The sequence below is a fragment of the Geomicrobium sp. JCM 19037 genome (assembly GCF_000698105.1).
GTDB lineage: Bacteria > Bacillota > Bacilli > Bacillales > Marinococcaceae > Geomicrobium_A.
In genome coordinates this window covers 1-57,671 of the sequence record NZ_BAWZ01000029.1, presented here as the reverse complement: position 1 = coordinate 57,671, position 57,671 = coordinate 1, and the positions used below count along the sequence as shown (strand labels likewise).

Below are 57,671 nucleotides of genomic sequence, written 5' to 3'. Positions count from 1 at the left end.
AGCATCAGTTACTTCAAATGCTTCAGTTACGTTGTTGTCGTCGCTGTAAACATTTACATTTACATCTCCAGCATCTGGTTCAGTAGCGAGTGAGCTTAGATCAATGCTAAAGTCAACACTATTCTCACCTTCTGCTTGCTCAACAACTGAAACCGGTAATGTAGGAACTTCATAATCTTCGTCACTGTTAATTACAATGATGTCAACGAATCTAGATCCTTCTTCAGCTCTGAGAACTGTTAAGAATTCATCATCATCTAAATCAGCGATATCTCTGAAGTTAGCAGTAGTGATGCTGCTCCCAGTATTATCTAGAACATATCCATTAGATTCAAGTGCGAATAATTGACCATGACCTGTTAGATTAAATGTTCTATTAGAAGTAGTAATGTTATATGGTGAACCACTAGCAACACTAGCACCTTCTAAAGTTTCTACTTCAACTACCTCGTCATCGTCATTTAAGCTTAATGTTGCGAAGTCACCCTGCTCAAGATCTGCGCCTCTTGCGTCGCCTCTTACTTGGTAAGTTACACTTTCATTGTTAACGAATGCACGTACCTGAACAAGTTCACTTTCATCAGAGCTTAACCAAACGCGGTCAATAACTGCATTTACATCAGTGAGATCACTAGATACATCAGTTTCATTGATGTCAATTACAATGTAAGTAGCTACATCTGTGTCTCCATCAAAGTAAATATTTGCCTCTTCTACAATTTCGAAAGAGTCAATATCTCCCCAAGTAGTCGATTCTAGATATTCACCATCATCATGAAGGAATACTGGTGTATCGATTGTTGTACGTAGGCCTTCTACAAAACGGTCCCCTACACGCACACGATCCTCATCATCAATACTCTCAGGTTCTACATAGTTCTCAACATCTTCCAATGTTTGAAGTCCAACAATTTCATCATTAGAGTTATTGAAGAACTCAATGACTGTGTTTTCATCTAAAGCATCAAGTTGAAGTGCTGGTACAAATGTACGTATCGGATCATCTTCACCTTCTACTTCAGTCTCAATGATTGCCTCAATTGTTCCAGTTTGACCACTAGCATTTGGACTTAATCTAAAGCCAACAACATCTTCTTCTCCAACTTCAAACTCATTAACTTGGCTTAATTCATTAACAATTAATTCAACGTTTTCAGTACTTCCTGCAACATCTGCATATGAAAGTTCAAGGATTCCTCGATTACCTTGTGTAAACGCGTTTCCATCAGCAGTCAGAAATGCGCCATTCTCCCCTTGAACAATTACACCAAGATCTCCAATAATGAATGAGATATCCCCAGCACGGTTGAGGTATAGAGATACTGGCTCTCCTTCTTCTGCAAGTTGTTCAATAACTGTAATGGATGTACCTTCTACAGTTTCACCATCTTCGTTAATGTACTTGATGCTGTTATCGCTTGGTAGATCGTACTCTACACCATCAACAACAAAGCTGTCAGAAAACACACGGTCAATGTTTCCAACAACTAGGTCGTTGTAAACTTCACCGTATTCAGCATCTTCATTTATATAAAGAAGGTCACCACGTGATAGGTAGTTAGGTGAAATTGTTTGTCCATCTTCAACCAGCGTATAATCGCTAACATCGACTTCTTCACCAAAACCGTAAACGAAACCATCTTCATAACGCTCTACAAGTAGCTCATCAGTCCAATCATAAGCATCATAGAATGCGACTTCTCCTTGGCTGTTAAGAACAAATTTAGCATAGTCAGCAGTTGGGCCGCCTACAGATGCTAGGGATGTACCAACAACACCGTTGTAACGAAGGTCATATCCGTCAGCAAGGTCATACCACTCGCCATTAAGTTCAATTTCTACTGGTCTGCGGTCCTCGCCAGTTCCTACAAAACGCACATCAGTCACTGCACCGAATAGTACTTCTTCGTCTGCGACAAAGAAATCAACAATGTCGAAGTTGCTGTTGTACGCCACTGTACCGCCTGTACCTAGTACAGCTTCGAAGTCTGTTCCTTCAGGTGCGTTAAGTGTTGTACCATCGTTTGTTGTAATTGTTTCGTTGCTGGCGCTTGAGTCAACCACACGTACATTTTCAAGATAATCAGGACGCTCATACGTGTATGTTGCTGGTGCATATCCAGGAATTGTAAGTTGGAATTCATACTTACGAAGTGGCTCTAGGAAGGCACCACCTTGTTCATCTGATGAAGGCAAGAAAGTAACCTGAGCTGTTCTACTGTCGCTACCAAGTACAATAGATGCAATACCACGACGTTCGCGAGTTACTTCGTCACGCACAATGATATCGCCGACTGACAGTTCTTCAACAGACGCGTTAAAAGATAGTTCTACCGTTTCACCTTGACGATCAAGTGCTTCAATACCTGAAATATTGAATGCTACTTCATAATTCACACCATTAACTGTCCAAGTACCTGCGTGTACATAAGCAATTGGTGTTTGGAATTCAAAGTAAGCTTCTGTTGCGCCTGCTTCAAGATCTTGTGGGTATACTTCGTGAATATTACCGTTAGGATCTGTAACAACGACAGTTGCATCCAAGAGCTCTTCGTCTTGAGCGTCAAGATTTACATAAACACCTTCAGTTGAGATGTTTTCTACAGAAGTTACATCAACCGGAGTTGTTGCTTCTGCGCCACTACCTAGGAATGTAAGAGAAGTACGCTCATCGTTGTAATAAAGGCGGTATTCTTCATCTGCTGTTTGTGAAGAAGTTGTAAGGCTTACGACGTTGTTCTCACCTTCTGGTCCAGCAACAACAGTTGCGTCAAGAACTTCAAGACCAGGGATGTCGAACTGCTCAGCGTCAACGCCTGTTACTTCACTATTAAATGTAACGTGAACGGTTTGGTTGTTTACGGCTTCGATATCTACGAGGCCTGCATCCAATGTGTTGCGTACGTCCATGGCACGGTCAAGGAAGACAGCCATTTGTGTACGGTCAACAGATTCTTTCGGACGGAAGTTCCCGTTGTCGACACGTGTAATGCCGTGGTGGGAAAGGATTTCAATGTTCTCAAGGTGAGCTTCATACGCGTCATCAAGGTCAACAATTCCGTGATCTGCGCCTGGAATTGGATCAAGGTCAAATGCACGAACAAGGATGGAAGCCATTTGCTCACGGGAGATGACTGTACCTGCGTCAAATTGAGTACCACCATGACGACCTACGATAATACCCGCTTCATGCATTGCCGATGCAACATCTGCATATACGTGATCTGCACTTAGGTCTTCGAATGGTGTTGATGTTACTGGTGGAGTATCTAAATCGATTGCATTTGCGATCATACGTGCAGCTTGTCCACGGACAAGACCTTCACTTGGACGGTATGTACCATCAGAATAACCGTTCACAATCCCTCTTTCGTATGCTCTTTGGATTGTTTCATAAGCGTGGTGCGTTGGTGAAACGTCGGAGAAAGCTTGCTCCTGTGCATCTGCCACCTGTTGAGGTGTTGTGACAGCAAATGCTGATGCTGCCATTGCTGCAGTCATCGTACCTGCAATAAACTTTCGGTAAGACTTTGGTTGGTAAGCCATTCTTACTCCTCCTTTTGTATAATGCACAAGTTGTCTCTTTAGAATTATGAAACAACTTTGTACCGCCATTCTTTAACTTCTGAGACATTTCGGACGGGCGACAAATGGTCAAACTACATTATGATCATTAGTAACTCGTTCCTCATCGCCTCCTTGGTAACTTCGTCAATCACCATATTTTCCTAGATTGCAAGACTACCAAGATTCATTATATAGACCTTGAAAACCACCTGTCAATTAAAAACTAGGCGGTTTTTCATAAATCCATGTAATTTATTCCAGTTCATTCTTGCACTAGTATGGATATTTCGACAAGTTGTCACTAATTTTACAATATGAAGACATATATTGCTAGTTTTTTCCGAGAGTATTTTAATTTTCTTATCAAAATTAGGATTTTAGTCCATTTATTATACTTTTTCGATTGTTTTACTTGTCATTATATTTGAGTCTCATGAATCATTTATAGAAATATACATTTCATTTTCCATGCTCGGCTGTTGATTACAAATTAAAAAACGCGAACGATGAGTGATTTCACCGTCCGCATTTCTGTACTGCTCTAAAGCAATTCTTCTTCATCTTCCTCTTCATCATCTTCTTCTTGCTGCTCTTCTTCAATCAACCAACGGACGAACGTTTCTAAATCGCCATCGATTTCATTGATGTATTCGTAACGAAGGCTTTGCTGATCATCAATTTGATGCAAGTCCCCTTGAATGTTGACGAGGAATCGATACCGGGTATCAAATTGATGAAGTTGATACGTCTCTTTATCAATAAAAGCGACCATATCAATCCGCTCAATTTCAATAGAATCTTCTATTGCATCTTCCAAGCCCTCTTCAACTACACCCCACTGTTCCATCTTTTCCATAACGAGAGGAATATGTTGCTCCTGGTCGGTACGAAACGATACTTCATAGTAGTCTTCAATTTCTTTCATAAGCATCGACTGTTCGAATGGCGCATACCGATCCATTTCATCAAGAGGGTTAATCATGTCCACGACCGTACTTTGTACGTCGTCTGCAAATTGCGTCGGTTCACCGTCTTCTTTATAGTACGCTTCGTCACCATCGATCATAAATTCGAATTCCAACGGTTCATTGAAGTCGACAAGATCCATCGTACTGATCATATATAATTCAAACGGCTGCAAACGCGTCGCCCCGCGCGTATTAATGTTCGTCGATTCGCCGCTCACATTCAAATTCTGCCACTGTTTAAAATGAAGGCTTTCCGTAGAATCCTCCATCACTGCTTTTGAACGGTTAAAAATCTCTTCAGGTTGCTCATGTTCCCCACAGCCTGCTGCCACAACGAGCAAAGAAAGGCCGAGCGATAATCCGAGTTTCTTCATACATACTCCTTTGTGTGCCTGTGTTCAATTCTATCTTATTTTAGCCGATGGAGAATTTTTTGTATAGTGTTGTTACAACCATGTTACAAACGAGAATACAAGGCGCTTCTCGGGACTTATACGTGAGGAATGCGGCAAGAATCGACATTTGCACAGAGAAATCTGTCGAACCGTCATCATTCCGAAGCTTAATTTACCTTTATTTTACGATATTGTGACATATAATGTTTCATTCTGTCTTTAACTTGTTACATAACTGTAAACGTCATGGCTATTTTCCTATGATAGACTATGAATTGTTCAACCAACACGACAACTAACAAACACAATTACATACTTACATAGTTTTATTATTCATTACTTAAGTAGCAGGGGTGCTACGGGGGAAGGGGAAAGTAACATTGCGTAAATTCTTAATGGCTGCGGCAAGTGCCGTGCTGGCGTTCTCTGCATTTGCTGCAGACTACACACCAGCGAGCGCATCTTCAGCTGCTAGCGAAGTAATTGCAGAAGGAAAGAAACATTTAGGAACACCATACCGATTCGGAGGGACGTCACCGAGTGGCTTTGATTGCTCAGGGTATCTCGTCTACATCTTCGATCGTGCAATCGACCAAGACTTACCGAGAACCGCCGCTGCACAATCAAATGCCGGCCAAAGCGTCTCGAAAAGCAACTTGCAACCTGGAGATTTAGTCTTCTTTAACACATCCGGAAGCGGCGTATCCCACTCCGGCATGTACATCGGTGGAGGCGACATGATCCACGCAGCATCTTCACGCGGCGTATCCATCGTCAGCATCAACGACCCATACTACTGGGGAAGCCGCTATGTCGGTGCACAGCGTGTCCTCACGGAGCAAGAAGAGGTTGCTTCTGAAACAACACCTGAACCAGAGCCTGAACCAGAACCACTACCAGCAGGACAATATCACGATGTAAACAGTGACCACTTCGCTTACACTGAAATTACAGAGCTTGGCGAAGGCGGCATCATCAACGGTTACTCTGATTACACATACCGCCCACGCGTAGAATTAAACCGTGGACAAGCTGCTACACTTCTTGCACGCGCACTTGACTTGAGTGCTGACGGCGAGCCAGGATTTAGCGATGTATCTGCTACACACCATAACGCTGAAGCTATTGCAGCAGTAGAGCAAGCAGGACTATTCGGCGGGAACTCGAACAACGAATTCATGCCATCAGAACCGATGACACGCTCTCACGTTGCATCCGTATTCTTCCAAGCATTTGAACTTGATGAGTATGTTGGCGGCGAAAGCTTCAACGATGTTAACTCAGACGATGCCAACTACGACGCCATTAGCGCATTCGCAACCGCAGGCATCTCAACAGGAAACAACGGAGACTTCCAACCAGAGCGTACTGCAAACCGCGCACATTTCGCAGCATTCTTGCACCGCGCACTTGAAATTCAATAAGTAAACCAACCCGTGAGGCAGCCGCCTTGCGGGTTTTCTTTATAATAGGAAGAAACGCGTAAGGCCGCAGAGGATATTCCTCTCGCGGCCTCTTTTATGTACCGGAGATTCAGTAGAGTTCTATCGACCTCTCATTCACTCCAGCGACCGTTCGCCTTCAGGGGGTAGCGCCCGGTCATATATATAACTAAGGGGGTATGGGGTTACTTATGATATTCACCATTTTCGAAGAAACTAAACCTGTTTTTAAAATTTTTTTTTGATTTTTTTGTGGGGAACGGAAAGCAGAGGGTGGGCCACAGGTATTCTGCGCGCGAGTTTGCACTTTTTAACGCTTTTAGCGTTGACTTTACCAAACTTGCGCGCAGATTCCACCCAAACACCTAGCGACCTGTCGGCCCGGGTGGTCCGAAAACCGAACCGGTCTTGGATCGCGCGGCGCGCCGACAAGATGTTAGGGGTTTGGCTATGGGGATGCAGAGAATGGTTTTTGGGCCGGTTGCCGCAGGGGGGCGGAGTGGCAGGAGCGGGACGAACCCGCGTTCTGCGCGCGAGTTTCCCCCATCTGCGCGCAAGTTTGCGCTTTTTACCGATTTTAGCTACGATTTCGCCAAACTTGCGCGCAGTTTGTTTCAACTTGCGCGCAGATCAAGCTAGCCAAAGACCGATCGACCTTTTCGGCCCATGCGGGACCGAACGAAACCGGTCTTGCTTCGGCGCGGCTCGCGCCGACACATGTTTATTCTTCATTCGTATCCTCGTCTTATTGCTTAGGCTTCGTGTTTATTGTTTTTCGTTTTCTTTTTTCCAATTTTCGAATTCATTTCGGACGTTTTTGAGCGCTTCTGCATCTGTGCAAAGGTCGTATGCAGTCATTGCTAAACCTGCGGCGGCCTGGTGCATCCCGATCATGCCACCCTCGGATTTTGTTTCGTCTGTAAACTCAAACGTATGATTAATGCTTTCACCGATTTTTATATACGGATGAATCGTGGCGGTGACTTGGCCGACGTTGCCGATGTCAGATGACCCGATGCCTCCCACCTTTGGGGGCTCTACCACTTCAACACCTATCGTTTCCCAATTGGCTTGGAATAGATGGGCAAGTGCTTTATTGTTGTTGCGCTCCGCATAGACCAGCCCTTCATCAATTTCACACTCCGCACCAACGGCACGGCTTGCTTGACGTGCCGATTCGAAAACTTTGCTTTTAACGTCCAACAACTGTTTTCTTGTTGACGCTCGAATAATAAATTCTGCTTCACAGTATCCGGGTACAATGTTAGCCGCATCGCCACCATGGGTAACAATCCCATGAACCGAACGTCATCTGTGAAGAATTGGCGCAAACTATTGATGGCGCTATAGCTATTGAGCATTGCATCCAGGCGCTTATGCCTTTTTCAGGAGCAGAAGCCGCGTGTGATTCTTTGCCGAAGAACTTTAGCTTCGCGCTCACGCAGGCGAGGCCACCTCGCAGAACCATCGAACTGTTTTTAGGATGAACCATCATCGCTACATCCAGATCGTCAAAAACGCCTGCATCACACATGTATATTTTTCCACCTCCGCCTTCTTCCGCGGGTGTACCGATGACTCTTATCTTCCCGGGGAATGCGGGAAAGGCCTCCTTTAACGCCACGGCCGCTCCTACTGCAGCTGTTCCAATGAGGTTGTGTCCGCATGCATGGCCAAGCGTAGGCAAGGCATCATACTCTGCAAGGATCCCGATAATCGGACCGCCTGGTGCCCCTTCCCATTCGGCAGTGAATGCTGTTTCCAAACCAGCGACCCCCTGATTTACCTTGAATCCTTCTTTTTGTAGATACGTTGTGAGCCACCCCACAGCTTTTTGTTCATTGAAGGAAAGCTCCGGATGAGCATGGATTTTCAGGGCTAGATCTCGCAACGCGTTGTCATGATTGTTTAATGCTACGAGCAGTTTATCTTTTTCCACGGAAATGCTTTCTGTAATCATTGATTCACCACTCCTTTATCGTTCTTTTCTTCTTCCCATTTTTTGAATTCATCTTTAACTTGTTGAAGTGCTTCGGGCTGTACGCTCAAATCATAAGCTGTCATGGCGAGCGCTTTTGCTGCCTGGATCATACCCGCAATTCCACCTTCAGATTTCGTTTCCTCAGTGAACTCATGTGTATGGTTGGTCGCTTCCCCAATTTTTACATATGGGTGAATTGTCGGAACGATTTGACTGACATTGCCAATATCTGATGAACCAATACCACCTTGAGCAGGCGGGGCATGAACAGCAATTCCCATGGCCTCAAGATTCTCTTTAAATAGCATGGCTAAGGATACGTTCGTGTTTCGTTCAGCGTAAACGAGGTGCTCATCAATCTCACACTTCGCGCCGACGCTAGCAGCGGATTGACGGACAGCAGCATAGACTTTCTCCTTCACTTCTTCAAGCATTGTCCGTGTATTGCTTCGAATCAGGAACTGCGCTTCACTGTATCCCGGTACAATATTTGCGGCATCTCCGCCTTTTGTAATGACACCGTGAATGCGAACGTCATCGGTAAAAAACTGACGAAGGCTATTAATTGCGTGAAAGCTTTGGATGACTGCGTCCAGTGCACTAATGCCTTTTTCCGGTGCGGATGCGGCATGAGACTCTTTTCCAAAAAATTTGAACGTTGCGCTTACACGAGCTAAACCACCGCGCAGTACCATCGTTTGGTTTTTTGGGTGACACATCATCGCCGCATCAAGATCATCAAAAACGCCCTCTTCGCACATAATAACTTTCCCGCCAAGGCCCTCTTCAGCCGGTGTACCAAGCACTTGAATTTTGGCAGGGAGCTCCGGGAATGCATCTTTTAATGCTAGGGCGGCACCAACGGATGATGTGCCGATAAGATTATGCCCACATGCATGACCTAGACCAGGTAAGGCGTCGTACTCAGCGAGTATACCGAGTGTCGGTCCACCTGGTTTACCTTCCCATACAGCAGAAAAGGCTGTCTCCAGACCGGCCGTTCCACGTTCTACGATGAACCCGTCTTTTTCCAAGCAATCACTAAGCCATGTTGACGCTTTAAATTCCTGATAGCCTAATTCTGGATGAGCGTGAATGTTGAGCGCAAGTTCCCGCAGTTCATCTTTACGGGTATCGACAGCAGAAGCAATGAGTTGTTTGTTTGCAGAAAGGACTTGTTTGTTCAAGGTAATTCCTCCTCTTTATTAATGAATGGGCAGACCAATGAATGGCCAGTATAGAAATGCAGCAAGCAATGTGAACACGAAAACAGCCATTGTGATCCACGTACCGACTTTCAGAAGTTCTTGGCTTGTGTAATACCCTAATGAATACGTAGTCATCGTACCAATGGATTGAGACGGAAAAAGAAACCCTGTACTGCAGGCAGCCAAACAGATCATGCCGAGCCACACCGGGTTAAAACTTGTGCCAACGGCAAACGTTAATGCGACTGGCAACATTGACGCAATCATTGCCGTCATGTTTGTAAACCCAATACGAATGAGCGAAAAGGCACCAAGTAGTGTAGCAGCCAGCCACAGTGGCGGAAGTTCGTTCAGATGCGCTGATGCCAATGATGATGCCCAGCTGACAATCCCCCCTGCTTCAAAGGCAAGTGCCATCGTAAATCCGGCAGCAAAAAGAATAGGTACTGACCAATCGACAGTTTTCACCGTTTCTTTCCACACCATAATTTCCATACCTGGAAGGTAGAGAAAAATGACGATAATCAGAGCTGAGAGTGAGATGGAGAAACCGTGGACAGGCTGTGTAATCCAAAGCAGTATGAGAACTGCATAAAGCGCTACAAGCTTTTTTTCATTCATAGACATCCGACCAAGCTTGTCTTTTTCTTTATGGAAGTAGTCTAAACCCGCACGTTTATTGACGTTTTTAACCGGGAACATCCAGCTGATGACGAGCCACAATACGAGCAAGGTAGCAGCTGTGCTCGGAAGCATGACAACCATCCAATACACATAGGTCCAGCTATATCCTAGCATCGACTCAAACAAGCTAGCAGCATAAACCGATCCCGTAGCACCGGTGATGAGCCCGACGGCACAAATGATCGGCGTATACGTAATCGCAAACATACTCGCCTTACCGACATTAGGGTTTTCATCTCCGCCTATGGAGTGGACAATACCTAGCGCAATCGGAACAAGCACAACAACGCGACCAATTGCATTAGGAACAAAAAATGTAAGAATAAAACCTGCAGTAATGAGGGCTAGAGTGATTAAATTCATGTTTCCTCTCGTAAAGACCAACATATTGTAAGTAATCCGCTTGTCCATCCCTGTTTTTTCAACGGCTGCACCCATCATTAGCATGGCAATAATTAACCAGATGACTTCACGACCCAATGTACTGGCTGATTCTTCAAAGCCAAGTACACCAAACAATGGAAAGAGCACAATGATCATCATTGCTGTGACTGCGGGAGGGATTAATCCTGTAAACCAAAGACAGATACCTAGAAATACGATGGCCAGCGTACTCCAGCCTCGTTCCCCCATTTCTGCAGGGACCGGCAATAACGGGACATCACAAGAAACAAAAGAGCAGCGGAGACGAACAAATATTTATAGACGGGCTCGGTAAAGATGCGCTTTCGTGGAATATGCGTTTTTTCAGGTTCGATTGGCATCCTTTTCACCTTATTTACATTAAATTTGCTTCATCTGACCCTTTATTCATTTTGTGAGATCATTGACGCGTCATTTCTAGACGAGAGCATAGGGTCAGACGTACCGAGGATACCGATAAGTGCGAGCATTGCAAGGAATGTGCGCTGAGGACCGGCGTATGCTTTTTCCGGTGCAAACCATTCATTTAATGTATGGGTACTTCCACCTTCCCCGCCTCGACCTACGGTAACCGCAGGAATGCCAAGGTGAATCGGCACATTTGAATCTGTACTCCCGGATCCATGGAAAATGGGTTTAATCCCAACGAGCCGACCCGCTTCCGCAGCAATTTGTACGATCGTCGCTGATTGCGATTGACTGCCTGCTGGACGTTCTCCGATGCATGTAATGTTGACTTTCACATCATCTCCCGCTTCCCAGTGGAAGTTCTCTTGCTCCGCGGCTCTTCTACACGCATCTAACACTTTCGATTCCAACGTGTCGAGTGCCGCTATACTCGTGGACCGCATATCAAGTAAGAAGTGAGCCGAACTGGCAATGGCATTGATCGCTGTGCCACCGTGAATTTCCCCAACGGTAAACGTTGTTTTCGGTTGTGCAGGCAACTTATGATCGGCAATCGTTGCTATCGCTCGGCCTGCAGCATGAGTGGCACTAGGCAAACCAAAATCACCGTAACTATGTCCACCAGTCGCAGTGTATTCAATTTTGTATCGGCGACTCCCTGTGGCTTCATATACGAGCCGACCGACATTCGTGCCGTCTATGGAAATAAATCCACAAATATCAGATCGATGATCAAACAGCGCCTTTACTCCGCGCAGATTCCCTATGCCCTCTTCTCCGACCGTAGCAACAAACAGAATTGACCCGTCTGTTTGCACTTGGCTTTTCTGTAATGCTCGGATGATGGAGAGCATTTCTGCAAGCCACGCGTGTCATCGAATATACCTGGGGCGTATAGCTATCCTTATCCCGACGTACGGTCGTGTCTGTTCCTTCGGAAAACACCGTATCCATATGAGCTGAAACCACGAGCAACGGGTGATCGGAACATCCACGATATAACCCTGTTACATTCCCTTCAACGTCTTGTTCAACATCTTCCAAACCATAGTTTTCAAACGCCTGTATCATATAGGAAGCTCTCAATTTTTCCTTAAATGGCGGTGCAGGTATTTCTGTTAGCTTGATTTGCTCATCAAGTGTCCGATTATGATCATCCTTTAAAAATGACAACCCTTCCTGTACCGGTAAATGATCATAAAGATTTTTCAAACAACGATTCATTCACGCTCTCCTCCACATTCTTGACTTATGTTGTACCCACAATCACACCGTGACCTGCTTCAAGAGGGAAGTGACAAGCGACTCGATGACCTTCGTCCGTCGTGTTCAACAGTTTCGGTTCCTCGATTTTACATTTCTCTTGTGCATATGGACATCGTGTATGGAAATGACAACCAGGGGGTGGATTCACCGGACTTGGCAAGTCTCCTTCCAACAGATCCCCTTCTGTTTTTGCCCGCAATGTAGGTCGGGTACAGGAATTGCGTGAATAAGCCCTTCTGTATATGGGTGTTTCGGTCGAGAAAAAAGGGCTTCTGTCGGGGCTAATTCCACCACTCTCCCCAAATACATAACGGCTACCTGATCGCTAATATGTTTTACCGCTGGTAGGCCGTGGGCAATAAATATATACGTGAGCTGAAACTCTTTTTGCAGTCGTGCTAGCAAATTCAGCACTTGCGATTGAATGGACACATCAAGTGCAGAAACGGGTTCGTCACAGACGATGAGTTTCGGCTGTAACGCCAGCGCCCGAGCAATGCCAATGCGCTGCCGCTGGCCTCCGCTAAATTCGTGGGGAAAACGGCGAGCAAAGGAATGATCGAGCCCAACGACGTCCAACAACTTATAGACTTCCTCTTTTAATGCGGATCCAGAGACGATGTTGTGTGTGCGTAACGGTTCAGCAATGAGCTCAAACACTCGCATTCTAGGGTTTAACGAGGAAAAAGGATCTTGAAACACCATTTGTATGTCTTTTCGTTTTTCACGAATTTCTTTTTTATTCAGCTTCATTAAATCTTCACCCTCAAACAATACCTCACCAGCTGTCGCGTCAAGCAGTCGGGTGATCACATTGCCTGTTGTTGATTTTCCACATCCTGACTCACCGACTATACCAAGTGTTTCGCCTTTTTTGATCATAAGATCGACGCCATCGACTGCCTTTAGAAACTGCTTATTGCGCCCGAAAAGGCTTCGTGTGACATCGAAATGCTTTTTTAGCCCTTTCACTTCTAAAAGGTATTCAGTAGACTTTGTCTCCATCGCCGTTTTCTTGCTCATACCGCTGCCTCCTTGTTGTTGTCATAGAGCCAACACCGGACTTGTCCTTCATCCAAAGTGGTCACCTCCGGTTCCTTCTGGGCACAAATGTCCATCGCATGTGGACAGCGAGGGTGAAAGCGGCATCCTTTTGGCATGTTTGTTGGCACAGGTACTGTACCTTGAATGGATTTCAATTCGCTATGCATCTCATGAATCCGCGGGGTGCTATCAAGTAAGCCTTCAGTGTATGGGTGTTTCGGATTTGAAAACAGCGTATACACATCGGCTTGCTCCACGACTTGTCCTGCGTACATCACGACCACACGGTCAACAAGTTCGGCAACCACCCCTAGATCATGGGTAATTAAAATAATTGCCGTATCCAGCTCCTCAGTAAGTTCCCGCATTAAGTGCATAATTTGAGCTTGAATCGTCACGTCTAAAGCGGTAGTGGGCTCGTCTGCAATTAATAACTTAGGGTTGCAAGACAGTGCCATGGCAATCATAACTCGCTGACGCATCCCTCCGCTTAAGGAATGGGGGAACGATGTGTACACCTTATCAGCACGCGGGATGCCTACCCGTTTGAGCATGTCGATTCCTTTCTCCTTGGCCTGTGCCTTATTCAAATCTTGATGTAGCAATATTGCTTCAGATATTTGATACCCTACCGTTAGTACAGGGTTCAATGAAGTGAGCGGCTCTTGAAAAATCATCGATACGTCGTTCCCTCTTACTTTTCGCATCTGTCGTTTGGATAGCGAAGTCATCTCCTTGCCTTCAAACTGAATTGACCCACTTACAATCTTGCCTGGTGGTTTAATCAACCCCATGATGGAGAACGATGTGACACTTTTCCCACTACCTGATTCTCCAACGATGGCGATGGTTTCTCCTTTATTAATGTGAAATGAGACACCATCTACAGACGGTACGGTTCCATTCTCTGTGTAAAAGTAGGTCTTTAAATCATCCACATCCAATAGGTGTTTCTCTTCACTCATGTCCTGACCTCCTTATGGTCGTTGTCACTTTCACGCCCTTAATGTCTGTGAGCGAGGATCTAGTACGTCCCGCAACCAATCGCCGAGGAAAATAATGCCGAGGACCGTAAACGTAATGGCAAGCCAGGGAAGGTGGCAATCCACCAACTCGTCGCCAAATAATCTCGACCTGCAGATAACATTCCCCCCCATGAAACTGTTGGTGGTTGAACGCCAAGCCCAAGATAACTGAGGGAAGCTTCCAATACGATTGTCGTCGCTACGCTCAATGTTGAAATGACGATAAAGGAGGGAATCACATTCGGAAATATGTGTTTGCGAATAATCTGGTGATCTCTTGTCCCAATTGACCGTGCCGCTTTGACATATTCTCTTTCCTTAATGGAAAGCACGTCTCCTCGAACGAGTCGGGCGTAGATCACCCAGTTTGTTAGGCCGATGACAAAGATGAGAGTCAATAACCCAGGACCGATAACGCCAAGAATGACAAGAATGAACAAGATGTTCGGAATAGCCAGAAAAGCATCGACGATCCGCATCAGAACATTATCGATAAACCCACCATAAAATCCAGCAATTAAACCGAAGAACATTCCGATCAACCCCGCTACGACAACTGAACAAATACCGACGAGCAGTGAAACTTGAGTCCCGTATATAATCCGACTTAGCATATCCCTACCAAGATTATCGGTTCCAAGAAGATGAGCACTGCTTCCTCCCTCTAACCAGAAAGGAGGCACATTCATCGCCGTGTAATTTTGTTCGGAGGGAGGATACGGTGCAATCAAAGGAGCAAAGATTGCAAGCAGCGTAACCAAAAGTGTAATTACGAGGCCTACCATGCCAGTTTTACTTCTTATTAAAAGCCTGGCCCAACGCTTTAGCGTGTGTAAAAAACTATGATTAGCCATGGACTCTGAAGATGATAGTTGTTGCTCTGCTTGCATGAGAAAACCTCCTAATCGTATCGAATTCTTGGGTCAAGTACGCGGTATAATATGTCAGCAAAAAGATTCATGGCAATGACAATAAACGCCACCATAAAAATTGAAGCTTGTACAATGGCCATGTCTCGGCCATTAATGGCTTGAATAAGCAGTTGACCTAATCCTGGCCAGGAAAATACCACTTCTGTAATCAGCGCCCCACTCACAAGTGAGGACGTCTGTAAAAATGTAATGGTAATAAACGGTACGAGCGCATTGCGAAATGCGTGTAAGTTCACGACTTTCGTATTTCTAACCCCTTTACTTACGGCCGTTCGAACATAATCTTGATTTAACGTCTCTAACATGCTCGATCGCAAAACTCTTGTCATTTCTGCTGCACTGGCCGTTCCAAGCGTGATTGCCGGCAGTATGAGGTGAGCAAAGCTCCCACTCCCTGAAACTGGAAAGAACGGATACGTAATGGCGAACATGAGGATTAACATGATACCTAGCCAAAAGTTGGGCATCGCTTTTCCAAGCACAGAACCGCCAGAAATGAAAATATCTAGAAACGTATTTCTCTTAGTTGCTGAGCAATGCCGAGTGGGATGGCCATGATGATCGCCACGAACATCGCAGAAAACGCCAGTTCAAATGTCGCAGGCAATCGTTCCAATACAATAGGTAATGCTGGTTGGTTGTAACGATAGGAATACCCGAAATCTCCTCGAAGCAGATCACCAACAAAATGAAAATATTGGACATAAAAAGGCTGGTCCAACCCTAAGGATGCTCTTAGTGAATCGACTTGCTCCTGTGTAGCATCTTCTGGAAGCATGAGTGCGACTGGATCGCCTGCCATATATAGTAAACCGAAGACGAACATTGATATAAGAAGCAATACTGGGATAATTTGCATTACCCGCCAAAATAAATATTTCTTCATCCTCTCCACCCCCGGTATCCAAAAGAGGAAACATGGTGCAAGCACCACGGCCCCTCTTCAACATACATATTCATTATTCAGTAATCGTAATCTCGTCCACCATCCACAATTCATCAAGACGAGGTTCAAAATTGACTCTGTCACTCACAGCAAAGAAATTGTCTGCTTGGAAAAGCATGATGTTGATCAGATCTTCGTCTGCGATCGTTTGGAGTTCCTCGTATTGCTGTTGACGACTAGCTTCATCCATGTTTACTTCGGCATCTAGATAAATGTCATCAAATTCATCATTTCGATATCCAATATGGTCCTCTGCAACCATGGACGAGTGATGCCTTAATTGATGCGCAGCATCCCATAAAGAACCGGATAAACCAATGAGATAAAGATCTTCTTGCTGGTTGGCTGCACGTAGATCAACAAACGAACTCCATTCCATGAAATCGATATTGACGTCAATGCCTACTTCACTCAACATTCCTGAAATGACCTCAGTCGTTTCCCTGTCCTGAAGGTAGCGACCATCAGGAGAATGGAGCGTAAGTTCTAGACCATCTGCATAGCCTGCTTCTTCAAGTTTGGCGCGTGCCTCCTCTGGGTCAAAGCGATAGTCATCATGCAATGCTTCATTCACCCCAAAATTCCCTGGATTTACTCTCGTCAATGACGGGGTTCCCGACCCACCCATCAAGTTGTCAAGCAGTGCTTGGTTATCAATGGCCAAATCAATGGCTTCCCGAACAAGGATGTCAGATGTAGCGAATTCCTCACGATGATTCGGAACGAGCATCATCGTACGATTTGTTGGCCCTTCTACAATTGATGTACCTTCGTTCGATTCCACGCGATCCCAGTCCATCGGAGGGATATTCATTGCAATGTCCACACCTCCCGCTAGAACTTCACCTACACGTGTCGAAGATTCCGGTATGGAACGAAAGACGATCTCGTCCCACTGCGCTTGATCGGCTTCAAAATAATCATCAAATCTTTCAAGCACTACCCTGTCATCCATCGCCCACTGCACAAATTGATAGGGCCCTGAACCGACAGGCTCGCGCAGAAATGATCCCAATCATTTTCTTCAATATAATCCTTCGGCAGAATTCCTGAACCAAGGCGCGATATGCGGTTTAACATTGCAGGTTGAGGCCCGTTCGTATGGATTTGAAACGTATAGTCATCAATGACTTCTACCTCTTCAATCTGCCGATAGTTTTCGTATTCTTGAAGCGTGTCGTCAGATGAGACTCTCTCTAGCGTGAATTTGACATCTTCCGCTGTCACTGAATCACCATTATGAAAAGTGGCATCTTCGCGAAGGGTAAATTCCCATGTTTCATCATCAATTAATTCCCAATCGGTAGCGAGGTCAGGTAGAATTTCACCATTTTCGACGTCATTCTTTACAAGATAACTAAAGAGGTTGACATGGATAGCCTCCGTGCCTGTATTGCTGTGATCATGTATGTCAAACGAAACCATATCGGCTCCTTGCGCAATGTTAATGTTCCGCCATCACTCGAATCCTCACCTTCGGAATTCTCTTCATTCGTGTTGGAATCCCCCAAACCATCATCGTCTGGATCGGTCGTCATGGCATCCTCGTCTGTAATGCATCCGCTAAGAACAACGGCACTTATCGCAAATGGCACGAGACAACGTACTGTGAATTTGTTCAACATTAATACCCCCTTTTTATTTTTTAAATAAAAATATACTAATTATTTTTATTATTATTTATATTTATAGTCTGACATTCACTCTGCAAATTGATGCATAACGAGTGCTGCAAATTTAATGCCTTGTATAAAATCGTTAACAAAAATATTCTCGTTCGGGGCGTGCTGATTTGAAGCAACATGTCCTACGCCAAACCCAACTGCGGGAATACCAAACTTCTGACAAGCTACATACATTGGGCCAGTACCTGCACCGGTGCGTTGCACTTGAGGAGGAACACCGTAAACAGATGCGACATTGTCAACAACGGTACGCACAATTTCAGCGTCTATGTCCGTTTTTGCAGGATGTTCTGCGACATACGTGGTTATGGCAATGTCTTCAAAGCCATGATTGTCGAGATGCTGCCGAACTTTCTGCAAGATGTCTTGCGGGTCTTGATTTCCTACAAGGCGAAAATCTATTTTTGCTTTAGCCATTGAAGGAAGAACGGTTTTCGATCCGTCACCTGTGTAACCAGCTTCCATCCCACAAATGGTGCACGTTGGCTGGAATAACAACTTTTCTTTCAATGCGTTACCGGAAAGCGATAGAAGGAATTCATTTAATCCTAGTTGTTTCAATGTTTCGTGCTCTTGATAAACCATGTCTTCCAATAGCTGGTTCTCACTCTCGTTAGGCGCTTGTACCCCGTCGTAAAATCCAGGAATGAGTATCTTTTCATTTTCGTCCTTTAACGTGGATAATGCCCACACTAACCGCCATGCTGGGTTGAGAATGATCGCTGCATTGGAAGAATGCATATCTGTATTGGCCCCTTGTACTTGTAATTCCAAATACAGCATGCCCTTTACACCTAATCGAACTTGCAAACTCCCATCAGTGTTTTTATACCCATTTTCCCAGATGCAAGCGTCTGCCTTAATTTTTTCCTTGTATTTCTCTGCAAAATCACCAAGGTTGGGACTGCCAATTTCTTCTTCTCCTTCAATAATAAATTTTACATTGATAGGAAGTTTACCGTGCACTTGTTGGTAGGCATCTACTGCGCAGATTCTAGAAAGTAGAGACCCTTTGTTATCGGCAACACCCCGTGCCCAGATACGCCCGTCCTGAATGTGTGCAGCAAACGGTCCGTTCGTCCACTGATCCATAGGGTCTTCTGGCTGTACGTCATAATGGTTATAGAAAGAGAGGGTTCTTGATTGATTTTCATTAATCTCGCCATAAATAACCGGATACCCTGGCGTGGATATTTGCTCTGGTGATGCACAAATATGTTGAAGATAGGATGATACTAATTGTGCGCATTCCTCCATTCCGCGATTTTGGGCTGAAACACTTGGTTGGCGACATAGTTCTTGCAACCAATGAATATACCGGTCTTGATGATCTTCGATATACTGATAAACTTCTTTCAATCTTTCCACCTCCTTCTTCTAAATAGGTTAGTAAAATTATAATTAACCGAGGTGAAGAATGAAAATACATATATTCTATATACTATTATAAAAATTTTTTATATACTTCTGAAACATCTCATCGCCCTATATTAGTGCCTTCCTTATGTTTTCTTTACTATGTTAGAAAATATATATTAGTAATTATTATTCTCGAATTAAATAACAAGAGATTTCTCATGCATAATATAAATGTCGGAATAGTCGTTCGCTTTCCGATGTTTTTCAGATTGATCAAAAAGGGAGGCAACAAAATGAATGAGAAAGACTGGATTTTGTTACAGACATTGTATGAGGTTAAAAGCATTACGAAGACTGCGGAAATGTTATACATCTCCCAACCCGCAATCACCTATCGTCTTTCAAGCATTGAACGTGAATTCGGTATTGAAATTGCGAAACGCAGTAATAAAGGATTGAAATTCACGAGTGAGGGGGAGTACCTTGTTCATTACTTTGAGAAGATGAGCCGTGAGTTGGAAAAAACGAAGGATTGGTTGCTGAATATGGGCAAAAAAATTCAAGGAAATTTGCGCTTGGCGTATCTAGCACCTTTTCTTATTACCGGTTGCCAGAAATATTAAAGAAATTTATGGAAGAATTTCCGAACATACAAGTGGAAGTAACGACAGGCTGGAGTTCTGCCATCTTAAAGAAATTGGAAGATGAAAAATACACATTGGCATTATCCGTGGAGGCTATGATTGGAAAGCGAATAGTATTCTCATAAGTAAAGAGAATGTATGCCTCATTTCAAAAGATAAGATCGATATAAAAAAACTTCCGGACATGAAACGAATCTCTTTTAGGACAGATCCATTGCTTGAATTAATGATTAAAGACTGGTGGAACAACAATTTCAAACTGCCACCGCAGATCGTTATGGACGTAGACAGAATCGAAACATGTAAAGAGATGGTTCGACACGGATTAGGCTATGGAATCATTCCAGGAATCTGTTTGCAACCAAAAGATCAATTCTTCACGTACAATTTAAAGATTAATGATGAAGACCTTATCCGTAAAACATGGATGATTTACTCAGAAGACTCTTTGGAATCACCCGTCGTTAAAGCCTTCGTTCAATACCTTACTGCACACATCCACAACGGCGAAGTCTCAAAAAATGCTGTTGACACCTTTAACCAAGCTCCCTAACGAACCTCCAGCACAGATTGCAGGTTGAGGTGCCAGCAACCTGTCAGCCCCAGTCGGGCCGAAGGGAAACCGGTGTCGGTTCGCGCGACTCGCGCCGACAGCATTTCGAGTTCTTGACGCACAGGTACGCGCCAATCTACGCGCAAGTTCAGACCAACTGTGCGCATGTTTGCTCAATTTCGTAGAATCCCCACCCATTTCAGGTAACTTGCGCGCAACACATGTCAACTCGCGCGCAGTTTGGGTATGCTGCCAAATACCGAGCAACCTGTCGGCCCCAGTGGGGCCGACAAACGACCACCACTTCAGCAGCTCGCGCTAAAACCGAAACGCTGCTGTTTGCTCTTTTAACTGCTGCGCGGATTGAGCCAAGGACTCGGCGGCGCTGGCGACTTCTTCACTTGAAGCATGTTGCTCCTCGGATGAGGCGGCAACTTGTTGGGTGATGCCTGCGATGGCTTCGATGTCACGAGCAACGTTTTGGATGGCATCGTCGGTGAGCACAGTTTCGGTAGTGACACGGCCACCGTCTTCGCTAATTTCTTCAACTTTGGCGAACAGTTGTTGCATGGACTGCTCGATGCGACGAAACGCTTCATCGATATTGTTCACTTCACCGAGGCCTTGTTCGACAGTGCGCAAACTGCCCTCAATGTCAACTGCTGAGCTGGAGATTTGCGATTGAATGTCTCCAATATAGCGGGCAATTTCTTCAGCTGCTTTCGCAGAGTCTTCGGCGAGACGCTTCACTTCGCTTGCGACGACAGCAAACCCTTTGCCATTCTCTCCTGCCCGTGCCGCTTCAATCGAGGCGTTTAAGGCGAGCAAGTTTGTTTGCTCGGCGAACTCAGAAATGGCCGTCACAATTTCACCGATCGAGCGGAGTCTCTTTTCAACCCTTCGAATCGCTCGGACGTAGCGTGCGTCTGAGATTGGACGAGCTCCATTTTCTCCATCGACTGGCGCACGCGGACCCCGCCAGCTTTTATTTCTCGCTCGGTGTCCTCCGACACGTCGCGCACTTCGCCGAGGCGCGTACTCATCACTTGCATCAAGTCCATTACGTCCGAAGCGCGGGCGGTTGCTTCTCGAGTCTGGGCGCGTTGGGTTTCCGCTTTGCTGGCAACATCCTCATTGAGGTCGGTACTATGTTCAGAGACGGCGCCGAGCTCCTCGGCACTTGCATACAACTCCTCTGATGATGAGGCGACCTGTTCCGATGTAGTTTGAATGTTTGTAAGCAACAATTCGACCTGTTCTCGCATTTGATTATAGCTCGTTGCCACCATACCGAGCTCATCCCGCGACCCGTCGGTGAGCGGTTGTGAGAAATCCCCTTGACCTGCGAGAGCGAGCACGTCGGTCGTGTTCTTGAAACGCCGACTGAGATTGCGATTCAAGAAATAATACACGGCAGAACGACAACAATCACCCCAACATAAGTGACGAGCAACCAAAAGAAATTGTCTAAAATAGCAGATACGATCCCCTGCTGAGATTGTCCAACGAACCACATGCCGATCACTTCACCATTGTTATTCTCAATGGGTTGGTAGGCGGTCTGAAACGGCTCGCCCTCCACAACGGTTGAACCGAAGAACGGTTCGCCGTCTCCGAGAACGGTCTGGGCGACTTCCTCGGGCGCGGTTGTGCCAATAGCCCGTTCACCATCAATTTCAATGGTCGTTGCGACACGCACATTTTCCATAAATAGCGTGGCATCACCGTCTGTCAGTTCGGCAATGTGCTCTACCATACTGCTATCGACGAGGCGATTTCCTTTGTATAGCTGATCATCTTCAATGTTCCAAGGACCCCGATATTGTTGATCCATCAGTTCATAACCGAGCAACAAGTCAGCTTCCAACCGATCTTGCATCGCGTCTTCCATGTTCAATGTAACTTGAATGTATAGCATGGCCGCTGTTCCGACCATGAAGAGGAGCATCATGGAGCCTGCCAAAAGACCAAATTTATGGGATATCGTAAATTTCCGTTTCAATGAAAAACCCCCTTCTCTATTCTTAATATCGATAGATTAGGGGGTGAAGTTAATAGGGGAATCGATTAATTAATGATCCATTCCATTCTATTTGTCAGTAATTGGCGATTCATCTCTGCCGTTAAGTTAAATACTTGAAGGTTGAACTCGGGCTTCTTCTGTTCAGAATACTCTTTCCAATGTTCTGCAATGTACTTTAAATCCTCTGTTCTAATTAAAGCTACGCCGGTGTCTTGCTCAGAGAAGACTTTTAACTTTTGTGCTTGGTTGATCGCTTCTTGCGTGAAGTCATGAGCAACAATGAGAAAGACGGCAACTCTCATTTTCTCAGAGCGAATGTACCCTAAAAATTGATCAAAGTGTGCATTAGGGAATGTATATGCTTTCTCTGTGCTCTTGTTATCCCAAAGCATAACCGATTTTGTGTCGAACTTGATTCTTCCGTCGGTATGTTTTGAACCTGGCATTTCTTCGAGCTGCAAACCTAGTTTCTTTTCAAACAAGTACTCGGTCGCTTGCTCAAAGTAAGTCTCTACGTTCACGTCTTTCTGAATGACTCGATTGGCACGTAGAGCCTTGTAGTTTCTGGAGGCAAGTTGATCCATAAAATCATAATAGATAGACCGCTCATCTGTTGGGTCTGAGTCGGCTTTCGTTGTAATGTTCTCATAGTAGTCGATGATGTTTTGGATTTTTTCTTCTTTGTTCCCGCTTATTCTCACGCCTTCTTTAGACCTTAAAAATTGCGTGAGCTCCGTGTTGCTTAGGTTTGCGAGTGTTTGCGAAGGCAGAATGTTATATTTGATGATTCGTTCAATAATAGCTTCCTTAACACCACTTGTGTTGATATTCATCGATGAAAGAACTTGCTTTAGTTGGGTTAAATTTAAATCTTTTAAAAGCTGCTGATACGTCTCTGTTCGTAATTCTTCACCCATTTCATAACGAACAATTCTTACAATATCGCTTGGAATGACGTAATAAGGAGCATCTGATTTGATACGAACGACAATCCCCCTTTGCTGTAGGTCTTTTAGTGATTGATCAATGTTCTGTGTCGAATGTAGTTTTCCATTTTTGCGCGGGAACCGTCCAATTTTACTTTCCAATAAATAGTGATCGCGTATGGACAAATTAAATTCATCCCTAAGCGTATACAGAATGTTAATTTCATGTTCATTTAGCGCATCGTCTTTAAGCCAAGCTGTGTTTAATACGGCTGTGTACACTCTACCTGCGGTCGCATCAATTTTGGCATTCATGTAATCCTCGTCTTGACTGTCATGCAGAATTTGAGATTGAAGATCAAGCACTTCCTTATGCAACTGCTTTTCGGTGAGTATGTAGTTTTGACTACCAAGCAAGCATTTGAGTATCAGTCGATTCAAAAGCGTAATATCGCGATCTGTCGTCCTGAAGTTCAAATTGCTCTTCACTCTCTTGTCGTTTCTAAACTCTTCAATGTTCTTTAGAATAATATTTCTCATCTCGTCTTCTTCATAAAGCTTTACATCTTTTAGGAAGCTATCAACCGTTCGAGATAAGTACATCTTTGACATTAGTGGAAGCAGATCTTGTAGTTGCATACCGAACCAACTCCTTAGTCAGGATATAACAAAAATAGATAAACAAGTCTAAATTATATGAAATGTCATGTTATTATACTATGATTACTCGGCGATTGTCCAAAAGTACCTACGGTTATCGTTTAAACTTTAATCACCTCATAGATCATTCTATGAGGTGATTAATAGCCGCATCTTTTATCCGCCCATCATCTCGATGTTTTCTTCGATTCGTTCAACGGCTTCGTCTAGCACTTCTTGGATGTCTTGACCTTCAGCGATGAATTGGAGGGCATCGTTAATTGGGTACCACACTTGGTCGGCTTCTGGCGTATTTGGCATGGCGGTTCCGTGCTGGATCTGTTCGGCAAAACCTTGGATTAGTGGGTCGTCAGTGATTTCTGTGTCTTCTAACAAATGGGTGACGGCAGGTAATTCGTTCGTTTCTCGGTAGTATTCCATGTTATTCGTGTCGTTTGTTATGAAGTGCATCAAGTCTTGGGCCCAGTAGTCTTCATCGGAAAACGGCGATAACACCCACGACTTGAATGTTACGAATGAGCTAGCGATCTCTCCGTTTGGCAGTTCGGGAAGTGGCGCTGACCGCAAGTTTTCTTCCCCAATACCTCGAGCGTAGCTTGGAATGTTCCACGGCCCGGTCAAAGAAACGCCGACATTCCCTTCAATGAATAGCCCGTCTTGAATTTCACCGTCAATGGACGTTGGAATCCAATTGTTTGAATGCCAGCTCTGCAGCAGCTCGGCCCCTCGAACCGTTCCTTCATTATTTAGACCGATGTCACCATCATCAGAAAAGATGTAACCCCCAAAACCGGTAAGGAATGGGTAGGCAAAATACATTTCCGTCGTATCTGCCAAAAATCCGTACTCATCATTTGAAACGTTGGTTTCTGACTCTGCAATGTTTTCTAATTCATCGACGGTCGTTGGCAGCTCGTTGACGATGTTTTCATTCACGAGCAAAGCGGTCGTTTCTGAAACGAAGGGGATGCCATATAGCTGACCTTCATAGGTGAGTCCTTCAATGCTTTCTTCCGTAAACCGCGCCTCTTGCTCGGCATCTAGTTCGATCGGGGCGGCGAGGTTTTGGGCTGCTTGGCTACCGATGCCGTTGTGAGCGATATGATAGATGTCGGGCCCTGTACCTGCGGGTCCGTCTAGCGCAATGTTCTCAGATTGGTCGATCGCAGACATTTGTGCATACTCAATCTCGATGCCGGCTTCTTCTGTATACGCGGAGAAGATCTCTTCCATTGCTGCGATGTGGTCGTCTTCTTCGTGAATCCATACGTGCAACGTGTCTGGTTTTTCTGGAGCTTCCCCGTCTGGCGTTTCTGTGACTGCCTCTTCTTCTCGGTCCGGCGCACAAGCTGCAAGAACCAGGACGAGCATCCCTACGAGTATCTTCTTCAAAATTCACGCCTCCTTCTTTTATGGTGCAATCGGTTGCACTAAATGTTCTTAGTTTATATTGTAAGGGCTTACATATAGAAAAGAAACCTTATTCGTCTAGGCATTTACTCTTGAATTTCACACGTATCACCGTCCAGCAACATTCTACAAACCTGTCACCATCGGGTTTTTCTTCCATCATTCGCCGAAGTTTGGCGAGCAATTGTTCTTGACGCAAGGTGCATTTTTCTCGTAATCTTAGACGTACCTAATTGATAGATTGATAGAGAGGGGCTTCCACATATGCAAAAATCCATCGTTACTGCAATCGTCTTATTTTTCTCAATACTTGTGATGATGCCCTTACACGCACACGCATACGAAACTGGGTATGTGGATACGAGTGGCACGCTGAATGTACGGGATTCAGCCAATGCAGATGCGCCCGTGATCGGGGCACTCAGCAACCGACAAACGATAGAATACCTTGAGGTTAGTGAGGGGTGGGGACAGATTACATACAACGGCCGCGCGGGTTATGTGAGTCTTGACTTCATTACTGCGAGCGGCGTCTCCGAAGTGGACGAGGAAGAGACCGTCACTGAAGCTAACACAGAACCCGTGCCGGAACCAGCGCCCGAGGCGTCATTGCAAGGTGTCCAGCGCGTCGTGCTCGATCCTGGCCATGGCGGCCGCGATCCCGGGGCAATTGTCGGTGATGTAATGGAGAAAGAATTGGCGCTCGACATTGCCGAGCGGGCGGCAAACTACCTTTCTTCTGCCGGATATGACGTATCACTCACTAGAACAGGCGATACGTATGTTGGTTTGGAGGACCGAGCGGCGTTTGCGAACCGTCAGTCCGCAGATGTGTTCATCAGCATCCATGCCAACGCCTCTTTCGAAGTACAAGCAAACGGCATCGAGACGTTCTATATGCACGGAAGCTCGCAAAGCAAAGAGTTGGCACGTACTCTGCAACAGATGGCGGTTTCCGAAGTGCTGATGCGTGATCGCGGGATTCGCGGAAGTGCTTTCAGGGTGCTCACAAACACTCAAATGCCTGCAGCTCTCGTCGAGTTCGGCTTTATGACCAACTCTGGGGATGCTTCGTTGCAACAAACCGACCTCATGCGCGACCAAAGCGCGCGCTCCATCTTACGCGCTGTTGACGCCTATAGCCAATGATAATACCGACCCTGCGTAGGGTCGGTATTTTTTGCGTTGCGGGCAAAATACAGGCGTGGGAGTACGAGGGACGGCCATTCTGCGCGCTAGTTCATGCTTTCTGCGCTCAAGTTTGCCTAGTTTAACGATTTTCACGCTAATTTCGCCAAACTTGAGCGCCGATCACAGCCAAATAACTAACGACATGTCGGCCCCGGCGGGGCCGAACAAAACTGCACTCACTCGGCGCGGCTCGCGCCGATAGCTTGCTGGCATTTCGGGCGGGGCAGGGGTATCGATCGTTCACACCACTTCAAAGGTTTTTGCAGTGACCCCCGCCGCCATCACTCTAGCTCTTCAACAAGTGCGCACAAGAAAAGAAGCTGCCTTCATTTGGGCAGCTTCTTTTCTTGTTTGCGGATCAGGCGGTTGTTGATGACGAACAGTAAGGCGCCGATGGACACGCTCATCATGGTGCCGGTCGGCATGGTATGCTCTGTTGGATCAACGACCGCTAAAATGATCAGGACAATGACAATTAACGTCATGAGGATGATGAACGCGATGAGGAAGTTCCTCAACATTTGCAAGGCATCCAATTCATTCCTGCTCCCTTATCCGTTTGCCTTATGGTCGGTATAGATTTGTTGCGGTAGCGGAATATGAATTCCCGCTTCGTCCAGTGCTTCTTTACACACTTGGCGGAGTTTACGTTCGACGGCCCATTGGTTCATGTTGGTCGTGTACGTGAGGATGCGAATCTTCATGTCGTATTCATCGAAGCTCGTCACACCAAGCACGTATGGTTCTTCGACGATGTTCTCGTCTTCTTCATACAGTTTCTTTGTGGCGGTTTGCAAAACGGCCATCGCTTCGTTGATGTTGTCGTTGAAGGAGATGCCGATATCGATAAAGGCTTCCATGTTCCCGCGGGAATGGTTACTCACACTCGTGATGTCGCGGTTCGGGATGAAGTGAAGTGTTCCATCGAACCCACGGATACGCGTCGTTCTAAGCCCTACTTCTTCAACAATCCCGTCGAGTCCTGCAATCGTCACATAATCTTCAACATCAATTTGCTTTTCAAGAAGCAAGAAGAAGCCCGTCACAATGTCGCTCACAAGACCTTGAGCACCGAATGCAACGGCAAGACCAATCACACCCGCACCTGCAATGAGCGGCATAATATCAATGTCAAATGCACCAAGCATGACGAGGATGAAAATAAACAAAGTAGCGTAACCGAATACACTTTTAATGATGTTACTTAACGTTTTGGCTCGACCGGCTTGGGTTCCTTTCTTCTCCGCCGCCTTCTTAAACGTACGGCTAATGACGGAGTTTCCAACAGCTCGGACGATCAAATAGATGATAATAATGGCTACAACTTCAATGGCTAGTGAAAGCATTGCGTCCCACGTAAAGTTCATACAAATCGTCACTCCTTACTCATCAATTGCTGAATTATTCGTGTAGTATAACATAGGAGCCCGCCACTGAGCCAAGAATAACTTCCTTGAAAGTATCATGAAATATAAATCTACGGATAGGCTACCCTTTCCACATCATACTGGCTTCTTCCAATGTTTCGCTCAAAATTCGAATTGCTTTCGGGCCAACGCCGTGCATTGCCACAATTTCTTTTTGTGTATGTTCGCTCACTTGTTCAAGAGTATAGATACCCACGTAGTAAGAGCACTCGTTGCCGGCCTTCCGATCTTTGGAAGTTCCATTTCCCTTCCTCCTTTACTGAATATGCATTCCCGACCCCGGTCCAATCGGCAACCCTAACAGGGACCAGACGACAAACATAATAATCCACAATGTCAAAATGACGATCGTATACGGAATCATAATGGAAAATAACGTCCCAAACCCTGCCCGTGTGTCGTACTGTTTCAAAAAGGCGAGCACCATCGGCACGTACGTTCATCGGTGTAATGATATTCGTTGAGGAATCTCTAATCCGGTATGCGAGTTGAATGTACGCAGGGTCATAATTCAAATAGACGAACAACGGAATAAACACCGGTGCCATGAGCGCCCATTGCGCAGACCCACTGAAAATAAACATGTTTAACATCGTCGTAAACAAGATGAACAAAACGATGACCGGCAGCCCCGTAAAGTTCATGCTTTCGAGTGCCGAAGCCCCACTCACCGCAATCCACGCCCCAATATTCGTATAATCGAAGTACGCAATAAACTGAGAAGCCGCGAAGATTAACACGATAAAGCCACTCATATCTTTCATCGCAGCGGCCATCTTCTCAGGCACATCACGCGCAGCTGTTATCTCTTTCACCGTGACCCCATACGTAATGGAGACGACGAGAAAGAACAACAGGTTAATCGGCACGATGTTATCGAAGAACGGGGAGGGAACCATTGACCCGTCGTCCGCCCTGAGGATCGCGTTGGGCGGCAGGATTAAGAGGGCGGCGACACCAATATACAACGCACCAGCAATAAGTGCGTTCCGGAGCCGCGATTGATTTCAGGTGTGATTTCCTCGACTTTCTGGTCGAGCACTCCATCTTCTGCATACTTCGGGTCGTATTTGCCGAGCCGCGGCACGGTCACCTTCTCGGTAATCCAAACGGCAACGAAAATGAGCATAAACACCGACACAACCATGAAGAAATAATTATCAACCGGTGTGACAAAGAGATCTTCGTTGATGGTTTGCGCCACTTCGGTCGATACGCCAGCCAACAGGCGTCCGTTCCGGTGATTAGGAAGTTGGCAGTAAAGCCAGCGCCAACACCCGCAAAGCCTGCGGCGAGGCCGGCGACCGGGTGGCGTCCTATGGAATAGAAAACCATCGCCGCGAGCGGAGGGATAATCACGAAAGCCGCGTCAGAAGCGAGGTTACCAAGGATCCCGGCAAACACAACGGCATATGTGACGAGCTGTTTCGGCGCATTCGTAATCGTCTTTTTCATGAACGATTCCATCAAGCCAACCTTCTGAGCAAGCCCGATGCCGAGCATCAAGCTTAGAACAGTGCCGAGCGGCGTAAATCCAGTGAAGTTATCGAGCATCGAGGAAAATATGTACTCAATACCGTCAGCTGATAGCATGTTGTTAATCTCAATCATATCTCCTGATTCCGGATCCTGAAACGCCACGTCAAAGAAACTTATGATAAATGACGTAAGTATGATTGCCACAATAAAATACACAAACAGCATAAACGGGTGCGGCAACTTGTTGCCCAACTTCTCAATTGTATCTAACGTACGGTTTCCTAAGCGATTGCCCTCCATCACGTTTCCCCCTCACCCATCATTTTCGCTCATTATACACGAATGGTTGTATATTCTGAATAATAGAAACGTCACGTTTTGAGCAATCTCTCGTATGTGCCAAACTTTAATTGCGAGTAAGCGTGTCGCGCAGAATCTCAGATCTCCACTCCACAGTTCCAACATTCCGTCGGCGCGAGACCGGTTTCGCTTGGCTTGATCTGCGCGCAGATGGCATAAACTCACGCGCAGCCCCGCCCGTCCACCTATGGCAACCGGGCACGCGCCTCTGCTAAAGTACTCTACTTCCCTCGGTGCGTTGCTCGGGACACCGACCTTAATTGCAACGAAAAAACGCCCCCAATAATGGGACGTTCGTTTTAGTGTAGACGTTTTGCACCGAGGTAGCGCGGGCTCCAATAGCTGTTGTTCAGGTCGGCAACGGTTACGCCGGTAGAGCTGCCTGCATGAACGAATTTGTTACCGCCGATATAGATGCCAGCGTGGGACGGTCCACCAGTTGTGTCGAAAAAGACGATGTCGCCAACACTTGGTGAGCTGACCGAGCTTCCTGATGCGAACATTTGTGCAACGGTCCGTGGGGTGTTTACACCACTTTTGTTGAATACATATTGGATAAATCCTGAACAGTCAAAGCCAGAAGGGGTTGTCCCTCCCCACACATATGGTGTTCCTATGTATTGCGATGCTGTGTTCACTAATTCTGTGAGACTAAAGGAGCCACTGCCGCTATTCCCTCCACTGCTTGGTGGCGGGGCGGGTTTTGCACTACCGGTGTTTCCATTTAAAGCGCCAAATGTAGCGGGACCAGCGATGCCGTCGACGACGAGGCCTTTGTCTCGTTGAAACTTACGAACGGCTTGGTATGTAAGGTCACCGAATACTCCAGTTGGTGCGATATTCATGTAGCCGTTGTCTCGCAATTGTTGTTGCAAGTTCGTCACTGCTTGTCCTTGTGCGCCTTGGCGAAGAACGGCATTAGATGGCGTTGGCGTCGAGCCTGAGCCCGAACCTGCGCTTTCCCCTGCTCGCTTCGGACTGTCAGAGAGCGTGCGGTGGTTTGTGGTCCAACGAGCCCGTCGACTCCGATGCGATTGTTGCGTTGAAAGTCGCGAACAGCGCGTTCGGTAATAGGACCGAAGGTGCCAGTAACGGCATGACTGTAATAACCTAGGTCTTTCAATTGTTGCTGAAGAACGGATACGCTGTTGCCACGATCACCTGGTGATAAAAGCCCCGAAGATGATGAGGAAGGCCGGGTTTCGGACTGCCCACTGTTTGTATTACGGTTCGGGTTGTCAGCGGCTTGTACGACTTGAAGCTGGCGGTCGGTTTTCGGTCCGACGATGCCGTCGGCACTAAGCCATGTGAGCGTTGGAAGTCTCTGACTGCAGCTTCCGTGACGCGGCCAAAGTGACCATCAACTGTTGATGAGAAGTGGCCGAGATCTCGAAGCTGTCGCTGTAACTGACTGACAGATTCGCCTTTGCTTCCAGAACGAAGCATTCCAGATGAACGACTCGAATTCGTACTAACGGCTTGTACTTGCTGGCGTGGTTGGTCTTTTAGTAAGGCACCAATCGTATTGGGGCCGGCAATACCGTCTACAACAAGGTTATGATCCCCTTGGAATTGGCGAACGGCCCGAACGGTCACGTCACCATAATAGCCTGTTGCGGTTTGATATGTAAAATATCCTTTTTCTTTAAGTAATGTTTGGAGATGTTTAACATCCTCGGATTGTTGGCCAAATCGGAGCACTTGGTTCTCCAAAGCGGCGTCGGCGATCATCGGAACGGTTAATACAGCCCCTGTAACTGTGGCTGAAGTGACAAAAAATTTGCCCATCGTGCTAACTGCCATTCTAGCCTCCTAACTTCATATGTGGTTATGATTAGATTGCAAGGAATGAGGAAACAAATAGTATATGTATTTTACTACTTTATACTTATTAAAGCTAGAATGAACTGTAAAAATCGCCAAAATTGGTATATAGTCCATATTGACACTAGGCACTACGAAGTACCTAGTTGTCGGGACGGTAAACGCCATTGATAACGCACGCTGAGCATTCGAAGGGTGACAATTAGCACAACCACGACAAAATAACCGATCGGATGTGACACCCAACCTAATCCGATGGGCACTCCTGCAATTAAAGTCCACGCAATGTAAATTTCTTTTTGTAAAAACAGCGGCCTTCTTCCAGCTAACAAATCACGGACCATTCCACCACCAGTGCCTGTAAGCGCCGCTGCTGCAATGGCAGCACTGACGGGCAGGCCCATGCTGTTTGCAAAGATGGCTCCTTGTGCGGCAAACGCCGCTAAGCCAATTGCATCAAAGAACACACCCCACATCGAGCCCCTACGGCTTAAAAAGCGTGGAAAAACAAATAAAATCGTAATCGCGACGAAAGCAATAATAAACAACATACCTTGATCCCACAAAGCTGTGACAGGTACACCGATCAATAAATTTCGAATGGCTCCCCCGCCAAATGCCGTCACAAATCCGAGAATATACACACCCATTAGATCGTATCGCTCTTCCATAGCGACGACCACACCACTAAGCGCGAACGCCAGTGTTCCAATTACATTTAATACATCCCACGTCATGTTTGTTACGCACCTCGTTCAACGATCCAGATTAGCGTTTATATTATCTCACAAAACGTTAAAATGATAACCGTGTTTTTCCATAAAAAAAAGGCTACCGTTAGGCAGCCTTTTTATGACACTTACGCGTCAGTGTCTTCGTCTTCATCGTCCATGTCTGCGTCAGCATCTGCATCTTCGTCAGCATCCATGTCTTCATCTTCGTCCATGCCCATGTCGTCTTCTTCTTCGTCCATTGGCTCTTCGTCAATGTCCAAGTCGTCTTCAGTGTCCATGTCGTCGTCACCGTCAACTTCTACGTCGTCTGTACCGTTCTCGTCTGCTGGCTCTTCAGCGTCGTCGCCACATGCAGCAAGCATACCGACAGCTAGGATTGAAGAAAGTGCACCATATAGTAATTTTTTATTCATTGTTAATTTCCCCTTTAAATGTAAGAGTTTGAGTTTCTCGTGCTGATCTGTTGATCAACTGTGTACATCTTATCAGCCTAATCCTACCTCGTCTATGAATTGCGTTCATTTTTGAATGTGTTTAGACAATGTCTCACAATGTCATCCGATTCTTACAATTCGCCCATTTTACTACACAATTTAAACGTATTCATGTCTTATTTGTGAATCTTTACTTTCATCATATAAAAAAGGAACCGGTGTCGGCTCCTTCGCAATTATGAATCTTTATCTGTGATGGCAAACATCAAATCTAATTCGGCTACGGTTTGTCCGTCCACACTTGCGACTCCGTGACCTTTACCGATCGAACCTCTCACCCGTGTAAGTGTAGTTTCCAGTTTTAATTGATCGCCAGGTTTCACTTGCCCTTTAAACCTACAGTTATCAATTCCTGCAAACACAGCCAGTTTACCTGCAAAATTCTCATGCTTTAATAGGGCAACTGCTCCAGTTTGCGCAAGTGCCTCAACGATTAACACGCCAGGCATAAGTGGAAAATCAGGAAAATGACCGTTAAAAAACTCCTCATTTGCACTCACATTCTTAATCGCTGTGCAACTTTCTCCCGCTTGCAGTTCTGTTACCCGATCAATGAGTAAAAACGGGTAGCGGTGGGGGATGATCTCTTTAATTTCTTCAATTGATAGCATCTGTTCAACATCCTTTAGCCGTTAATATAGTCATAGAGGTCTGTCCATGTCTCCCATTGCAAGATATCAAAACCTTCACTACCTCCAATGATATTATAACCAAAGAGCAAGCCGAGAACGAGGGCAACAATGAATAAAAGTGCAACGATTAGTAAGCGAAGCCAGATTGGGAAAGCCCGAATTCTTCTGCCTCTCTTTTCCGCTCGCTTTTCTTTTCTTCGCTCTTTACGGGTTTGTTTTTTGTCGTTCTCTTCCATTGATTCATCCGTCGATTGCTCAGTCATGGAATACTCCTTACGCTCTAGGCACTACATTAACGTAAACTGTTCACAAGGCCCATCATTTGGTCAGACTGACTTAATGAACGAGAATGCATGCTATATAGACGTTGCATCTCCATCAGTTTCACCATTTCCATAGCCATATCTACATTCGATTGTTCTAACGCGCCTTGAACAACCGATTCACTTGTCGCCGCTTCATATTCTAGTACATCACCAATGGCAAGATCAAGCGCATCCACGTCCGGAATTGCAAATAAATTATTGCCAATCGCTTCGAGTAATTGCGGCTTACTCACATTCGCTACACTTAGCGTGCCAATTGCTACTTCTGTTCCATCATTTAACTGTGCGTTTAATGTTCCATCTGGCTGCAACGTGAAATCAACGGCCTCTCCAGGCACAGTCATTGCGTTGCCATCCGCATCAAGCAGCGCTTCCCCGTTTCTCGTCACGAGCTGCCACGCTCCTGCTGCTGATTCTGTTAAATAAAAAGCGCCGTCACGCGTTAAGTACGTCTCACCATCTCGCTCCACAGGGAAGAACTGTCCAGGTTGCGTGAGTGCAAAGTCAAGACTACGCCCACTCTGGTGAATCGATCCTTGCTCAAAACGCATCGCCGTTTGCGCTAATCCAGCCCCTGTACCGACGCGAATCCCTTCCGGTGTGTAACGTGTACCTTCTGGTTGTGGAACGGTTTGATTGTTCACTTGTTGATAAAGCATATCGGCAAAAGAGCTCTCTCTTCTTTGATAGCCTGTTCGGTTCATATTCGCTAAGTTATGAGAAATTGTATCAATGCCTTGTTGCAACTGACCCATGGAAACCGTTGATGAAATCATTTCGTCGCTCCCCCCATTTCCGACATCATTCCCGGGAAATATGGCTACCCAAGTCGACCGATGTCGTTTGCTGCCCGTTGTAAATTCTGGTCATATGCTTGAAGTACAGTTTGATTCGCTTCAAACTGTCGATAAGCGGTCATCATATCCGTCATCGTCGTCATCGGGTCCACATTGGATCGTTCAACAAACCCTTGTTGCAACGAATATGGGAGATCAGCATTGCCGATTGCGCTTGGCAATTCTCCGCCCGCTGTCGTCAAAAGGCTCTCACCGGCTTTCACCAAATCGTTCGGGTCTTCTGCAAAACGAACGTCCAACTGACCGACCGCATTCCCTTCTTGGTCGGTAATCTCCCCCGTCTCATTCATCTGAAACCATTCATTCGTGACAAGCATTGCTTCACCATCATTACCGAGCAAACGATGCCCTGCACTCGTCGTTAAATAGCCTTCCCCATCAACGGCGAAATTACCGTTTCGCGTGTAGGCAGTTTCTCCATCTTCACCTGCTACAGCAAAGAACAAGCCCCCACCATCAACGAAGCCTTGTAATAGCGCAACATCCGTACTCGTTCCAGTCTCTTGCAAGTCTCCTTGACGATAATCCGGCGTTCGCTCCTGCATATAAACACCTGTCGAAAGTTCCCCGACCGGTTGCCTCTGACCGGTATTCATCGCTTGGATAAGCATGTTCGGAAACGAGCGAATGCCTGCGTAGTCCGCTTTGTGCCCTGGTGTATTCACATTGGCCAAGTTGTCGTTCAACATTTCCGTTCGGCGTTGCTGTGTAATCATCCCTGAAGCCGCTTGATAATACCCACGAATCATAGTCCGCTTCCCCTCTCGTATTATGCCTTTAAGCGCGTCGACATCTTATCCAAATTCTCAAGAATAATTCCCGTACCTATGGCCACACAGTGCATCGGCTCCTCGGCAATGAGTACCGGCACTTTTAATTCATCTGTCAGCAGTGTGTCCATACCGTGAAGAAGGCTCCTCCTCCGGTAAGAATAACGCCTCGATCAATGATGTCGGCTGAAAGCTCAGGAGGTGTTTGCTCCAATACGAACTTCGCAGCGGCCACAATGTTTGAAACCGACTCGCTTAATGCTTCTTTAATCTCACTAGAATTAACCGTAATTGTTTGCGGAAGCCCGCTCACCATATCCCGCCCGCGAATGTCCATTTGCTCGTCCCGACCGCTAGGCGAGACGGTCGCCACATTTTTCTTAATATCTTCAGCCGTTCGTTCACCGATAAGTAACTTGTATTTTCTCTTAATATACGCAAGAATGTCGCTGTCAAACTGATCGCCAGCCGTTTTGATTGACTTCGACGTGACAATACCACCCATTGATAAGACAGCGACGTCTGTCGTCCCCCCGCCTATGTCAACGACCATGTTGCCGCTCGGTTGGAAAATATCCATACCCGCACCAATCGCTGCCACTTTCGGCTCTTCTTCTAAGTACACGTTCTTGCCACCGCTCTTTTCAACCGTCTCACGAATGGCCTTTTGTTCCACTGATGTAATATCTGTCGGACAGCAAATTAAAATCCGGGGTTTTACGAATGACGATTTGACGTTCACTTTCGCTAAGAAGTGGCGAAGCATTGCCTCGGTCAAATTAAAATCAGCAATGACGCCGTCTTTCATCGGACGAAGGGCGACAATGTTGCCAGGGGTTCTCCCGACCATGCGAAAGGCTTCTTCACCGACGGCTAGCGCTTTCCCCGTTCCTTTATCAATTGCTACAACTGAAGGTTCATTAAGCACGATGCCGCGCCCTTTAATGTGCATGAGCACATTTGCCGTTCCTAGGTCAATTCCAATATCTCTGCCAAACATTTGGCACCTTCCTCTCAAATAAAATGTCAATATATGTATAATAGTGTTCCCTTACGCTCACATTCACAGTCATCAATGCTTAATTTTACCACATCGATGTCGAAATATGAATCAAAGGATCGAATGTTTTGAGATTTCTCTGCGACTTGAGTCACACTCCTTAAAAAAACCCGCGCAGCCAATCATTTGGCTACGCGGGTTTCAGTATTGTCCATCATTTTCTCTAAATGACGGATGGTCGGGGTTAGATTGACTAGAAAATAGCTTCTCTCAACCTTCTTGCGGGGTGACTTTTCTTTGTATACGCAGGACCTCCGACGTGGAGCATCGTCATGTGCGCAGCTAAAATGGCCCCTTCTGCACTCGCTTTTCTAATTGGCAATAGTGCCTCCCAATAGAGCTCATCCTTGTTCGCAAACTGATTAGAAAGCGTAGCTTCTTGCTCTTTTAATAAGGCGCTAATCGTGTCTGGCTGCTCGCTCAAATATTCGTTGCAGCCATTTTGTTTGCTGTTTGCGCTTTTAACCGCCGCAATCGCCGCTTCCATTACCCCAAACCCTAGCGGAATCTGGTACACGAGGAAGTACGGTCGGATCGTTGCCACAAAAGCATCGGCATCCTCTGCTAATATGTGCTCCGCAGGAATGACTTGCTCAGAAAACCGAACAGCATAGGTGGCACTTCCATTAATGCCTAAATAATCTTTCTTTTCTTTCAAGCGAACATTTTCACTCGAGCAATTTACTAAAATCATGATGTTTCGGTCTTCGCCTTCGACACGAGCGACTGCGCCAAACCAATGGTTTGGGCCAAGGTTTGAAACAGACGGCAACGTACCGGATACTTCGTAGTTTTCACCGACCGGTTTCGCTGACAGGTGCAAAGGCTCTAAACCGGCAAAATGTTTCATCGGGTTGGAAAGACCCGTTCCACCGAGAATGTCTCCACGCTCTAATCCAGGAAGAAACTGCTGCTTTAGCGCTTCATTACTCGTATGACGAACGTATGTGAGCAACGCAAGGTGGCACCAGGCAATAAACCCTGTCGTCATGCAAAACTTTGAAACGACCTTCACCGTTTCGACTTCTTGTTGAACGGTTTCTAAATAAGAGCGATCCTGCGAAGAGAAGCACCCATGCTCTCCAAGCCCTCGTAAGATTTGATCTGGATACAGTCCTTCCATATCGATGTCTTGCACGAGTGGCTTTAATGTTTTTTTCAACCATTGCTCAAGCATGTGCTTCTCCTCCTATTAATCTCTAGATAGTTTTGTGATCGAGCTAACAGGTGCGCTTACCGCTTCCCTTGCACGTTTCACTGCATCATCGTCAGGGGCATCATAAAAACATAAACATTTTGTCATATCTTCACATACATACGTGCGCTGAAATTCGACTTCTGGTACTTCCGCATAGTGCACAGAGTTTTTCTTTTTGCGTGCCAAGTATTGGTCCATCGTTAAGTCTGCAGGGAAATTCCACTCCACAAGATAATTGATTTGTCCCGCATTTTTCTTCACATCTTCTAGCTCTTGCCCGACGATTCGCACTTCTTTCACCGTCTGAACCGTAAATGCTTCACCTGAAAATGCAGGCTGAATCTCCTCTTCTTTGTTCGCTTCAACAATGACGTACACTTTCTTAAAGTCGCTAGCGACTTGTACTTCAATGAGTTGCCCCTCGTCTAGATGTAATGTTGCTACAGCTGCTTCTACAGCTGACTTGTTCTCACCAGATTTATCTAATGTCGCTTCAACTAAAAATAATGCCATTTGTTCGTCACTCCTTTATTGTTTATAGTTATTTTATTATACTTAGTTAAAAAAATCAACTTAGTATACTCTATGTTATACTTACGAAACAAAAGGAGGAAATGTGATGAAAGAACGTTACCCACTTCCATGTAACATTGCACAAACACTGAACATCGTCGGCGATCGCTGGACGCTTCTCATCATTCATGAAATTCTTATCGGAAACAAGACCTTTAATGATATTAAGCATAATCTTGAAACGGTTTCGGCAAACCTTTTATCAACTCGACTTAAGACGTTGGAAGCAGAAGGAATGGTCACATCTGAGCTGTACAGCAAACACCCTCCACGCTATCAGTATGCACTCACCGAAAAAGGGCGAGCACTTGAGCCCGTTTTTCATGCATTTCTGCTCTGGGGACGAGACCACTTGGACAAATGTTATAAGAAGCTCGTTGACGAACAGACCGGTCAAGAAGTGAGCATTGGTTTTTTTGATCGTGAGAGTGGTGAGCGAATTCCATCTGACCAATTGCAAGTGCTGCCGTACGAACGGCAAACTAGCGGTTGAATCCCCACTGTTTCCCAACCCATGTTTCAAACAGCCCGATTAGTTTATCGATGGCTAAGCCAAGTACGCCAATAAATACAATGCCTGCAAGCACGAGATCAAGGTCCAAAGCGTTTCTCGCATCAATGATGAGATACCCAAGTCCTGACTGTGCCCCGACCATTTCCCCGGCAACGAGGAAGATCCACGCAGTCCCGACTGCAAGGTGAAGGCCATTGGCAATGCCGGGGAACGCAGCAGGAAGAATCACTTTATACATGAGTGCCGGCTGCCTTACTTCTAGGTTCTCGGCAAGCTTCAAATACGTTGCATCCACTTTCTTTACGGCAGAGACGGTAGAAAGAAGCACAGGAAAGAACGCTGCGATAAAGATAATTACAATGGCCGGCATGCTCCCAATTCCGAACCAAAGCACGATAAACGGTGTCCAAGCAACGGGAGCAACTGGCCGTAACACTTGCACAATTGGGTCAGCAACCCCCCATAGTCTTGGGGAACGACCTAAAATTAATCCGAGCACGATGGCGACGACGACGGCAAGGCCATATCCAGTAAAGAACCGGTACAAACTGACGACCATATGTTCAAACAGCGTGCCATCCAGCGTCATGCTGACGATTCCTTCTCCAACCCGCAATGGAGATGGCAAAAGCGCTTCTTCGTAATCTCCAATCCAAATAACGAGTTGCCACACGATGACAACGAGCGTAAACGTGATAAGAATATTTACAAGTTTCTTCATGGGCGACGTTGGATCTCCTCAAGTAGTGACGTATCAACAAACTCTTCATAAGATGGTGGCTGCTCCATCAAGTTTAAATCGAGCACCCGCTCCGTCATATAATCATAATCCTCACGATTCACTTTCAAGTTTTCATAGGATATCCATTCTAGTGACAATTCCAAAGCTTCTTCTTCCACATTCAAGTAAGCGAGGTGAGCATCAAGATCATCTTCAGCATGTTCGCCTGCTTGTACATAGCCTTCCATAAATTGTTTGGCTAACTCTGGGCGATCTTCTAAAAAGCTCTGTCTGAATACCATTGCACAACATAAGCACCCTGGCCAAAGTTGATGAGATTGACCGAGCACATGGCCGACGTCTAGCGTGACGCCAATCGCCCCAAACGGCTCGGCAACGATATAGCTTTCAATTCGACCTTCTGAGAGCGCGGCAGGCATTTCTGCTGGCGGCATCTCCACAACGTTTACATCGTCATAAGCCATATCTGCATTCTCTAACATTTTATCGAGTAACAAGTTGTGCGTAGACAAGGTGTGCGGTATGGCGACGGTCTTGCCGTGCAGGTCTTCTACTTGTTGAATGTCGTGACTGGCGATGATGGCATTCCCGTCTTCATGGCCGAGTGCCGTTGCTTTGATGTCAATCCCTTTTTCACGGGCTTTCATCGCAAGTGGAAAGAGTACGGATGCACCGTCAATTCTGCCACTGTTCAGCGCGTCCATTAGGTCAATCCACGTTCCAAAGCGGATGAGTTCGATGTCTGCGTCTTGCATGAATTGTTCTTGCTGTTCGTTGGCGATGTATAGGGGGGCTGCATGAGTGATAGCAGATAGCCTACCTTAATCGTGTTGTCTGCAGCCGCTTCACGTTGCTGGCACCCACTCATCACAATAGCCGAAACGAGAAGCAATATCGCTGGGATTGCATAGTATTGGCGTGGCATCATGGTCCCCCTAGATGTGATAATCAGAATCAATTTCGGTTCTACCAAAATGAAACGTATCAAAAATTAGCTTTCGAAAATATTGAAAATCGCCATGGCTTCGATCTCTTGGCCGCGGAACGTGATGTTGATTGTTCTGCGAATCGTGCCAGGATTTCGGTCCATAATGATGATCCGGTCTGATAGGTACACAGCTTCATCAATATCATGGGTGACAAGGGCAACCGTCGTCTCCTCTTGTTGCTGAATGCGGAGCAACTCATCTTGGAGGTGGTAGCGATTAAATGTATCGAGCGCGGCAAATGGTTCGTCCATTAAGATAAGTTCCGGCTGAATAGCCAACGCTCGCGCAATCGCCACTCGCTGCTGCATTCCTCCTGACAACTGGGACGGGAACTGGTTAGCACTGCTACTCAGCCCGACTAGCTCTAGATACTGTTCCGCTCGCGTCCGGCGTTCTTCTTTGGATGGAACTTCCGACTCCAACGCGAACTCGACATTCTTTTGTACCGTTCGCCACGGAAGAAGCCCGTAATGTTGAAATAGCATGATGGCGCGACGGCTCGGACGCTCTACCGGTTTTTCATCAAGGTGCACAGCACCGGATGTTGGTGCCTCAAACCCACCGATCACATTGAGAAGCGTACTTTTACCACAACCACTCTCGCCAAGAATAGAAACGAATTCTCCTTTTTCAATCGATAGCGAAATCTCTGACAAAACTTGATGGGATTGGAACGATTTGCTCATCTGTTGAACATCGACAAGGGATGTCATCGGATCACCTTAATTCATGTATATTTGATAATACTTAGTTGTTTACTATGTTTTAAGTTAGTTTATTACACTCGGTTAGAAAATACAACTGAAAATACAAAAAAGTCTCCTTCGGAGACATGCGAGGCAGGATAGTCACTTGCCCCGCTCGGCGGGATGCTCACATAAACCTTCTCACGTTGGGATTTTGGCTAACATTTGATGATTCCAGGAGTAAATCCAACATAGAAAGTCGAAAACCCAACGTAGAACATTCTACGTTGGGTTCTGCCGAGCTCCGGGTTAAAAAAGTCTGAAATCCCCGCATACAACTATAAAAGTAGTCATGAAGGGTGATCCAGACCATACATTCCATTCTCCGCGTTCCTTTGGCCCCGGCTGACGGTTGCACAAACCCATTTCTGTGACCAAGTTTTACCCTTCTGCGCTCTAGTTCGCTAGATTCAGACCGTATCTCGGCAATTCGGGGCTAACTGGAGCGCAGATTCCTTATCCAACCTCCTCACTCCATGGTCATAGCGGCGACAACGGTCCAGTTTATGTTTTCTACTCTCTTCCTGCCATATGTAACAAACTTGCACGCAGACTTAAAGCCGAAAGACATCAACCTGTAGGCCCCAGCGGGGCCGAAACGAACCCGGAGTCGCTTCGGCGCGACTCGCGCCGATTGAAGCTGGACCTTTAACGTCTACGTATGGCAGGGAGGGGGTAATTCTGTTCAGCGGAAAATGTTGCCCGACTAGTATAGACGGTTACACCGGGGTCACCGCTTCTCAGCAGGAAGCATCCCCCACTTCAATTCTCAACCGGATTGGACGAAGCCCGAATGACGAGCTCTGGCTCAACGAGCCGCTCCACGCCGTGCATGTTCTCGTCAATTAAGTCTTTTAGCAACCGGGACGCGAGCTGGCCAATCTTTTCTTTGTTTTGGCGGATCGTTGTGAGCGACGGATCGACGTATTGGGCAGCATCGATGTCGTCACAGCCGATGATGCTGTATGAACGAAGCGGTACCCCTGCCTCTTTCAATGCTCGGAGCGCACCAATCGCCATCAAGTCGGAGGCGGCAAAGATGGCGGACGGGACGGTTTCTTGCTGCAAAAATGACCGCATCGCTTCGTAGCCGCTCTGTTCGAAGAAATCCCCCTCATAGATCCAGTCTTCGTTAACGTGAAGCTGATAGCTACGCATCGCGCTGTGGAAGGCGTCCAAACGTAGACGGGCAATGGTCGACGGTTTCTGTCCACCGATAAAGCCGATATCTCGGTGACCTTCTAAATAAAAATGTTCGATGACTTTTGCTAGCATTTCATCGTTGTCGGTCATCAAGTACGTCGAATTTTTGCCCCGCAAGGTGAGATCAATGCCAACACATGGAATCTCACTCTGGTCAAGTGCATAGACAGACGGTTGAATTGTCTCCCCGCCGATAATGATGCACCCGTCTACATTGTAATGGCGGCATCTTTCTAAGAAATCCTCGTCTCCTTCGTGAAAATGTTCATTTGAAAAAAACATCAAGTCATAACCAAGCCGCCCGACGCTATTTTTAAACGCATTTAACACATCGACGAAAAACGGATGGTTAAAGTCAGCATTTACCCGCCCTGCATAGATAACACCAATCACATGGGTTACTTTTTTCGCTAATGATTGGGCAGAATACGATGGCCGGTATCCGTGTTCTTTCATAATCTGCAAGACTTTATTTTTCGTCTCGCTCCCGACATCATCGTAGTTGTTAATGATTTTAGATACTGTGCTCTGCGAAACGCCTGATAGGCGTGCGATTTCTTTGATTGTCATTCTCATTTGCTTCTACACACTCCTAAAGTTATCCCTTCAACGCGCCGTCGGTGATGCTGCGGATAAATAATCGATTAAAAATAAGAAACACAACGATGAGTGGGACGGTCGCCCAAAACGTTCCTGACATAATCATACCGTAATCCCGGCTCCGGTCACTCTCCAATACACTCAATGCAACTTGAAGTGTATACATCGATGTGTCTTGCAAAGCGATGAGCGGCCACATAAAGTCTCCCCAAATTTGCATAAACACGATAATTCCTAGTGTAGCAAACGCCGGATATACCATCGGAATGACGATATTCCAATACATTCGCCAGTTGGAACACCCGTCAATGCGGGCCGCTTCTACAATCTCATCATGAACAGCACTATAGATGTACTGCCTCATCCAAAATATCCCGAACGCGTTAATTAACCCTGGGAAAATAAGCACGATAATCATTCAGCCAGCCAAAGTTTGTAATCAAATAATAAAGCGGGATCACACCCAGTACAGGCGGGATCATCATCGTTGCAAGCACGATGAGAAATAAAGATCGCCGACCTGGGAACTGTAGTTTCGCAAACGCAAATCCCGCAAGGGAGCAAAGAAAGATAACGCCGATCGTAATCGTACTTGCGACAAAGAATGAATTCAGCAAGTTACGGAAAAACGGAATGTTGCTCAAGACGTTTTCAAAGTTGGTCATCACTTCTGGACCTGGAATTAACACAGGGGGAATGCTATTAATTACATGGTTTGGGTTCGTCGCCATGACAAACATCCAATAGATTGGGAAAATCGACAACAAAGAAACGATGATGAGAAGCGTATAAACGATTCCTTTTTTCATAATCGCGCCCTCCGTTTCGACTGCTGACCGATTCGACTCGTCAAGAACATGTTCACAGCTGTAAATACAATAATAATAAAGAATAAGACGAGCGACGTTGCCGCTGCGGTTCCGAAGTAATTATTATGAAACCCTTCCCGGTACAAATAGAGCACTACCGTCATACCTTCCGGGCGATACCCAGAGAAAATCATTGGCTCGGCGAACACTTGCAAAGCACCGACCGTTGCCGTAAACACGGTAAAGAGAATGAACGGCTTTAACATTGGAATTGTAATGTAGCGAAGCTGCTGAAAAATTGATGCCCCTTCTAGCCGCGCCGCTTCATATAAATGCCCAGGTATGCTTTGCATCCCCGCTAAATAAATAAGCGTATTGTAGCCGAGCCAGCGCCAAAAAATCATCGTGCTATCGCAATCTTCGCACCCCACTCCGAACGGTTCCACACGACAGGGTCCATTCCAAACAAACCAAAGACCGAGTTGATCAGCCCATGTGGCTGGTTACTAAAAATAACGCTAAACACAATGGCTACCGCTACAATCGACGTCACGTACGGCAAAAAAATCATGATCCGAAATACATTTTTGTATTTTAAAAATGTTGCATTAAGGGCGTACGCGAGCAATATTCCGATGACAAGCTGAGGCGCGGTTCCCATAATGCCAATAATGAGTGTGTTCGAAAGACTTTTCCAAAACAACTCATCGTTTAAGATGTACTGAAAGTTATGTAAGCCTGCGAATTCCATGTCGCTCAGCCCGTCCCAACGAAAGAAACCAATATAGAAACTAAACAAAATCGGAAACAGACCAAACACAGCAAACAACAAATAAAATGGGGAAATAAACAAATATCCCGATAGCGCATTTCGCTTCTTTTCAGTAATTTTTTTCTGTTTTTTCTCCAAGGTAAGGCCCATGATTATCTCTCCTCGAAAGGAAGAGAGGAATGATTCACACTCCTCTCCCGAAATAGAATTACCGATTCATTTGCTGATCAATTCGATTCACTGCCGCTTGCCATTCTTGCTCAGCGTCAGACCCATCAACAACATTCATGAGCGCTTCAAGCACTTCCTCGTTTGCCATGCCGTAGTGTCTTCCTTTGTAGATGTAACTCACGTCTTCAGCGGCTTCCGCAAAGATTTGTGCGGTGTTTTGACCACCGAAATACTCGTCGCTATAATTTTGGAACTCTTCCATCTCATACGTAGCTGGTGTGGAAGGGAACAGGCCGTCTGCCCGAAACGCTTCGAGCTGTTGGTCCGGGGAAAGCATCCACGCTAAAAACTCATACGCCTCTTCTGGATGTTCCGACTCCGCTGGAACCGTCATATACGAACCGCCCCAGTTACCGCCTTCATCTCCTGGCATCGTCACGACGCGCCACTCATCAGAATCGGGAGCATTGTTCCGGATCACCCTTGCATCCAGGCCGGAGCTAACATCGTCGCGTAGCTGCCTTGCGCTTGGGCGTCCCCCCATTCTGGCGACCACATATCCACACTTCCAACCGTCCCCTCATCGATCATGTCCACCGTGTAATCATAGGCTTCGCGCACGTGCGTGGACGTCTCCATAATGAGTTCATCCTCTTCATTAAAGTACGCCTCTGGCCGAATGTCTCGCTGTGCGTTAAAGATGAGCTCAGGGTTATCGACCATTGGTTTTCCCGTCTCTTCATAGATTGTACGCGCGGTTTCTTCATAGTCCTCCCACGTAGCGATCATCTCTTCCACTTCCTCAGGTTCACTAGGCAGACCTGCCTCTTCAAATACATCTTGACGATAAAACATCACCGTCGGCCCAATGTCTGTAGGGAGCCCAAACAAGAAGTCACCATCGGTATTCTCCGAAACTGCCCACGCCCAGTCCAAATAGTCACTAGTCACATCTTCTGCACCGTACTCATACAAATTGTGAAAACGGTCCTCTGCCACTTGGAAACGATCCATTTCCGACACTTCAATCATCGCCATGTCTGGAGCCCCACTGCTTGCTGATAGAGCATTAAATAGGTTGTTGTGGTGGTCTTCCATATCGAGATTCTCCACTTGAATCGTAATGTGTGGATGTTCTTCCATATACTCCGCTGCCATCTCCTCATACGGAACGGTGTCAAACGTCCACATCGTTAATGACACATCTTCTCCATCTGCAGAAGACCCCTCATCCCCATTACATGCAGTCAACAGCAGTACCGAACCGACAACAACATACCCGTTACGCCACTTCATCCATTCGCCCTCCTTTTTAAAGAAACCGCTTTCGTAAACATTCATGAGTGTACCCGCTGACTAGCAATGAACGCTTGTAACCAATAGGCACTTTGCTTAGGTGTTCGCTTAAGTGTTGTAAAATCAATATGAACAACCCCAAATCGCTTTGATAACCCGTATGCCCATTCAAAATTGTCCAGAAACGACCAGACATAATACCCACGTAAATCAACGCCCGACTGGATGGCCCGTAAACACGATTGCAAGTGTTGGTCTAAATAATCGGCTCGCTGCTCATCATTCACCTCTCCCCCAACCACTTCATCTCGATACGCCGCACCGTTTTCTGACACATACAACGGCTGTTTTCCATAATCATTCGTCACCCTAACGAGCAGATCATATAGCCCGTCTGGATACACATCCCATTCCATAGCCGTTTTTGGCAGGCTCGTTTGCACCGGCTTCGATCCTGTGGGGTTCTCAGTCGTCACCGGTGACGACTCAACAAAATCGCTTGAATAATAATTAATGCCGAGAAAATCAATTGGCTGCTGAATCTGCTCTAAATCTCCTTGTTGTAAAAATGACAGATCCGTCTGTTTTTCATAGATGGTGAGCATATCTTTAGGATACGTTCCTTTATAAACGGGGTCTAAAAACCACCGGTTTAAGAAGCCATCCGCCCGGGTGGCAGCCTCTTGGCTCGACGGGCGGTCATCTGCCGGGTAATGAGAACTAAGGTTTAAGGCGATGCCCGTTTGTTGCTCGGTTTGCTTCATCGCGCGCAATCGCTCTGTCGCAAGACCGTGGGAAAGTAGCAAGTGGTGAGCGGCGGTCAGGAAATGGTTCAACTTTCTTACCGGGAGCGTGAACACCCTCTCCATATCCTAAACGCGATGCCACCCACGGCTCATTTTGCGTAATCCAATACGGCACTTCAGCAGAGAACTCGCGAAACACCCGCTCCGCATATTCCGCAAAGTAGTAAGCCGTATCGCGGTTTAACCAGCCGCCTTCATCCTCTAATTGTTGAGGAAGCTCCCAATGGTAAAGCGTGAGCATCGGCGTGATGTGTTGTTCATTTAATGTATTGATGAGTCGCTTGTAAAAATCCAATCCGGCTTCGTTTACCCGGCCTTTTCCGTCTGGCATGATCCGAGCCCAGTTTACTGAAAAACGGTAGTGGCTAAAGTTGAGTTCTTTTAGAAGTTTGACGTCGTCCCGATAATACGTATAGTGGTCACAGGCTAAGCGCCCGTCCGTGCCATCTTGAATGGCTCCGTCTTGCTCAACAAACGTATCCCATATGCATTTGCCTTTTCCATCTGCAAACGCCGCCCCTTCAATTTGATAAGAAGACGTTGCTGCTCCCCAATGAAATGACTGTGGAAATGATTGCAGTGATCTCTCCCCCTTTGAGTAACTAAACCGGTTTCGGTATTAATTTACACGCAATTCTGATAGGTGTCAATCATTTTTCGAAAGCGCTTTCTTTTTATTCAAAGAGGAGTTTTTGTATTAGAATAGAAGTATACATATACCCTATTTAAAGGAGCCTAGCCAATGATTACCGTTAAAGAATTAAACGAAGCACGCGTCCGACTGCACAATACTGTTCACGTTACACCCGTGCTTACGTCTAACACATTGAACAAACAAGCAAACGCAAGCGTATATATTAAGTCTGAGCATTTGCAGAAAACCGGCAGCTTCAAAATTCGAGGTGCCACCAATTGCGTGATGCAAGCCAAAGAGCAAGGAGCAGAACATCTCATTGCCGCTTCTTCTGGCAATCATGGACAGGCCGTCGCCTACATCGCCCGAGAACTCGGCCTAAATGCGACAATCGTCATTCCCGAAGATGCTAATGCCGCCAAAGAAGAAGCCATTCGTAACTACGGGGCTCAGGTCATTCATTTTGGAACAACATCAGAGGAACGAATCGCCCACGCCAACGAACTCGTTGATCAACTCGGTGCAACCTTCATCCCGCCATACGATGACACGCAAATCATTGCCGGACAAGGCACCGTTGGCCTAGAGATCCTATCCCAAGTGAACAACCCAGAAGTCGTTGTCGTCCCTGTTGGTGGAGGCGGGCTTATCTCAGGTGTAGCGACTGCCATCAAGAGCATCCATCCAGAAGTAAAAGTCATCGGCGTGGAGCCCGTCAACGCCGATGACACACGACGCTCACTCGAACAAGGGGAACGCGTTTCCATTGATGCAGCCAATACGATCGCAGACGGGTTACGTGCATCTACACCCGGCGCTATGACGTTCCCAATCATCCAGCAACACGTCGACGAAATCGTCACTGTCAGCGAAGAAGACATCCGCGAAGCCTTCGTCTTTTACCTGTCTCGCATGAAACAAGTAATCGAACCATCCGGCGCCGCTACCTCGCCGCATTGCGCTCGGGAAAAATTGCACACAATGGCGGCAACATCGTCCTCGTTGCCAGCGGCGGCAACCTAGATCTCGCCGCCATCCGTCGATTCGCTGAGTAGGTGTTAGGTGGGGTAGAGCGGAGTCGGGTTTGGGGGATTTTAGGAGATGTGTGCTCTAGATCGTTTTTCATTGGTTTCGGCACCTCCGGTGCCGACATGTCGCTTGAATTTTGAAGGGTTTAGGGGGTTGGCGATCTAAATCGCACCGCGCCGCTCCCCACCCCACCCTTTAAACATTAAAAAAAGCGAGCATAGCTAACACAGCTACGCTCGCCTTCCGTTTTTAAAATTCAATGTTGTCCCATGTCTTTTTGAGTCTTGTGTAGCTGTCGCGGCGTTTTTCTTGATCGTGGATATCGGTGGTGACGATCAGTTCGTTGAAGCGCGTCTCATTGTAAAATGATTTTAGATCTGTAGCCACTCGCTCTTCGTCGCCAACAAATGAGTATTTGAGCATGCTTTCTACTTGCTCTTTTTCAATCGGGCTCATATAGTCGTCCACGTTATCGACAGGTGCGGTGTCCACGCCTCGATTACCACGAATGATGCTTAAGAACTTCAACTTGCTTGTAGAGGCAAGCCGCTCTGCTTCTTCGTTTGTTTCGGCAACAGTCGCATTGACTGTGACCATTGCATACGGTTCATCGAGATATGCAGAAGGCTGGAAGCGATCGTGATAAATCTTTAACGCATTGTGTAGCTCTTTCGGAGCAAAGTGACTAGCAAATGCGTATGGCAGTCCCATCGCTGCTGCTAACTGTGCACCGTATGTGCTCGAGCCGAGCAAGTATATGGTACATTCGTGTTGTGACCAGGGTGAGCTTTCACTGGCATATCCGCATCACCTAGCAGTTGCTGCAACTCGTTAACGTTCTCAGGGAATTGGTTTACAGCATTTCTCGTATCTCTGCGCAAAGCTTGCACCGTCATCGGGTCTGTTCCTGGTGCACGACCTAGTCCGAGATCAATTCTGCCTGGATACATACTTTCCAGTGTTCCGAACTGTTCTGCGATAATGAGTGGGGCGTGGTTCGGAAGCATAATGCCTCCAGATCCAACTCGAATCTTTTCGCTGTGCCCCGCAAGGTAGCCAATGAGCACACTCGTTGCTGAACTCGCAATACTTTCCATGTTATGGTGCTCCGCTACCCAATACCTGTGGTAGTCGAGTTGATCTGTATGTTGAATAAGATGCTTGCTATTTTCAAATGCTTCGCTTGGTGTTTGACCCGGCAACACGGGCGCAAGGTCAAGCACGGAGAGGGGAAGTTGACTCACTTTGTCCACCCTTTCTAGTTTGATTCTATAGAACACCATACACCCGCACTATAAATCGAACAAGTAATATGCTTAGTGTATGAAGCGATGGACATAATCATGCGATGCATGTTCTCCATTCACTCGGGAATACTTAGCAAAAGAAATGAGGTGAACGACCATGAATAAACGCATCATTTCCAGTATGATCTTGTTAAGTGTGCTCGCAGCTTGCAACGGTGAGGCACCTGAAGACGACCTTGACACGATGGAGCCTGAGGTCAACGCCCACATGGGCGGGGGCGTTTTGAATGTCAATGTAGAAGGAACTGAAGGCATTGGCGGAGACGCAAACGCCCACGATAAAAACCAAATGATATAGAAACCTCCACTGTATAGAAGACCGTTATAATCTAAGCACTAAGATGCGAATTTATAGTTGCGATTGAAAAGCGAGCACTATGATAAGAAAAAAAGCACCTCTCTGTCGGGTGCTTTTTCTTATCGGTCTAGCAATTACCTTTACCTGTTTTTGATGACAAGGTATAGTCATCTTCCATAAGTTCACCACTTGCAAATTGAACGAGCAGCACTTATGTGATCGACGGCCCATTAGGCATTTATCTGCATATTGCAACATAATATTTTAACAATATAAGATTCTGACCGTTCTCTCTTTCATTTCCTTTTATGCTAATTTTATCTATCCTTTGTGGATGATTGGATGTTGTTGTACAATCAGAATATAGACAGAGGAGGGCAACGGCATTGATGAAAGAGGTCTGGTCTTGGGTAAAGACAATTTTAATTGTGTTGATTATTGTTTTAATCGTAAGAACGTTTCTTTTTGGGAATTATCTCGTGAATGGAAGTTCGATGCTCCCAACCATTGAACATGGGGACCGGATCATTATTAATAAATTGTCGTACACATTTTCTGAGCCCGATCGATTTGATGTGATTGTGTTTAACTACTCCGAAACTGAAGACCACATTAAGCGGGTCATTGGGTTGCCTGGAGATGAAGTGGAATATACGGATAATGATTTATACATTAATGGAGAGCTCATCGATGAGCCGTTTACCGATGACTTGACGATGGACTTTACGTTCGCAGATATTGGGGAAGGCGAGATCATCCCCGAGGATGAGTATTTCGTCGTTGGCGATAACCGCAATAACAGCATCGATAGCCGGTCGAGCGGTTTTATTGAGGAAGATGCGATCGTCGGCAAAGCGAGCTTGCGTTACTGGCCCGTCCAACGATTCGGATTTGTGGAATAAACAAAACGAGCCTATATAGCTCGTTTTGTTTTGTTATGCGAGTCACGCCCGCTTCGCACTAATTTCGTCCACTGCTTTCTCATATTCAGCCTTAATTTCTTTTACAGTATCTTTAATTGATGCGACTGTCTTTACTGACGTCACACCTTGGCCTGCGCTCCACACGTCTTTCCACGATTTGGCTTCTTTTTTCGTGTGTGTCACATCGACTTCCCCAGCGGGTTGTAAGTTTTTCGGGTCAAGCCAGCGGCTTGCATGCTCGGAATGAGGAAGTTGGCGTTCACCCCGCTAATGGCATCGGTATAGAGAATGTCATCTGTACTCGCTTCGACAAGCATTCGCTTGTACTCCGGTTGTGCCATCGCTTCCTCAGTCGCAATGAAGCGCGTGCCCATATAGGCTAAATCCGCACCGAGCACTTCGGCTGCGAGCACTTCTCGGCCACTAGAAATGCAGCCTGCAAGTACAATTGTTCCATCAAAAAACTGCTTTACTTCAGCGATAAATGCCATCGGGTTTAATAAGCCACCGTGGCTCCTGCGCCGCTTGAGACGAGAATAAGTCCATCTACACCTGCACCCGCTGCTTTTTTTGCATGTTTGGTCGTGATCACATCACTCATGACGATCCCACCGTAACTGTGAACGACTTCAACGACCGGTGTTGGATTTCCAAGTGACGTAATTACGACCGGTGGCTGAAATTGGCGAATCCGCTCCAAATCTTCTTCATACCGCGCGTTTGAACGATGCACGATCAAGTTCACTCCCCACGGAGCAATCGTTGCCTCAGGATCGTCTTGTTTCGCTTGATCGAGCGCGTCTTTCACTTCTGTCATCCAACTTTCCAGTTCTTCACCCGTACGTGCATTGAGCAGCGGGAACGTCCCGATAATTCCTTGCTTACAACTTTCAATCACCATTTCTGTACCTGAAACGAGAAACATCGGTGCCGCAATGACTGGGAGTTGAACGTGATCTTTTAACATAAGAACCACCTTTTGTGTGAATATTTGTGTATTTACTGTATCACATTATGAATGAATCGTCACTCACTTCAAGCTCGTCCTGCTGTAAACGTAAAGAAGGTTGATCGTCACTAACGATCAAACCCTCATCTCTTGTTATGTTTGAACTTTCTAACTTCTATTAGATGATTATGGCTGGGATACCGATTCTGTATCTTTTTTATATTTTACCTTCGTCGCTTCTCCTCCTCTTAGATGTCGAATAGATTTGTGGTAATCCAGAATAACCTTCACTTCACTCGCCAATTCAGGATTAATTTCCGGCAACCGCTCCGTTAGGTCTTTATGGACAGTACTCTTCGAAACGCCGAACTCCTTAGCGATTGTCCGGACGGTTTTTCGAGTTTCCACAATGTACTTACCGATCTTGATGGTTCGCTCTTTGATGTAGTCATGCACACCGCTCGCCTCCCAGTCTGGATGGTTTGTTACAGTTTATTAACCAAGACCGGCAGATATACCAAAAACTCAGTGAGGACAAGGGTTTGCTGTGAAAAAGTAAGAAAAATCGCCTTACAGACCGCTTATTCAAGCAATCAAAAAACATTTCCTAAAACAAAATGGGTTACTCGTTCTAATTATACGAAGGCGACCATGAAATATACGTGATGGTCCTGTCATTCATGACGAGTAGGGTAGAACAATTCCATTTCTTCAGGATGCGTTCCGGACGGATCACTGTATTCTGCGCTCTAGTTTGTTGAGATTAGCGGAATAAACGTAGATTTCATGGGAACTTGCGTGCACATTAGCGCTTATATAGCTAGAGAAACGTCGGACCCCTGGAGGGTAGGCCGAAACCAAAACCTTCCTCGGTTGGGCGCGGCTCACGCCGACAAGAAATTCGGTTTTTGGCTTGGGATGGCAAGGGTTTTTCCTGCGCCCGGTTGCCGCAAGTGGACGGGCAGGGCTGCGCGGAAAACGAACGCTCGTTCTGCGCGCGAGTTTATGCCATCTGCGCGCAGGTTTACGCTTTTGACCGGTTTTAATGCGAATTTCCCCAAACATGCGCGCAGTTTGTTCCAACTCGCGCGCAAATCAAGCCAAGCCAAAGACCCATCGACTTGTTGGCCCCGCTGGGGGCCGACACCAAAACCGTCCTCCGCTTGGCGCTCCTGCCGCTTCATCTGCGTCCCCTTAACACCCTCAAAAAAAACGCTCTAGATCTGCGGGGACCTAGAGCGTTCCTACACATTTGAGTTACACTTTTGCGCTTTTATCGTCATCAGACAGTGCGTCTAAGCGAGTGACGAGATCTTCGCTTAAGCCGCCGACACTTTGACGTCCGGACAAGCCGAGCGCTGTGGAGCCGGAGTCGTAAGCGTTTGACCCGTGTTCGCTAAAGTCCAATCCTTCTAATTCTTCTTGTTCGCTCACACGGATGCCGCCACCGAGTGCACCGATGATTTTCACGACGATGAAGGTGGAGCCTAGCACCCAAGCCATGACGGCGAACACTCCGAGCGCTTGGATTCCGAGTAGCGTCGCTCCGCCGCCGTAAAACAATCCGCCTTCGAGTGCGAATAATCCGACGGCTACCGTTCCCCAAATGCCGCAAATGCCGTGAACAGCGATCGCGCCGACCGGGTCGTCGAGCTTCAACTTATTGTCTAAAAGCGCAACCGCTTCGACGAGGATTATACCGGCTACAAGACCCATAATAAGCGCGCCAATCGGGGCAACATCAGCAGCACCTGCTGTAATCCCGACAAGCCCTGCAAGTGCGCCGTTCAGTGTGAGTGATCCATCTACTCGCTTGTACTTGAAGAGCGTGTACATCGCCGTTGCGACAATCCCCCCGGATGCACTGAGCGCGGTGCAGACGACAACGGAAGTGAGGAGAGGGTCTGCTGGGGAAAGCGTACTACCTCCGTTAAATCCGAACCAGCCGAACCAAAGGATAAACACACCTAGTGCGCCGAGTGGTAAGTTGTGGCCTGGGATGGCATTGGCACTGCCATCTTTATTGTATTTACCGATCCGACCACCGAGCACGAATACAGCAACTGCGGCGGCAGCGGCACCGGTAAAGTGAACGACGGTTGACCCTGCAAAATCAACGAATCCTAAGTTGGCTAACCAGCCGTTATCTGACCAAATCCAGTGACCGACCATCGGATAGATGATGACGACCATCATGAGCGCGAGCGCAATATAACTTCCGAGCTTCATCCGCTCAGCTACTGCCCCTGAGATAATTGTTGCACAGGTTGCGGCGAACATGGCTTGAAACGCGAAGAACCCAATGTCATCAACGCCAGAGAGGGCAAACCCGCTCGTACCAAGAAAGCCACCTGCAGTATCCCCAAACATGAAGGCATACCCGATGAAAAAGAAAGCAATGACAGAAACTGCCATCGTAAGCATATTCTTCATGAGAATGTTGACGGCGTTTTTAGACCTGGAAAATCCTGTTTCTAACATGGCAAACCCAGCATGCATAAAAAAGACAAGAAACGTAGCAATCATTACCCACATCGTATCTACTGCAATCGCGTCCATTTGAAATCCCCCTTTTTATGAAATCGCTTTTTCCCCGCGTTCTTTCGTACGAATCCTTACCGCTTCAACCACTTCGTAGACGAAGATCTTGCCATCCCCAACGTCTCCTGTGAAAGAAGATTCCGAAATTAAATCGATGATTTCTTCAACTTGTTCTTCTGCGATGATCATTTCCACTTTAACTTTCGGCAACAGCGTCACCTCAAACGCATTGCCTCTGAACACACCCTTTTGCCCCTTTTGCTTGCCACAACCAGCGACTTCTGAAACCGTTAAGCCACTAATCCCAACTTCTTCGAGCCCAACGCGTAACTTTTGAAAATGTTCAGGTCGAATGATCGCTTCAATCTTTTTCATGCATCCCCCTCCTAATATGTAAAGATAATTAACATCACTAGTTATGAAAATTATCATACGACGTTCCTCAAAAAAATGCAAGGTAATTTTTTGAATTTTTAAATAAAGCGCTTACATCATAAAAAAAGCCCCCGATCGTCGGAGCAAGATCAAATCAAGGGTGAGAACAGTTTATTCTTCTTCTTCTGTGTCATCATCTTCATCTGAATCTGAGTCTGATGCTTCTTCTTCTAATTCAGTGTCTTCATCTTCACGTTCATCTGCTTCATCGTCGCCTTCCTCGTCTGAGGGAGTCGCTTCATCAATACCATCAGCATCGTCAAAGCTCATTTCAGCAACACGTAGATTCATAACATCCATCGGGTTGTACGCGACACCGTTTTCTCGAACTTCAAAGTGAACGTGTACGCCCGCATCGCGGTTGTACTCATTTTCACCAGCTGTACCGATGATTGAGCCTTTCGTAATCGTGTCGCCTTCTTCAACTTGCAAGTCTTGCAAACTGTGATACGCCGTTACAAGGTCATCACCATGGGAAATCTCAACAACATGTCCTAAAAGCGAATCTTGCTCTGCTCTTACGACTTCACCACTAAGCGCTGCTGTTACATCAAACGTTTCGCCATCAGCGTTAGCAAGGTCAATTCCTTTGTTTTGGTAATACGTCTGGTTGTAATATACGAGTGCAGCTTCTTGCTCTTCTGCCGTCGCATTATGATCGTAGAAATGACCGACAACATTGACCACGGACTCATCAAATACCGGCAGCTGCATTTGCTCCTCTTCCGTGCCTACCGGAACCGCTTCTTCGTCTTCAGAATCTGTATTGAAATCGAAGATTCCTTCATTTTCTTCCGTTGGATCCTCTTCGGCTAAATCGGTGCCGCCACCTTGGAACATAAAGAATGAGCTAAGCAGTACCGCACAGACCGTAAGATAAACCGCCGGCCAAAACCAAGCTTTTTCGTAATTTCTTTTACTTGCCCTTGATTTTCTTTTTCTTTTGATTGAGAAACTTTTTTCTCTTGATCTTTCATTTGATCACCACCTCAGCAACCATTCTGATCAATTTCACAGAAAGATATACTTGTAAATGAAAATTTTTTGATAGTTCGGTTAAAAATTAAAAAACCGCCCATGTTCGGCGGTTTCTAATCTGTCTCATCTTCTTTTGTGAAATTCAATACGTAACTTTCAGCCGCTTGGGTCGTATCATCAATTTGAATATCTTGATAATAGTGAGTTACGATCTCTTCATAATTACGGCCGTCTTTCGCCATGCCATCCGCACCGTATTGACTCATACCGACCCCATGACCCCAACCTCGTGTTTGCACAATCACTTCATTACCTTCCCGACGCCAATCAAAATCACTCGAATCTAAACCGAGTGCTTCACGGATTTCTCTTCCATGGAAAGTTTGTTCTCCAATTGAGACTTTAGCGACCCGTCCACCCTCTGTTCGTTCCGTGATTGGTGCAAAGTCGCCAGCCTCAGGGAGCGAAACGCCGAGGGCGGCTTCTACATCCCCTACAGTTAGCGTAACTGTATTGTTAAATCGAGGGGAGACTTCCTGATCCCAAGGACTCTCCACACTTCGCAAATAAGGCAATGATGTTTTCCAATAGTCTTCAACGTTTTCTGTATATCCATTGCTTGTAGAGAAAAAAGATGCGGTAATCGGATCGCCATCGTGAGTGATGACTTCCCCAGCCGTTGCATTGACGGCTTCTTCGATTCGCGTCATCTGTTCTTCATAATCCGCGCCCCACCGTTGTTGTAACTCTTCATCACTTGAGTACACTTGATGGGATGTCGTATCGGTCACTAAAGCGCCTCCCGGCAAATTGATGCTCTCTTCATATTCCATTTGTTTTACGACGTACGTTCTTGCTACGAGCGCTTGCGCTTTTAATGCTTCCATTTCAAAAGAAGCAGGCATCTCACTGGCTACGACTCCTCGAACATAAGTTTCAAGTTCCACTTCTTCTACTTGTTCTGTTTGGTCGCGATACACGGGCACGAAAACATCGACGGCTTCTTCTACTTCATCTGTTTCTTCAGCCTCTTCTACGGTTTGTATGTCCTCTGTCTCTTCCACATCAACGGTTTTCATATTCGCCTCGGAATCTGAAAAAACCATCACGAGTAAGGCGGGAAGGACGAGAATCACACTTGCAAGGATACTCACGACGACAAAGATCTGCCTCAAAAAACGCCCCTCCAATCTAAACACTTGTCCATATCACTGTTTCGTTAGCAATGATAACCACTATGAGCCTATGGCGAAACGTGACTGATTAGAACAAGTTTTACGAGCGGGCTTGTTGCAAGGCTGGTGCTGGAGTGCACAAACTAGCCACAACATAACCGACAAGAGACAAGGCGACAGGCAGAACGACCGAGTGCATACCAAACGGCTCTGGCATAAAGATGGAGATCGCGACATAACTTCCCACCCCTAAGATAATCGACGCTAGCGCCCCGTATTT

At 46.3% G+C, this 57,671-nt stretch carries 57 protein-coding genes and 10 pseudogenes (1 of these 67 running past the window's edge); 9 read left to right on the top strand and 58 right to left on the bottom strand.

Annotation, left to right across the window (positions count from 1 at the left end):
• Together JCM19037_RS15645 and JCM19037_RS15640 are read right to left on the bottom strand one after the other, a co-directional pair.
• Positions 1-3,546, bottom strand: partial view of an S-layer homology domain-containing protein gene (locus tag JCM19037_RS15645; RefSeq protein ID WP_042402773.1) — the 5' portion only. It extends 102 nt beyond the left edge of the window; 3,546 of the gene's 3,648 nt are visible here — the first part of the coding sequence; it begins with the start codon at positions 3,544-3,546; the stop codon falls past the left edge of the window.
• Between the two features lie 562 nt (positions 3,547-4,108).
• Positions 4,109-4,909, bottom strand: coding sequence for a DUF6612 family protein (locus JCM19037_RS15640; RefSeq protein WP_042402771.1), 801 nt, complete (start codon positions 4,907-4,909; stop codon positions 4,109-4,111).
• Positions 4,910-5,310: 401 nt separating this feature from the next.
• Here JCM19037_RS15640 and JCM19037_RS15635 point away from each other — a divergent pair, with 401 nt between their 5' ends.
• Positions 5,311-6,354, top strand: coding sequence for a C40 family peptidase (locus JCM19037_RS15635; RefSeq protein WP_052363960.1), 1,044 nt, complete (start codon positions 5,311-5,313; stop codon positions 6,352-6,354).
• Between the two features lie 783 nt (positions 6,355-7,137).
• Here JCM19037_RS15635 and JCM19037_RS27510 read toward each other — a convergent pair.
• From JCM19037_RS27510 to JCM19037_RS15580, 13 genes and pseudogenes are all read right to left on the bottom strand, one after another.
• Positions 7,138-7,575, bottom strand: a complete 438-nt coding sequence (locus JCM19037_RS27510; protein WP_238544752.1) for a hypothetical protein — start codon at positions 7,573-7,575, stop codon at positions 7,138-7,140.
• Positions 7,576-7,636: 61 nt separating this feature from the next.
• Entirely contained in the window at positions 7,637-8,332 is a 696-nt protein-coding gene (locus tag JCM19037_RS27500; protein ID WP_238544751.1) for a M20/M25/M40 family metallo-hydrolase, read from the bottom strand.
• Positions 8,329-9,540, bottom strand: a complete 1,212-nt coding sequence (locus JCM19037_RS15620; protein ID WP_052363959.1) for a M20 family metallopeptidase — start codon at positions 9,538-9,540, stop codon at positions 8,329-8,331. The genes JCM19037_RS27500 and JCM19037_RS15620 overlap by 4 nt, the downstream gene beginning before the upstream one ends.
• Positions 9,541-9,558: 18 nt before the next feature.
• Complete coding sequence (locus JCM19037_RS15615; protein ID WP_255357924.1) at positions 9,559-10,944, bottom strand: SLC13 family permease; 1,386 nt, start codon at positions 10,942-10,944, stop codon at positions 9,559-9,561.
• 107 nt (positions 10,945-11,051) lie between these two features.
• The gene (locus JCM19037_RS24495; RefSeq protein ID WP_238544750.1) at positions 11,052-11,894 is read right to left on the bottom strand and encodes a peptidase dimerization domain-containing protein; all 843 of its coding nucleotides are present in this window, start codon (positions 11,892-11,894) and stop codon (positions 11,052-11,054) included.
• Positions 11,809-12,300 (bottom strand): hypothetical protein, encoded by a 492-nt coding sequence (locus tag JCM19037_RS27495; RefSeq protein WP_052363957.1) that lies wholly within the window; start codon positions 12,298-12,300, stop codon positions 11,809-11,811. The genes JCM19037_RS24495 and JCM19037_RS27495 overlap by 86 nt, the downstream gene beginning before the upstream one ends.
• Positions 12,301-12,325: 25 nt before the next feature.
• A pseudogene (locus tag JCM19037_RS15605) lies at positions 12,326-13,365 on the bottom strand (ABC transporter ATP-binding protein).
• Complete coding sequence (locus tag JCM19037_RS15600; protein WP_042402764.1) at positions 13,362-14,351, bottom strand: ABC transporter ATP-binding protein; 990 nt, start codon at positions 14,349-14,351, stop codon at positions 13,362-13,364. Before JCM19037_RS15600 ends, JCM19037_RS15605 begins: the two are co-directional and overlap by 4 nt.
• A 30-nt stretch (positions 14,352-14,381) precedes the next feature.
• Positions 14,382-15,265, bottom strand: a pseudogene (locus tag JCM19037_RS15595) (ABC transporter permease).
• 47 nt (positions 15,266-15,312) lie between these two features.
• Positions 15,313-16,229: pseudogene (locus tag JCM19037_RS15590) on the bottom strand (ABC transporter permease).
• 73 nt (positions 16,230-16,302) lie between these two features.
• Entirely contained in the window at positions 16,303-17,244 is a 942-nt protein-coding gene (locus tag JCM19037_RS23195) for an ABC transporter substrate-binding protein (RefSeq protein ID WP_255357923.1), read from the bottom strand.
• Positions 17,229-17,714, bottom strand: a complete 486-nt coding sequence (locus tag JCM19037_RS28660) for an ABC transporter substrate-binding protein (protein ID WP_052363955.1) — start codon at positions 17,712-17,714, stop codon at positions 17,229-17,231. The genes JCM19037_RS23195 and JCM19037_RS28660 overlap by 16 nt, the downstream gene beginning before the upstream one ends.
• A gap of 275 nt (positions 17,715-17,989) precedes the next feature.
• Positions 17,990-19,342 carry a M20/M25/M40 family metallo-hydrolase gene (locus JCM19037_RS15580; RefSeq protein ID WP_307189841.1) on the bottom strand — a complete coding sequence of 451 codons (1,353 nt, stop codon included), beginning with the start codon at positions 19,340-19,342 and terminating at the stop codon, positions 17,990-17,992.
• A gap of 284 nt (positions 19,343-19,626) precedes the next feature.
• Here JCM19037_RS15580 and JCM19037_RS27485 point away from each other — a divergent pair, with 284 nt between their 5' ends.
• Genes JCM19037_RS27485 through JCM19037_RS28650 form a run of 3 tightly spaced genes read left to right on the top strand, consistent with a single transcriptional unit; the run spans position 19,627 to position 20,530 of the window.
• On the top strand, positions 19,627-19,956 hold the full coding sequence (locus JCM19037_RS27485; RefSeq protein ID WP_052363954.1) for a LysR family transcriptional regulator: 330 nt from the start codon (positions 19,627-19,629) through the stop codon (positions 19,954-19,956).
• Complete coding sequence (locus tag JCM19037_RS28655; RefSeq protein ID WP_307189840.1) at positions 19,866-20,102, top strand: LysR substrate-binding domain-containing protein; 237 nt, start codon at positions 19,866-19,868, stop codon at positions 20,100-20,102. The genes JCM19037_RS27485 and JCM19037_RS28655 overlap by 91 nt, the downstream gene beginning before the upstream one ends.
• 59 nt (positions 20,103-20,161) lie before the next feature.
• The gene (locus JCM19037_RS28650; RefSeq protein WP_255357921.1) at positions 20,162-20,530 is read left to right on the top strand and encodes a LysR family transcriptional regulator substrate-binding protein; all 369 of its coding nucleotides are present in this window, start codon (positions 20,162-20,164) and stop codon (positions 20,528-20,530) included.
• A gap of 318 nt (positions 20,531-20,848) precedes the next feature.
• Here JCM19037_RS28650 and JCM19037_RS15570 read toward each other — a convergent pair whose 3' ends face one another.
• The 5 genes from JCM19037_RS15570 to JCM19037_RS15550 form a co-directional block, all read right to left on the bottom strand.
• A complete protein-coding gene (locus JCM19037_RS15570; RefSeq protein WP_052363952.1) occupies positions 20,849-21,394 on the bottom strand; it encodes a methyl-accepting chemotaxis protein in 546 nt (181 codons plus the stop codon).
• Entirely contained in the window at positions 21,391-21,930 is a 540-nt protein-coding gene (locus JCM19037_RS15565; RefSeq protein ID WP_042402757.1) for a methyl-accepting chemotaxis protein, read from the bottom strand. The genes JCM19037_RS15570 and JCM19037_RS15565 overlap by 4 nt, the downstream gene beginning before the upstream one ends.
• Positions 21,927-22,532, bottom strand: a complete 606-nt coding sequence (locus tag JCM19037_RS15560; RefSeq protein ID WP_042402753.1) for a cache domain-containing protein — start codon at positions 22,530-22,532, stop codon at positions 21,927-21,929. The genes JCM19037_RS15565 and JCM19037_RS15560 overlap by 4 nt, the downstream gene beginning before the upstream one ends.
• Positions 22,533-22,597: 65 nt before the next feature.
• Complete coding sequence (locus JCM19037_RS15555; RefSeq protein ID WP_042402750.1) at positions 22,598-24,118, bottom strand: SAP domain-containing protein; 1,521 nt, start codon at positions 24,116-24,118, stop codon at positions 22,598-22,600.
• A 177-nt stretch (positions 24,119-24,295) separates the two neighbouring features.
• Entirely contained in the window at positions 24,296-25,531 is a 1,236-nt protein-coding gene (locus tag JCM19037_RS15550) for an extracellular solute-binding protein (protein ID WP_052363951.1), read from the bottom strand.
• Positions 25,532-25,813: 282 nt separating this feature from the next.
• On the opposite strand from JCM19037_RS15550, the gene JCM19037_RS23175 reads away from it, so the two are divergent.
• Positions 25,814-26,698: an N-acetylmuramoyl-L-alanine amidase gene (locus tag JCM19037_RS23175; protein WP_052363950.1), complete on the top strand. Its 885-nt coding sequence runs from the start codon at positions 25,814-25,816 to the stop codon at positions 26,696-26,698.
• Positions 26,699-27,066: 368 nt separating this feature from the next.
• Here JCM19037_RS23175 and JCM19037_RS15540 read toward each other — a convergent pair whose 3' ends face one another.
• The 16 genes and pseudogenes from JCM19037_RS15540 to JCM19037_RS15475 all read right to left on the bottom strand — a co-directional run bounded on the left by JCM19037_RS15540 (position 27,067) and on the right by JCM19037_RS15475 (position 38,414).
• The gene (locus JCM19037_RS15540; protein ID WP_042402747.1) at positions 27,067-27,276 is read right to left on the bottom strand and encodes a hypothetical protein; all 210 of its coding nucleotides are present in this window, start codon (positions 27,274-27,276) and stop codon (positions 27,067-27,069) included.
• A 15-nt stretch (positions 27,277-27,291) separates the two neighbouring features.
• Positions 27,292-28,107: a mechanosensitive ion channel family protein gene (locus JCM19037_RS15535; RefSeq protein WP_042402744.1), complete on the bottom strand. Its 816-nt coding sequence runs from the start codon at positions 28,105-28,107 to the stop codon at positions 27,292-27,294.
• Positions 28,108-28,228: 121 nt separating this feature from the next.
• Complete coding sequence (locus tag JCM19037_RS28645; protein ID WP_255357920.1) at positions 28,229-28,363, bottom strand: hypothetical protein; 135 nt, start codon at positions 28,361-28,363, stop codon at positions 28,229-28,231.
• Positions 28,364-28,423: 60 nt separating this feature from the next.
• Positions 28,424-29,946, bottom strand: a pseudogene (locus tag JCM19037_RS15530) (AbgT family transporter).
• A 359-nt stretch (positions 29,947-30,305) separates the two neighbouring features.
• Positions 30,306-30,890: a C40 family peptidase gene (locus tag JCM19037_RS15525; protein ID WP_052363949.1), complete on the bottom strand. Its 585-nt coding sequence runs from the start codon at positions 30,888-30,890 to the stop codon at positions 30,306-30,308.
• Positions 30,887-31,129, bottom strand: coding sequence for a peptidoglycan-binding domain-containing protein (locus JCM19037_RS30230; RefSeq protein WP_052363948.1), 243 nt, complete (start codon positions 31,127-31,129; stop codon positions 30,887-30,889). Before JCM19037_RS30230 ends, JCM19037_RS15525 begins: the two co-directional genes overlap by 4 nt.
• Positions 31,126-31,809, bottom strand: a complete 684-nt coding sequence (locus JCM19037_RS15520; protein ID WP_042402742.1) for a peptidoglycan-binding protein — start codon at positions 31,807-31,809, stop codon at positions 31,126-31,128. The genes JCM19037_RS30230 and JCM19037_RS15520 overlap by 4 nt, the downstream gene beginning before the upstream one ends.
• 152 nt (positions 31,810-31,961) lie before the next feature.
• On the bottom strand, positions 31,962-32,567 hold the full coding sequence (locus JCM19037_RS15515; RefSeq protein WP_042402741.1) for a trimeric intracellular cation channel family protein: 606 nt from the start codon (positions 32,565-32,567) through the stop codon (positions 31,962-31,964).
• 122 nt (positions 32,568-32,689) lie between these two features.
• The gene (locus JCM19037_RS15510) at positions 32,690-32,977 is read right to left on the bottom strand and encodes a hypothetical protein (RefSeq protein ID WP_042402739.1); all 288 of its coding nucleotides are present in this window, start codon (positions 32,975-32,977) and stop codon (positions 32,690-32,692) included.
• A 257-nt stretch (positions 32,978-33,234) separates the two neighbouring features.
• A complete protein-coding gene (fabZ, locus tag JCM19037_RS15505) occupies positions 33,235-33,669 on the bottom strand; it encodes a 3-hydroxyacyl-ACP dehydratase FabZ (protein ID WP_042402738.1) in 435 nt (144 codons plus the stop codon).
• A gap of 14 nt (positions 33,670-33,683) precedes the next feature.
• Positions 33,684-33,953, bottom strand: a complete 270-nt coding sequence (locus JCM19037_RS15500) for a DNA-directed RNA polymerase subunit beta (protein WP_042402736.1) — start codon at positions 33,951-33,953, stop codon at positions 33,684-33,686.
• A gap of 29 nt (positions 33,954-33,982) precedes the next feature.
• The gene (locus tag JCM19037_RS15495) at positions 33,983-34,792 is read right to left on the bottom strand and encodes a flagellar hook-basal body protein (protein WP_042402734.1); all 810 of its coding nucleotides are present in this window, start codon (positions 34,790-34,792) and stop codon (positions 33,983-33,985) included.
• 44 nt (positions 34,793-34,836) lie between these two features.
• Complete coding sequence (locus tag JCM19037_RS15490; protein WP_042402732.1) at positions 34,837-35,622, bottom strand: flagellar hook-basal body protein; 786 nt, start codon at positions 35,620-35,622, stop codon at positions 34,837-34,839.
• A gap of 20 nt (positions 35,623-35,642) precedes the next feature.
• Positions 35,643-36,643 (bottom strand): annotated as a pseudogene (mreB, locus tag JCM19037_RS15485) (rod shape-determining protein MreB).
• 253 nt (positions 36,644-36,896) lie between these two features.
• Positions 36,897-37,880, bottom strand: a complete 984-nt coding sequence (locus JCM19037_RS15480) for an acyl-CoA dehydrogenase family protein (protein WP_052363947.1) — start codon at positions 37,878-37,880, stop codon at positions 36,897-36,899.
• A gap of 15 nt (positions 37,881-37,895) precedes the next feature.
• On the bottom strand, positions 37,896-38,414 hold the full coding sequence (locus JCM19037_RS15475) for a DUF4242 domain-containing protein (RefSeq protein WP_042402729.1): 519 nt from the start codon (positions 38,412-38,414) through the stop codon (positions 37,896-37,898).
• 106 nt (positions 38,415-38,520) lie between these two features.
• Between JCM19037_RS15475 and JCM19037_RS15470 the strand changes: the two genes are divergently transcribed.
• Positions 38,521-38,967: a helix-turn-helix domain-containing protein gene (locus JCM19037_RS15470; protein WP_042402725.1), complete on the top strand. Its 447-nt coding sequence runs from the start codon at positions 38,521-38,523 to the stop codon at positions 38,965-38,967.
• On the opposite strand, the gene JCM19037_RS15465 is transcribed toward JCM19037_RS15470, so the two are convergent.
• From JCM19037_RS15465 to JCM19037_RS15430, 10 genes and pseudogenes are all read right to left on the bottom strand, one after another.
• Positions 38,957-39,709, bottom strand: a complete 753-nt coding sequence (locus tag JCM19037_RS15465) for an ABC transporter permease (RefSeq protein ID WP_042402722.1) — start codon at positions 39,707-39,709, stop codon at positions 38,957-38,959. The genes JCM19037_RS15470 and JCM19037_RS15465 overlap by 11 nt on opposite strands.
• Entirely contained in the window at positions 39,706-40,485 is a 780-nt protein-coding gene (locus JCM19037_RS15460) for an ABC transporter substrate-binding protein (RefSeq protein WP_238544749.1), read from the bottom strand. Before JCM19037_RS15460 ends, JCM19037_RS15465 begins: the two co-directional genes overlap by 4 nt.
• A gap of 180 nt (positions 40,486-40,665) precedes the next feature.
• Positions 40,666-41,432 (bottom strand): annotated as a pseudogene (locus JCM19037_RS15455) (ABC transporter ATP-binding protein).
• A 795-nt stretch (positions 41,433-42,227) separates the two neighbouring features.
• Positions 42,228-43,244, bottom strand: coding sequence for a LacI family DNA-binding transcriptional regulator (locus JCM19037_RS15450; RefSeq protein WP_042402719.1), 1,017 nt, complete (start codon positions 43,242-43,244; stop codon positions 42,228-42,230).
• Positions 43,245-43,266: 22 nt separating this feature from the next.
• A pseudogene (locus JCM19037_RS15445) lies at positions 43,267-44,077 on the bottom strand (carbohydrate ABC transporter permease).
• Positions 44,074-44,481: a carbohydrate ABC transporter permease gene (locus tag JCM19037_RS30225; protein WP_373901044.1), complete on the bottom strand. Its 408-nt coding sequence runs from the start codon at positions 44,479-44,481 to the stop codon at positions 44,074-44,076. The pseudogene JCM19037_RS15445 and the gene JCM19037_RS30225 overlap by 4 nt, the downstream one beginning before the upstream one ends.
• On the bottom strand, positions 44,478-44,999 hold the full coding sequence (locus JCM19037_RS30220) for a carbohydrate ABC transporter permease (RefSeq protein WP_373901042.1): 522 nt from the start codon (positions 44,997-44,999) through the stop codon (positions 44,478-44,480). Before JCM19037_RS30220 ends, JCM19037_RS30225 begins: the two co-directional genes overlap by 4 nt.
• Positions 45,000-45,057: 58 nt before the next feature.
• Positions 45,058-45,501, bottom strand: a complete 444-nt coding sequence (locus tag JCM19037_RS29500) for an extracellular solute-binding protein (protein WP_307189839.1) — start codon at positions 45,499-45,501, stop codon at positions 45,058-45,060.
• Positions 45,498-46,316, bottom strand: a complete 819-nt coding sequence (locus JCM19037_RS15435; RefSeq protein ID WP_307189838.1) for an ABC transporter substrate-binding protein — start codon at positions 46,314-46,316, stop codon at positions 45,498-45,500. Before JCM19037_RS15435 ends, JCM19037_RS29500 begins: the two co-directional genes overlap by 4 nt.
• A 41-nt stretch (positions 46,317-46,357) precedes the next feature.
• Positions 46,358-47,648 (bottom strand): annotated as a pseudogene (locus JCM19037_RS15430) (GH1 family beta-glucosidase).
• Between the two features lie 216 nt (positions 47,649-47,864).
• On the opposite strand from JCM19037_RS15430, the gene JCM19037_RS15425 reads away from it, so the two are divergent.
• Positions 47,865-48,779, top strand: coding sequence for a threonine/serine dehydratase (locus tag JCM19037_RS15425; RefSeq protein ID WP_238544748.1), 915 nt, complete (start codon positions 47,865-47,867; stop codon positions 48,777-48,779).
• Positions 48,780-49,034: 255 nt separating this feature from the next.
• On the opposite strand, the pseudogene JCM19037_RS15420 reads toward JCM19037_RS15425, so the two are convergent.
• Positions 49,035-50,068, bottom strand: a pseudogene (locus JCM19037_RS15420) (LLM class flavin-dependent oxidoreductase).
• A 121-nt stretch (positions 50,069-50,189) separates the two neighbouring features.
• Between JCM19037_RS15420 and JCM19037_RS15415 the strand changes: the two are divergent.
• Entirely contained in the window at positions 50,190-50,390 is a 201-nt protein-coding gene (locus JCM19037_RS15415; protein WP_042402716.1) for a hypothetical protein, read from the top strand.
• Between the two features lie 389 nt (positions 50,391-50,779).
• Complete coding sequence (gene lepB / locus JCM19037_RS15410) at positions 50,780-51,292, top strand: signal peptidase I (RefSeq protein ID WP_042402779.1); 513 nt, start codon at positions 50,780-50,782, stop codon at positions 51,290-51,292.
• Between the two features lie 42 nt (positions 51,293-51,334).
• Here the strand turns inward: lepB and JCM19037_RS29495 are convergent, their stop codons facing one another.
• The 11 genes and pseudogenes from JCM19037_RS29495 to panF all read right to left on the bottom strand — a co-directional run.
• Positions 51,335-51,496 (bottom strand): hypothetical protein, encoded by a 162-nt coding sequence (locus JCM19037_RS29495; RefSeq protein ID WP_307189837.1) that lies wholly within the window; start codon positions 51,494-51,496, stop codon positions 51,335-51,337.
• Complete coding sequence (locus JCM19037_RS29490) at positions 51,493-51,804, bottom strand: nitronate monooxygenase family protein (RefSeq protein WP_307189836.1); 312 nt, start codon at positions 51,802-51,804, stop codon at positions 51,493-51,495. Before JCM19037_RS29490 ends, JCM19037_RS29495 begins: the two co-directional genes overlap by 4 nt.
• A 5-nt stretch (positions 51,805-51,809) precedes the next feature.
• Positions 51,810-52,280: a nitronate monooxygenase family protein gene (locus JCM19037_RS29485; protein WP_307189835.1), complete on the bottom strand. Its 471-nt coding sequence runs from the start codon at positions 52,278-52,280 to the stop codon at positions 51,810-51,812.
• Positions 52,281-52,448: 168 nt separating this feature from the next.
• On the bottom strand, positions 52,449-52,718 hold the full coding sequence (spoIIID, locus tag JCM19037_RS15400; protein WP_042402713.1) for a sporulation transcriptional regulator SpoIIID: 270 nt from the start codon (positions 52,716-52,718) through the stop codon (positions 52,449-52,451).
• Between the two features lie 428 nt (positions 52,719-53,146).
• Positions 53,147-53,446, bottom strand: a complete 300-nt coding sequence (locus JCM19037_RS15395) for a hypothetical protein (RefSeq protein ID WP_042402710.1) — start codon at positions 53,444-53,446, stop codon at positions 53,147-53,149.
• Positions 53,447-53,519: 73 nt separating this feature from the next.
• Entirely contained in the window at positions 53,520-54,821 is a 1,302-nt protein-coding gene (locus tag JCM19037_RS15390; protein WP_052363946.1) for an ammonium transporter, read from the bottom strand.
• Between the two features lie 15 nt (positions 54,822-54,836).
• Positions 54,837-55,178 (bottom strand): P-II family nitrogen regulator, encoded by a 342-nt coding sequence (locus JCM19037_RS15385; RefSeq protein ID WP_042402707.1) that lies wholly within the window; start codon positions 55,176-55,178, stop codon positions 54,837-54,839.
• 171 nt (positions 55,179-55,349) lie between these two features.
• Entirely contained in the window at positions 55,350-56,078 is a 729-nt protein-coding gene (locus tag JCM19037_RS15380; RefSeq protein ID WP_052363945.1) for a M23 family metallopeptidase, read from the bottom strand.
• Entirely contained in the window at positions 56,051-56,215 is a 165-nt protein-coding gene (locus tag JCM19037_RS27480; RefSeq protein WP_238544747.1) for a hypothetical protein, read from the bottom strand. The genes JCM19037_RS15380 and JCM19037_RS27480 overlap by 28 nt, the downstream gene beginning before the upstream one ends.
• Positions 56,216-56,329: 114 nt before the next feature.
• Positions 56,330-57,391: a stage II sporulation protein D gene (gene spoIID, locus JCM19037_RS15375; RefSeq protein WP_042402702.1), complete on the bottom strand. Its 1,062-nt coding sequence runs from the start codon at positions 57,389-57,391 to the stop codon at positions 56,330-56,332.
• Positions 57,392-57,491: 100 nt separating this feature from the next.
• Positions 57,492-57,671: pseudogene (gene panF / locus JCM19037_RS25880) on the bottom strand (sodium/panthothenate symporter); the annotation flags it as partial.

Bases quoted from the DNA above. Each gene is read 5' to 3' on its own strand.
- JCM19037_RS23195 (WP_255357923.1), bottom strand. From the start codon at position 17,244: ATGGATGACAGGGTAGTGCTTGAAAGATTTGATGATTATTTTGAAGCC.
- JCM19037_RS15380 (WP_052363945.1), bottom strand. From the start codon at position 56,078: ATGTTCCAAGGTGGCGGCACCGATTTAGCCGAAGAGGATCCAACGGAA.
- JCM19037_RS15470 (WP_042402725.1), top strand. From the start codon at position 38,521: ATGAAAGAACGTTACCCACTTCCATGTAACATTGCACAAACACTGAAC.
- JCM19037_RS15465 (WP_042402722.1), bottom strand. From the start codon at position 39,709: ATGAAGAAACTTGTAAATATTCTTATCACGTTTACGCTCGTTGTCATC.
- JCM19037_RS30225 (WP_373901044.1), bottom strand. From the start codon at position 44,481: ATGATTTTTTGGCGCTGGCTCGGCTACAATACGCTTATTTATTTAGCG.
- JCM19037_RS15600 (WP_042402764.1), bottom strand. From the start codon at position 14,351: ATGAGTGAAGAGAAACACCTATTGGATGTGGATGATTTAAAGACCTAC.
- lepB (WP_042402779.1), top strand. From the start codon at position 50,780: ATGAAAGAGGTCTGGTCTTGGGTAAAGACAATTTTAATTGTGTTGATT.
- JCM19037_RS15395 (WP_042402710.1), bottom strand. From the start codon at position 53,446: ATGAAGCGGCAGGAGCGCCAAGCGGAGGACGGTTTTGGTGTCGGCCCC.
- JCM19037_RS15490 (WP_042402732.1), bottom strand. From the start codon at position 35,622: ATGATTCGTGGGTATTATCAAGCGGCTTCAGGGATGATTACACAGCAA.
- JCM19037_RS15515 (WP_042402741.1), bottom strand. From the start codon at position 32,567: ATGACGTGGGATGTATTAAATGTAATTGGAACACTGGCGTTCGCGCTT.
- JCM19037_RS15520 (WP_042402742.1), bottom strand. From the start codon at position 31,809: ATGGCAGTTAGCACGATGGGCAAATTTTTTGTCACTTCAGCCACAGTT.
- JCM19037_RS15555 (WP_042402750.1), bottom strand. From the start codon at position 24,118: ATGCAACTACAAGATCTGCTTCCACTAATGTCAAAGATGTACTTATCT.
- JCM19037_RS15435 (WP_307189838.1), bottom strand. From the start codon at position 46,316: ATGAAGTGGCGTAACGGGTATGTTGTTGTCGGTTCGGTACTGCTGTTG.
- JCM19037_RS15415 (WP_042402716.1), top strand. From the start codon at position 50,190: ATGAATAAACGCATCATTTCCAGTATGATCTTGTTAAGTGTGCTCGCA.
- JCM19037_RS15425 (WP_238544748.1), top strand. From the start codon at position 47,865: ATGATTACCGTTAAAGAATTAAACGAAGCACGCGTCCGACTGCACAAT.
- JCM19037_RS27485 (WP_052363954.1), top strand. From the start codon at position 19,627: ATGAATGAGAAAGACTGGATTTTGTTACAGACATTGTATGAGGTTAAA.
- JCM19037_RS28660 (WP_052363955.1), bottom strand. From the start codon at position 17,714: ATGGTTTCGTTTGACATACATGATCACAGCAATACAGGCACGGAGGCT.
- JCM19037_RS23175 (WP_052363950.1), top strand. From the start codon at position 25,814: ATGCAAAAATCCATCGTTACTGCAATCGTCTTATTTTTCTCAATACTT.
- JCM19037_RS15385 (WP_042402707.1), bottom strand. From the start codon at position 55,178: ATGAAAAAGATTGAAGCGATCATTCGACCTGAACATTTTCAAAAGTTA.
- JCM19037_RS15450 (WP_042402719.1), bottom strand. From the start codon at position 43,244: ATGAGAATGACAATCAAAGAAATCGCACGCCTATCAGGCGTTTCGCAG.
- JCM19037_RS27480 (WP_238544747.1), bottom strand. From the start codon at position 56,215: ATGAAAGATCAAGAGAAAAAAGTTTCTCAATCAAAAGAAAAAGAAAAT.
- JCM19037_RS15495 (WP_042402734.1), bottom strand. From the start codon at position 34,792: ATGATTTCATCAACGGTTTCCATGGGTCAGTTGCAACAAGGCATTGAT.
- JCM19037_RS27500 (WP_238544751.1), bottom strand. From the start codon at position 8,332: ATGATTACAGAAAGCATTTCCGTGGAAAAAGATAAACTGCTCGTAGCA.
- JCM19037_RS15510 (WP_042402739.1), bottom strand. From the start codon at position 32,977: ATGAATAAAAAATTACTATATGGTGCACTTTCTTCAATCCTAGCTGTC.
- JCM19037_RS15390 (WP_052363946.1), bottom strand. From the start codon at position 54,821: ATGGACGCGATTGCAGTAGATACGATGTGGGTAATGATTGCTACGTTT.
- JCM19037_RS30220 (WP_373901042.1), bottom strand. From the start codon at position 44,999: ATGGGCCTTACCTTGGAGAAAAAACAGAAAAAAATTACTGAAAAGAAG.
- JCM19037_RS15475 (WP_042402729.1), bottom strand. From the start codon at position 38,414: ATGGCATTATTTTTAGTTGAAGCGACATTAGATAAATCTGGTGAGAAC.
- fabZ (WP_042402738.1), bottom strand. From the start codon at position 33,669: ATGCTATCAATTGAAGAAATTAAAGAGATCATCCCCCACCGCTACCCG.
- JCM19037_RS28650 (WP_255357921.1), top strand. From the start codon at position 20,162: ATGAAACGAATCTCTTTTAGGACAGATCCATTGCTTGAATTAATGATT.
- JCM19037_RS27495 (WP_052363957.1), bottom strand. From the start codon at position 12,300: ATGAATCGTTGTTTGAAAAATCTTTATGATCATTTACCGGTACAGGAA.
- JCM19037_RS15480 (WP_052363947.1), bottom strand. From the start codon at position 37,880: ATGCTTGAGCAATGGTTGAAAAAAACATTAAAGCCACTCGTGCAAGAC.
- JCM19037_RS15640 (WP_042402771.1), bottom strand. From the start codon at position 4,909: ATGAAGAAACTCGGATTATCGCTCGGCCTTTCTTTGCTCGTTGTGGCA.
- JCM19037_RS15460 (WP_238544749.1), bottom strand. From the start codon at position 40,485: ATGCAAGACGCAGACATCGAACTCATCCGCTTTGGAACGTGGATTGAC.
- JCM19037_RS15500 (WP_042402736.1), bottom strand. From the start codon at position 33,953: ATGACTGAGCAATCGACGGATGAATCAATGGAAGAGAACGACAAAAAA.
- JCM19037_RS15535 (WP_042402744.1), bottom strand. From the start codon at position 28,107: ATGAACTTTACGTGGGACGCAATGCTTTCACTAGCCATTGAAGTTGTA.
- JCM19037_RS29485 (WP_307189835.1), bottom strand. From the start codon at position 52,280: ATGTTAAAAGATCACGTTCAACTCCCAGTCATTGCGGCACCGATGTTT.
- JCM19037_RS29490 (WP_307189836.1), bottom strand. From the start codon at position 51,804: ATGGCATTTATCGCTGAAGTAAAGCAGTTTTTTGATGGAACAATTGTA.